The organism is Paraburkholderia sp. RL17-381-BIF-C (assembly GCF_046026435.1).
GTDB lineage: Bacteria > Pseudomonadota > Gammaproteobacteria > Burkholderiales > Burkholderiaceae > Paraburkholderia.
In genome coordinates, this window is sequence record NZ_JARESX010000040.1 from 1 (window position 1) to 55,228 (window position 55,228).

The 55,228-nt window shown below is 63.6% G+C and carries 54 protein-coding genes, 1 other RNA gene, 3 pseudogenes and 1 riboswitch (1 of these 59 cut by a window edge); of the genes and pseudogenes, 30 read left to right on the forward strand and 28 right to left on the reverse strand.

Features of this window, described 5'->3' with window-relative positions:
* On the reverse strand, positions 1-229 hold a 229-nt coding region (locus P0D70_RS37135), incomplete at its 3' end, for a hypothetical protein (RefSeq protein ID WP_507028551.1).
* Here P0D70_RS37135 and P0D70_RS37140 point away from each other — a divergent pair.
* Positions 159-461: a hypothetical protein gene (locus P0D70_RS37140; RefSeq protein WP_507028550.1), complete on the forward strand. Its 303-nt coding sequence runs from the start codon at positions 159-161 to the stop codon at positions 459-461. The two genes, P0D70_RS37135 and P0D70_RS37140, sit on opposite strands and share 71 nt — an antisense overlap.
* On the opposite strand, the pseudogene P0D70_RS22965 reads toward P0D70_RS37140, so the two are convergent.
* A pseudogene (locus P0D70_RS22965) lies at positions 379-1,323 on the reverse strand (YadA family autotransporter adhesin); the annotation flags it as partial. The gene P0D70_RS37140 and the pseudogene P0D70_RS22965 overlap by 83 nt on opposite strands.
* A gap of 35 nt (positions 1,324-1,358) precedes the next feature.
* On the opposite strand from P0D70_RS22965, the pseudogene P0D70_RS22970 reads away from it, so the two are divergent.
* Positions 1,359-1,592 (forward strand): annotated as a pseudogene (locus P0D70_RS22970) (YadA C-terminal domain-containing protein); the annotation flags it as partial.
* Between the two features lie 125 nt (positions 1,593-1,717).
* Positions 1,718-2,449 carry an OmpA family protein gene (locus P0D70_RS22975; protein ID WP_408186156.1) on the forward strand — a complete coding sequence of 244 codons (732 nt, stop codon included), beginning with the start codon at positions 1,718-1,720 and terminating at the stop codon, positions 2,447-2,449.
* Positions 2,450-2,515: 66 nt separating this feature from the next.
* Here P0D70_RS22975 and P0D70_RS22980 read toward each other — a convergent pair whose 3' ends face one another.
* On the reverse strand, positions 2,516-3,361 hold the full coding sequence (locus P0D70_RS22980; RefSeq protein ID WP_408186157.1) for a MurR/RpiR family transcriptional regulator: 846 nt from the start codon (positions 3,359-3,361) through the stop codon (positions 2,516-2,518).
* A 290-nt stretch (positions 3,362-3,651) separates the two neighbouring features.
* On the opposite strand from P0D70_RS22980, the gene edd reads away from it, so the two are divergent.
* From edd to P0D70_RS23000, 4 genes are all read left to right on the forward strand, one after another.
* Positions 3,652-5,556, forward strand: a complete 1,905-nt coding sequence (gene edd, locus P0D70_RS22985) for a phosphogluconate dehydratase (RefSeq protein WP_408186158.1) — start codon at positions 3,652-3,654, stop codon at positions 5,554-5,556.
* Between the two features lie 25 nt (positions 5,557-5,581).
* Positions 5,582-6,223 carry a bifunctional 4-hydroxy-2-oxoglutarate aldolase/2-dehydro-3-deoxy-phosphogluconate aldolase gene (gene eda, locus P0D70_RS22990; protein ID WP_091799159.1) on the forward strand — a complete coding sequence of 214 codons (642 nt, stop codon included), beginning with the start codon at positions 5,582-5,584 and terminating at the stop codon, positions 6,221-6,223.
* 333 nt (positions 6,224-6,556) lie between these two features.
* Positions 6,557-7,948: a GntP family permease gene (locus P0D70_RS22995; protein WP_091799161.1), complete on the forward strand. Its 1,392-nt coding sequence runs from the start codon at positions 6,557-6,559 to the stop codon at positions 7,946-7,948.
* A gap of 10 nt (positions 7,949-7,958) precedes the next feature.
* Positions 7,959-8,456: a gluconokinase gene (locus tag P0D70_RS23000; protein ID WP_091799164.1), complete on the forward strand. Its 498-nt coding sequence runs from the start codon at positions 7,959-7,961 to the stop codon at positions 8,454-8,456.
* Positions 8,457-8,547: 91 nt separating this feature from the next.
* Here P0D70_RS23000 and purB read toward each other — a convergent pair whose 3' ends face one another.
* Positions 8,548-9,936, reverse strand: a complete 1,389-nt coding sequence (purB, locus tag P0D70_RS23005; protein ID WP_408186159.1) for an adenylosuccinate lyase — start codon at positions 9,934-9,936, stop codon at positions 8,548-8,550.
* A 172-nt stretch (positions 9,937-10,108) separates the two neighbouring features.
* Between purB and P0D70_RS23010 the strand changes: the two genes are divergently transcribed.
* The 6 genes from P0D70_RS23010 (at position 10,109) to P0D70_RS23035 (ending at position 15,906) form a co-directional block, all read left to right on the forward strand.
* The gene (locus P0D70_RS23010; RefSeq protein WP_091799169.1) at positions 10,109-11,065 is read left to right on the forward strand and encodes a LysR family transcriptional regulator; all 957 of its coding nucleotides are present in this window, start codon (positions 10,109-10,111) and stop codon (positions 11,063-11,065) included.
* Positions 11,066-11,203: 138 nt separating this feature from the next.
* The gene (locus P0D70_RS23015) at positions 11,204-12,526 is read left to right on the forward strand and encodes a Glu/Leu/Phe/Val family dehydrogenase (RefSeq protein ID WP_091799172.1); all 1,323 of its coding nucleotides are present in this window, start codon (positions 11,204-11,206) and stop codon (positions 12,524-12,526) included.
* A gap of 264 nt (positions 12,527-12,790) precedes the next feature.
* Complete coding sequence (locus tag P0D70_RS23020; RefSeq protein WP_408186160.1) at positions 12,791-13,684, forward strand: glutamate/aspartate ABC transporter substrate-binding protein; 894 nt, start codon at positions 12,791-12,793, stop codon at positions 13,682-13,684.
* An 82-nt stretch (positions 13,685-13,766) separates the two neighbouring features.
* Positions 13,767-14,507: an amino acid ABC transporter permease gene (locus tag P0D70_RS23025; protein WP_091799179.1), complete on the forward strand. Its 741-nt coding sequence runs from the start codon at positions 13,767-13,769 to the stop codon at positions 14,505-14,507.
* Complete coding sequence (gene gltK, locus P0D70_RS23030) at positions 14,507-15,184, forward strand: glutamate/aspartate ABC transporter permease GltK (RefSeq protein ID WP_091799182.1); 678 nt, start codon at positions 14,507-14,509, stop codon at positions 15,182-15,184. The genes P0D70_RS23025 and gltK overlap by 1 nt, the downstream gene beginning before the upstream one ends.
* Entirely contained in the window at positions 15,181-15,906 is a 726-nt protein-coding gene (locus P0D70_RS23035; protein ID WP_007180417.1) for an amino acid ABC transporter ATP-binding protein, read from the forward strand. The genes gltK and P0D70_RS23035 overlap by 4 nt, the downstream gene beginning before the upstream one ends.
* Positions 15,907-16,055: 149 nt before the next feature.
* Here the strand turns inward: P0D70_RS23035 and P0D70_RS23040 are convergent, their stop codons facing one another.
* Positions 16,056-16,991 carry a class II glutamine amidotransferase gene (locus P0D70_RS23040; protein ID WP_408186161.1) on the reverse strand — a complete coding sequence of 312 codons (936 nt, stop codon included), beginning with the start codon at positions 16,989-16,991 and terminating at the stop codon, positions 16,056-16,058.
* A gap of 166 nt (positions 16,992-17,157) precedes the next feature.
* Here P0D70_RS23040 and pyrC point away from each other — a divergent pair, with 166 nt between their 5' ends.
* The 3 genes from pyrC (at position 17,158) to rnpB (ending at position 19,568) form a co-directional block, all read left to right on the forward strand.
* The gene (pyrC, locus tag P0D70_RS23045; protein ID WP_408186162.1) at positions 17,158-18,219 is read left to right on the forward strand and encodes a dihydroorotase; all 1,062 of its coding nucleotides are present in this window, start codon (positions 17,158-17,160) and stop codon (positions 18,217-18,219) included.
* Positions 18,220-18,230: 11 nt separating this feature from the next.
* Complete coding sequence (locus tag P0D70_RS23050; protein WP_408186163.1) at positions 18,231-19,058, forward strand: DUF3025 domain-containing protein; 828 nt, start codon at positions 18,231-18,233, stop codon at positions 19,056-19,058.
* Positions 19,059-19,154: 96 nt separating this feature from the next.
* Positions 19,155-19,568, forward strand: an RNA gene (gene rnpB, locus P0D70_RS23055) — RNase P RNA component class A.
* Positions 19,569-19,674: 106 nt separating this feature from the next.
* Here rnpB and P0D70_RS23060 read toward each other — a convergent pair.
* Positions 19,675-20,097, reverse strand: a complete 423-nt coding sequence (locus P0D70_RS23060) for an OsmC family protein (protein WP_091799194.1) — start codon at positions 20,095-20,097, stop codon at positions 19,675-19,677.
* Positions 20,098-20,780: 683 nt separating this feature from the next.
* On the opposite strand from P0D70_RS23060, the gene rplM reads away from it, so the two are divergent.
* The 3 genes from rplM to erpA all read left to right on the forward strand — a co-directional run bounded on the left by rplM (position 20,781) and on the right by erpA (position 22,257).
* A complete protein-coding gene (gene rplM, locus P0D70_RS23065; RefSeq protein WP_020069304.1) occupies positions 20,781-21,209 on the forward strand; it encodes a 50S ribosomal protein L13 in 429 nt (142 codons plus the stop codon).
* 11 nt (positions 21,210-21,220) lie between these two features.
* Positions 21,221-21,613, forward strand: coding sequence for a 30S ribosomal protein S9 (gene rpsI / locus P0D70_RS23070; RefSeq protein WP_011489810.1), 393 nt, complete (start codon positions 21,221-21,223; stop codon positions 21,611-21,613).
* 278 nt (positions 21,614-21,891) lie between these two features.
* Complete coding sequence (gene erpA / locus P0D70_RS23075) at positions 21,892-22,257, forward strand: iron-sulfur cluster insertion protein ErpA (RefSeq protein ID WP_013340463.1); 366 nt, start codon at positions 21,892-21,894, stop codon at positions 22,255-22,257.
* 82 nt (positions 22,258-22,339) lie between these two features.
* Here erpA and P0D70_RS23080 read toward each other — a convergent pair whose 3' ends face one another.
* Positions 22,340-23,470, reverse strand: coding sequence for an anhydro-N-acetylmuramic acid kinase (locus P0D70_RS23080; RefSeq protein ID WP_408186164.1), 1,131 nt, complete (start codon positions 23,468-23,470; stop codon positions 22,340-22,342).
* Positions 23,471-23,676: 206 nt separating this feature from the next.
* On the opposite strand from P0D70_RS23080, the gene tyrS reads away from it, so the two are divergent.
* From tyrS to P0D70_RS23095, 3 genes are all read left to right on the forward strand, one after another.
* Entirely contained in the window at positions 23,677-24,921 is a 1,245-nt protein-coding gene (gene tyrS / locus P0D70_RS23085) for a tyrosine--tRNA ligase (protein ID WP_408186165.1), read from the forward strand.
* 31 nt (positions 24,922-24,952) lie between these two features.
* The gene (gene dtd, locus P0D70_RS23090) at positions 24,953-25,411 is read left to right on the forward strand and encodes a D-aminoacyl-tRNA deacylase (protein ID WP_134457836.1); all 459 of its coding nucleotides are present in this window, start codon (positions 24,953-24,955) and stop codon (positions 25,409-25,411) included.
* A 118-nt stretch (positions 25,412-25,529) separates the two neighbouring features.
* Positions 25,530-26,201, forward strand: a complete 672-nt coding sequence (locus P0D70_RS23095) for a histidine phosphatase family protein (RefSeq protein ID WP_408186166.1) — start codon at positions 25,530-25,532, stop codon at positions 26,199-26,201.
* Positions 26,202-26,430: 229 nt separating this feature from the next.
* On the opposite strand, the gene P0D70_RS23100 is transcribed toward P0D70_RS23095, so the two are convergent.
* The 4 genes from P0D70_RS23100 to ruvC all read right to left on the reverse strand — a co-directional run bounded on the left by P0D70_RS23100 (position 26,431) and on the right by ruvC (position 29,821).
* Entirely contained in the window at positions 26,431-27,372 is a 942-nt protein-coding gene (locus P0D70_RS23100) for an oxygenase MpaB family protein (RefSeq protein ID WP_408186167.1), read from the reverse strand.
* Between the two features lie 31 nt (positions 27,373-27,403).
* Positions 27,404-28,468, reverse strand: coding sequence for a Holliday junction branch migration DNA helicase RuvB (gene ruvB, locus P0D70_RS23105; RefSeq protein WP_095418265.1), 1,065 nt, complete (start codon positions 28,466-28,468; stop codon positions 27,404-27,406).
* 119 nt (positions 28,469-28,587) lie between these two features.
* Positions 28,588-29,169: a Holliday junction branch migration protein RuvA gene (gene ruvA / locus P0D70_RS23110; protein ID WP_091799214.1), complete on the reverse strand. Its 582-nt coding sequence runs from the start codon at positions 29,167-29,169 to the stop codon at positions 28,588-28,590.
* 109 nt (positions 29,170-29,278) lie between these two features.
* Positions 29,279-29,821 (reverse strand): crossover junction endodeoxyribonuclease RuvC, encoded by a 543-nt coding sequence (ruvC, locus tag P0D70_RS23115; protein ID WP_007180437.1) that lies wholly within the window; start codon positions 29,819-29,821, stop codon positions 29,279-29,281.
* Positions 29,822-29,960: 139 nt separating this feature from the next.
* Here ruvC and P0D70_RS23120 point away from each other — a divergent pair.
* Positions 29,961-30,200: pseudogene (locus P0D70_RS23120) on the forward strand (hypothetical protein).
* Positions 30,201-30,450: 250 nt separating this feature from the next.
* On the opposite strand, the gene purH reads toward P0D70_RS23120, so the two are convergent.
* From purH to P0D70_RS23145, 5 genes are all read right to left on the reverse strand, one after another.
* Positions 30,451-32,016, reverse strand: coding sequence for a bifunctional phosphoribosylaminoimidazolecarboxamide formyltransferase/IMP cyclohydrolase (purH, locus tag P0D70_RS23125; RefSeq protein ID WP_091799220.1), 1,566 nt, complete (start codon positions 32,014-32,016; stop codon positions 30,451-30,453).
* A 55-nt stretch (positions 32,017-32,071) separates the two neighbouring features.
* Complete coding sequence (locus P0D70_RS23130) at positions 32,072-32,305, reverse strand: Fis family transcriptional regulator (RefSeq protein ID WP_006049915.1); 234 nt, start codon at positions 32,303-32,305, stop codon at positions 32,072-32,074.
* Positions 32,302-33,360, reverse strand: a complete 1,059-nt coding sequence (gene dusB, locus P0D70_RS23135) for a tRNA dihydrouridine synthase DusB (RefSeq protein ID WP_091799223.1) — start codon at positions 33,358-33,360, stop codon at positions 32,302-32,304. The genes P0D70_RS23130 and dusB overlap by 4 nt, the downstream gene beginning before the upstream one ends.
* Positions 33,361-33,589: 229 nt before the next feature.
* A complete protein-coding gene (locus P0D70_RS23140; protein WP_408186168.1) occupies positions 33,590-34,981 on the reverse strand; it encodes a UbiH/UbiF/VisC/COQ6 family ubiquinone biosynthesis hydroxylase in 1,392 nt (463 codons plus the stop codon).
* A 17-nt stretch (positions 34,982-34,998) separates the two neighbouring features.
* Positions 34,999-36,405 (reverse strand): aminopeptidase P N-terminal domain-containing protein, encoded by a 1,407-nt coding sequence (locus P0D70_RS23145; protein WP_408186169.1) that lies wholly within the window; start codon positions 36,403-36,405, stop codon positions 34,999-35,001.
* 203 nt (positions 36,406-36,608) lie between these two features.
* Here P0D70_RS23145 and P0D70_RS23150 point away from each other — a divergent pair, with 203 nt between their 5' ends.
* Positions 36,609-37,223: a glutathione S-transferase C-terminal domain-containing protein gene (locus P0D70_RS23150; RefSeq protein WP_408186170.1), complete on the forward strand. Its 615-nt coding sequence runs from the start codon at positions 36,609-36,611 to the stop codon at positions 37,221-37,223.
* 9 nt (positions 37,224-37,232) lie between these two features.
* On the opposite strand, the gene lnt is transcribed toward P0D70_RS23150, so the two are convergent.
* The 7 genes from lnt to P0D70_RS23185 all read right to left on the reverse strand — a co-directional run bounded on the left by lnt (position 37,233) and on the right by P0D70_RS23185 (position 45,134).
* A complete protein-coding gene (lnt, locus tag P0D70_RS23155; RefSeq protein WP_408186171.1) occupies positions 37,233-38,942 on the reverse strand; it encodes an apolipoprotein N-acyltransferase in 1,710 nt (569 codons plus the stop codon).
* 142 nt (positions 38,943-39,084) lie between these two features.
* Complete coding sequence (locus tag P0D70_RS23160; RefSeq protein WP_408186172.1) at positions 39,085-39,978, reverse strand: CorC family transporter; 894 nt, start codon at positions 39,976-39,978, stop codon at positions 39,085-39,087.
* Positions 39,979-40,180: 202 nt separating this feature from the next.
* On the reverse strand, positions 40,181-40,930 hold the full coding sequence (locus P0D70_RS23165) for a gamma-glutamylcyclotransferase (protein ID WP_408186173.1): 750 nt from the start codon (positions 40,928-40,930) through the stop codon (positions 40,181-40,183).
* Positions 40,931-40,980: 50 nt separating this feature from the next.
* A complete protein-coding gene (gene ybeY / locus P0D70_RS23170; protein ID WP_091799244.1) occupies positions 40,981-41,442 on the reverse strand; it encodes an rRNA maturation RNase YbeY in 462 nt (153 codons plus the stop codon).
* A gap of 48 nt (positions 41,443-41,490) precedes the next feature.
* The gene (locus tag P0D70_RS23175; protein ID WP_408186174.1) at positions 41,491-42,564 is read right to left on the reverse strand and encodes a PhoH family protein; all 1,074 of its coding nucleotides are present in this window, start codon (positions 42,562-42,564) and stop codon (positions 41,491-41,493) included.
* Between the two features lie 71 nt (positions 42,565-42,635).
* On the reverse strand, positions 42,636-44,009 hold the full coding sequence (miaB, locus tag P0D70_RS23180; RefSeq protein ID WP_408186175.1) for a tRNA (N6-isopentenyl adenosine(37)-C2)-methylthiotransferase MiaB: 1,374 nt from the start codon (positions 44,007-44,009) through the stop codon (positions 42,636-42,638).
* A 141-nt stretch (positions 44,010-44,150) separates the two neighbouring features.
* Positions 44,151-45,134 (reverse strand): LysR family transcriptional regulator, encoded by a 984-nt coding sequence (locus P0D70_RS23185; protein ID WP_408186176.1) that lies wholly within the window; start codon positions 45,132-45,134, stop codon positions 44,151-44,153.
* A gap of 110 nt (positions 45,135-45,244) precedes the next feature.
* Between P0D70_RS23185 and P0D70_RS23190 the strand changes: the two genes are divergently transcribed.
* The 5 genes from P0D70_RS23190 to ribB all read left to right on the forward strand — a co-directional run bounded on the left by P0D70_RS23190 (position 45,245) and on the right by ribB (position 48,923).
* Positions 45,245-45,643 (forward strand): VOC family protein, encoded by a 399-nt coding sequence (locus tag P0D70_RS23190; RefSeq protein WP_408186177.1) that lies wholly within the window; start codon positions 45,245-45,247, stop codon positions 45,641-45,643.
* A gap of 16 nt (positions 45,644-45,659) precedes the next feature.
* Positions 45,660-46,826 (forward strand): MFS transporter, encoded by a 1,167-nt coding sequence (locus P0D70_RS23195; RefSeq protein WP_091799257.1) that lies wholly within the window; start codon positions 45,660-45,662, stop codon positions 46,824-46,826.
* A gap of 195 nt (positions 46,827-47,021) precedes the next feature.
* Complete coding sequence (locus P0D70_RS23200) at positions 47,022-47,711, forward strand: helix-turn-helix domain-containing protein (protein WP_091799260.1); 690 nt, start codon at positions 47,022-47,024, stop codon at positions 47,709-47,711.
* A gap of 116 nt (positions 47,712-47,827) precedes the next feature.
* A riboswitch (FMN riboswitch) is annotated at positions 47,828-48,056 on the forward strand.
* A complete protein-coding gene (locus P0D70_RS23205; RefSeq protein ID WP_177205068.1) occupies positions 48,041-48,247 on the forward strand; it encodes a hypothetical protein in 207 nt (68 codons plus the stop codon). (Overlaps the previous riboswitch by 16 nt.)
* Positions 48,204-48,923, forward strand: coding sequence for a 3,4-dihydroxy-2-butanone-4-phosphate synthase (gene ribB / locus P0D70_RS23210; protein WP_091799263.1), 720 nt, complete (start codon positions 48,204-48,206; stop codon positions 48,921-48,923). Before P0D70_RS23205 ends, ribB begins: the two co-directional genes overlap by 44 nt.
* Before the next feature lie 165 nt (positions 48,924-49,088).
* Here ribB and P0D70_RS23215 read toward each other — a convergent pair whose 3' ends face one another.
* The 4 genes from P0D70_RS23215 to glpD form a co-directional block, all read right to left on the reverse strand.
* Entirely contained in the window at positions 49,089-49,775 is a 687-nt protein-coding gene (locus P0D70_RS23215; protein ID WP_408186178.1) for an HAD family hydrolase, read from the reverse strand.
* A gap of 187 nt (positions 49,776-49,962) precedes the next feature.
* Positions 49,963-50,676: an MIP/aquaporin family protein gene (locus P0D70_RS23220; protein ID WP_408186179.1), complete on the reverse strand. Its 714-nt coding sequence runs from the start codon at positions 50,674-50,676 to the stop codon at positions 49,963-49,965.
* A gap of 86 nt (positions 50,677-50,762) precedes the next feature.
* On the reverse strand, positions 50,763-52,262 hold the full coding sequence (gene glpK, locus P0D70_RS23225) for a glycerol kinase GlpK (protein WP_091799272.1): 1,500 nt from the start codon (positions 52,260-52,262) through the stop codon (positions 50,763-50,765).
* 174 nt (positions 52,263-52,436) lie between these two features.
* Complete coding sequence (gene glpD, locus P0D70_RS23230) at positions 52,437-53,966, reverse strand: glycerol-3-phosphate dehydrogenase (RefSeq protein ID WP_091799275.1); 1,530 nt, start codon at positions 53,964-53,966, stop codon at positions 52,437-52,439.
* A 210-nt stretch (positions 53,967-54,176) separates the two neighbouring features.
* On the opposite strand from glpD, the gene P0D70_RS23235 reads away from it, so the two are divergent.
* A complete protein-coding gene (locus P0D70_RS23235; protein ID WP_408186180.1) occupies positions 54,177-54,551 on the forward strand; it encodes a hypothetical protein in 375 nt (124 codons plus the stop codon).
* A 69-nt stretch (positions 54,552-54,620) separates the two neighbouring features.
* On the opposite strand, the gene P0D70_RS23240 is transcribed toward P0D70_RS23235, so the two are convergent.
* Positions 54,621-55,228: the 3' portion of a TetR/AcrR family transcriptional regulator gene (locus tag P0D70_RS23240; protein WP_408186181.1), read on the reverse strand. Its footprint extends 19 nt past the window's final position; 608 of the gene's 627 nt are visible here — the last part of the coding sequence; its start codon lies beyond the right edge, outside the window; it ends in the stop codon at positions 54,621-54,623.

Here is a 55,228-nt window from a genome sequence, read left to right on the forward strand (position 1 = left end):
TGAGCATGGGTGCAACGGGCAGCGAGCGCACGATCACGAACGTGGCGGCTGGCCGCCTGAGCGCGACGAGCACGGATGCGGTGAACGGCAGTGAACTGTTTGCAACCAACCAGCAGGTGACGCAGAACACCACGGACATCACCAACCTGACGAACAACATGAACAACGGTTCGGTCGGCCTGGTGCAGCAGGACGCGACGTCGCGCACCATCACGGTCGCGAAGGGCACCGACGGCGCGCTGGTCGACTTTGCCGGGACAGCAGGCGCGCGTCAGCTGACGGGTGTGGCCGCCGGCGCAGTGACCGCGACGAGCGTGGATGCGGTGAACGGCGCGCAGCTCTACGGCGTGTCGCAGAGCGTGGCGGATGCGATCGGCGGTCCGTGTAGTCCTTCGCCGAGGTACCGGCCGGCAGGTTGCCGACCGACGCGCCGATCGCTTCGTTCAACTGGCCGACGTTGACTGCGTCGGTGGTTGCCGTGCCGGCCGCGACGTTGGTGATCTGGCGTTCGTTGCCCGCCGAACCCACCGACACCGTGTTTTCGCGATCCGCCACCGAGTTCGCACCCAGCGCCACCGAATTCGCCGCGCTCGCCTTCGCGTTCGCGCCCATTGCCGTGGCGTGCGTGCCGCTGGCGACGGCCGATTCCGTGTCACGGTTGCCGTCTGCCGCGAACATCGGGTTGCCGGCCGAACTGATGATATTCGTGACGTTGGAGATGGCCGCGTTCATCTGGCTGACGTTGACCGCATCGTCAGCGGCCGTGCCTGCCGCCACGTTGCGGATCGTCGTGCCGCCCGCCACGCCGTTACCCATTGTGACGCTGCTGTAGTTCGCCGACCCGTCAGCGTTGTGGTCGTACGTCACGGCAGCGTTGGTCGTGCCATCCGTATTGATCACGCCCGACGCCTTCAACTGCGCGACGTTCACCGCGTCCGTATCCGCCGTACCGGCCGCCACGTTGGTGATCTGGCGTTCGTTGCCCGCCGAACCCACCGACACCGTGTTGGCACGGTTAGCGACGGAGTTCGAACCCAACGCGACCGAGTTCGCTGCCTGCGACTGCGCGTTACCGCCGATCGCCACCGACTCCGCACCGCTTGACTGCGAATCGGCCAGGGCCGAGTTCACGTGGACGTACATGACGCCACCGCCGGTGGTGATGCTGTTCAGCGTGTTGTTGATCGTGCTGATATTGGTGGTGTTCTGCGTCACACGGTTGTCGAGGTTGGTGATCGCGTCGCCCGCGTTGTGGACGGTCGCGCCGTTCACAACGTAAGTCGGGGCCGAGATCGAGCCATCCGTGTTCACCGTCGAGCCACCAGCAGATCAACGCGGTGCAGAACGGCTTGAACCAGGTCGCGAAAAATGCGTACGCAGGTATCGCGGCCGCTACGGCACTGACGATGATCCCGGACGTCGATCAAGGCAAGACGATCGCGGTCGGTGTCGGCGGCGGCTCGTATAAGGGTTCGCAGGCCGTGGCGCTCGGCGTCTCGGCACGCATCACCCAGAACCTGAAGATGAAGGCCGGCGCAGGTACGAGCTCGCAAGGCACGACGGTGGGCGTGGGTGCTTCCTACCAGTGGTAAGTGCCATGACGGATGGGGCGTGAGCCTCGTCCGTCAGCCAGATCTGCTTTGACTTGACTGCTTGCGCGCCCTTGTCCGAGGAACACATGGCAGGGGTGCCGCCTCAATTGACTGAATCCCTGAAAATGAACTTGACGCTTTCCAAGTCTTCGCGCGCGCTATTGCTCGGCGCGTGTGTGATGTTTCTCGCTGCGTGCAGCACGCAGTCGGGCCCAACCTATACGCTTCACGCGGTGAGCGTGCCGAATCAGCAGGCGCCGATCTATCGGGTCAATTGCGAGGGACTCTTCGAAAGCTCGAAGAGTTGCGTGCGTGTGGCGGGGGAGACCTGCAAGAATCAACCGGTGACATGGCTCGAAGCCGTTGATCGCGTAAACGATGGCGCGCTGAAGAAGGATGCGCGCGAATTGACCTTCATGTGCGGCAGACCGGTTGTTGCAGAGCAGCTCCCGCAGCAGCCGGTGCTGCAACAGCCCGCTGCGCAGCCGCAAGCAAAACAGGTGGCGCCGCGGGTTCGCCTGCTGCTGCAAGGCAACGCGAACTTCGCGACGGATAGCGCGGTGCTTGGCTCAATTGCAAAGAGGAATCTCGACCACTTCATGAGCGTGAACCGGGGCGTGAACCTGCATCGCGTGACGGTGGTGGGCTACACCGACGCGACAGGCTCGGAAGCCCATAACCTGAACCTGTCCGAGGCTCGCGCCGACGCCGTCGCCCAATACCTGCGTGATGGCGGCCTCCATGCCGAGCAGTTCGTCGCACGAGGTCTGGGCAGTGCTGATCCGGTCGCGTCGAATGCGACGCCCGAAGGCCGCATGCAGAATCGCCGCGTCGACGTCCGCGTATTCGCCGAGTAACGCGCAGCCCGCATCGCTCGACCACGAAGGCCTGCCGTCGCGCAGGCCTTTTTCATCTGCAACGCCTCAAGCCTCGTCGTCGACCCGCAGCCGGCCGATCACGCCTTTCGCCTGTCCCACGCGCTCCACTAACTCGGGACCACGCTTGAGCGCGACGCCGACCGCCAGAATGTCGCCGATCGCCAGATGCGACATGCGCGATGTCATCGGCGAAAACACATCGTTTTCCTCGGCCACGTTCGAGAACAGACAGATCGACGCGACCCGCGCGAGCGGTGAGCTGCCATGCGTGATCGCGATCACTTTCGCGCCACGAGCGAGCGCTGAACGCGCGGCTTCGATGATGTCGCGGGTGCGGCCGGTATTCGATACCGCCACCACCACATCGCCGGGGCCGAGCAGTGCCGCCGACATCGAATAGGTATGCGGATCGGAGTAGGCGACGCTTGGCATGCCGAGGCGGAAAAACTTGTGCTGGATATCCTGCGCGGCGATGCCCGAGCCGCCCGCGCCGTAGAACTCGATGCGCGCCGCGTTCGCTAACAGCACGACGGCCGCTTCGACGCTATCCGGCGACAGGCTGTTGCGCACTTCGATCAGCGTGCCGATGGTCCGGTCGAATACCTTCGCGATGAGGCCGGGAGCGCCTTCGTCCGGCCGCACGTCCCGATAGACGGTGGGCACACCCGACGCAATCCCTTGCGCAAGCCGGATCTTGAATTCGCGAAACCCCGAAAAGCCGAGCGCATGACAAAACCGCGCGATCGTCGGCTGGCTCACGCCTGCGCGGGCGGCCACTTCCGTCATGGAAAGATCGAGCACTTCGCGCGGCGCTTCGATCACGTAGTCGGCCAGTTTGCGCTCGGACGGCCGCAACTGGTCGCGCATCTCTTCCACCTGGGACAGCATCATTGGAAAACTCGCACTATGCTGAAGAATGCGTGGACTATATCTGATTGCTGAATAGGTACAAAAACTACATTTGAGGCGGTAGGTGTAATCCCTAGGTTTCGGCCGTTGCATGCGAGAGCAAGGCTGGCCGGGCGTTTCCGGCTGTCTCCGTATGCCGCAGCGCAGCAGCGTTCGTCGTTGCGATCGTGTAGTTTTTCTACTAAGATGGCGTCAGTCAGTTGATCCGACACCCCGCGATACCTACCTGGCACAGTGCGCGCCCGCCCCACGCCAGCGACGAAGGAGCTCCGATGGTTTCCCCGCATTCGCAATTGTTGAAGGTCACGCAACGCGTGGTCGAGCGCAGCAAGCCCACCCGCGAGGCGTATCTGGCCCGCATCGACCAGGCGCAAGGCCGGTTCCCGGCGCGCGGCGCGCTCTCCTGCGCCAATCTGGCCCACGGTTTCGCCGGGCTCGAAGGCAACGACAAGCTCGTCATCAAACAGATTCGCGAGCCGAACATCGGCATCGTGTCCTCGTACAACGAAATGTTGTCGGCCCACGCGCCGTACAAAAACTACCCGGACATCATCAAGCAGGCCGCGCGTGAAAACGGCGGCGTCGCGCAATTCGCGGGCGGCGTGCCGGCCATGTGCGACGGCATTACGCAAGGCAATGCGGGCATGGAACTGTCGCTGTTCTCGCGAGAAGTGATCGCGATGAGCACGGCGGTCGCGCTAACGCACAACATGTTCGACGCGGCACTGTGCCTCGGCATTTGCGACAAGATCGTGCCGGGCCTGCTGATCGGCGCGCTGCAGTTCGGCCATCTGCCGACCATCTTCGTGCCGGCCGGCCCGATGGGCAGCGGCCTGTCCAACGACGACAAAGCCAAGACACGCCAGCTCTTCGCCACCGGCCAATGCGGCCGCGACGCGCTGCTCGAAGCGGAAGCCGCCGCGTATCACAGCCACGGTACCTGCACGTTCTACGGCACGGCCAACAGCAATCAGATGCTGATGGAAGTGATGGGTTTGCATCTGCCGAGTTCGGCTTTCGTGCATCCGCATACGCCACTGCGCGACGCGCTGACCGCGCAGGCCGCGCGCCGCGTGCTCGATCTGACGGTGGAGCGCGGCAACTACACGCCGATCGGCCACGTGATCGACGAAAAAGCGATCGTCAACGGCATCGTTGCCTTGCTGGCGACCGGCGGCTCGACCAATCACACGCTGCACCTGGTGGCGATTGCTCGCGCGGCGGGCATCGTGATCGATTGGGACGACTTCGACGCGCTGTCGCAAGCCGTGCCGCTGCTCGCGAAAATTTATCCGAACGGCAAGGCTGACGTGAACCACTTCCACGCGGCCGGCGGCGTCGCTTTCCTGGTGCGCAATCTGCTGGAAGGCGGCTTGCTGCACGAGGACGTCAATACGGTCGCGGGCAAGGGACTCAAGCATTACACGGAAGAGCCGAAGCTGATCGACGGCAAGCTGCAATGGGTGCCGGGCGCGCAAGCGAGCGAAGACACGGCCGTGCTGCGCGGCATCAAGGAACCATTCCAACCGGATGGCGGCTTGCGTCTGATGCAGGGCAAGCTCGGCCGCGGCGTGATCAAGATTTCGGCCGTCGCGGCGGCGCATCGCAAGGTGAAGGCGCCGGCGATCGTGTTCGATTCGCAGGAAGCCGTGCAGGAAGCGTTCGACAAAGGCGAATTGAAGCGCGACTTCATCGCCGTGGTGCGCTTCCAGGGCGCGCGCGCAAACGGCATGCCCGAGCTGCATCGTTTGACGCCGCTACTCGGTGTGTTGCAGGATCAGGGTTTCCACGTCGCACTGGTCACGGACGGCCGGATGTCCGGCGCGTCGGGCAAGGTGCCGGCGGTGATTCATCTGTCGCCTGAAGCCTTGCTGCAAGGGCCGATCGGCAAGGTGCGCACGGGCGACATGCTGGTGATCGACGCCGAAGCCGGCGTGCTCGACATCGAGGTCGACGCGGCCGAATGGGCCGCGCGGCCGAACGCCGTGCCGCTGCATCAGGCGGCAAACGAAGTGGGTTTCGGCCGGGAGTTGTTCGGCGTGTTCCGCGCGGCGGCGGCGCCGGCGGAGCAGGGTGCGTCGGTATTCGGCGCGATGGTGGGCGAGCATTCGGCGCATCACGGCGAAGCGGCCAAAGCTCACACCGGAAAACATACAAGCACCACTCAAGCCAGCTAAGTGCTGCAGAACAAGGAGTCTGACTATGACGTCGAAAACAGTAAGCGATATCGTGCGCCTCGGCCCGGTGATTCCGGTGCTCGCGTTCGACTCGGTCGAACAGGGTGAGCAGGTGTCGCGCGCGCTGCATGCAGGCGGCGTGAAGGTGCTGGAAATTACCTTGCGCACCGCCGCCGGTCTGGAAGCGATCGAACGCGCAAGCCAGTTGGCTGAAGACATCGTGGTCGGTGTCGGCACGATTACGAAGCCCGAGCACTGCGCTCAGGCTAAAAAGGCGGGTGCGCAGTTCGGCGTTTCGCCGGGGCTGACGAAAGACATGCACAAGGCCGCACAGGACGCAGGCTTGCCGCTGCTGCCGGGCGTGATGACGCCGACCGACATCATCACGGCGCTCGAACTCGGCTACGAGATCGTGAAGTTTTTCCCGGCCCAGCAGGCCGGCGGCGTGCCGATGCTGCAAGCTTTCCACGGCCCGTTCCCGAATCTGAAATTCTGCCCGACCGGCGGTATCACGGCCGAATCGGCTTCGACTTTCCTGTCGCTGCCGAACGTGGTGTGCGTCGGCGGTTCGTGGCTCACGCCGAAAGCCGCGCTTGCATCGCACAACTGGGAAGAGATCACGCGTCTCGCGCGCGCCGCGAGCCAGTTGGCCGCGCCCGCCCATTAAGTTGAAGCGGCGCGCACGTTAAGCGGTCTTCAAGGTCCTACGCAAAAGGAGCCTCGTCGATACAGCCATCTGAGCTGTCGCGGCGAGGCTCTTTTTTCAATATGCATACGCGAGCGGCGCGCGTGGGTCGGCAACACACAGTAAAATTCAGCGTCCGCGCGGTCAGCCCGGTTTCGAGGCGCCGCACAGGTCGCCGTGAGACAGGGTGCTGACTGTTGTCCGCATTCACAAGAAAACGCCGGGCCGCCCCAAGTTTTTTGTGGCCCCCTCGGGGGCTGGCGCGAAGCGCCAGGTTGGGGGCACTCAAATCAATAACGCAAAAGGAGGAGCTTCATGGAAGCTGTCCACGGCAGCACGCTGCTAGTCTTCGCGGTGATCGCCATCGCATTGCTGATCCTGCTGATCACGCGCTACAAGGTTTACCCTTTCCTCGTTCTGATCATCGTGTCGCTGCTGCTCGGGCTCGCGTCCGGCATGCCGATCGGCACCATCGTCAAGTCGTTCGAAACGGGTAACGGCAATACGCTCGGGCACATCGCCATCGTGGTCGGTCTGGGTACGATGCTCGGCAAGATGATGGCCGAATCGGGCGGCGCCGAGCGCATTGCCACTACGTTGATCGACTTCTTCGGGGAGAAGAACATCCATTGGGCGATGATGATCGTGGCGATCATCGTCGGCTTGCCGGTGTTCTTCGAAGTCGGTTTCGTGCTGCTGATTCCGATCGCTTTCAACGTCGCGAAGCGCACCAACAAATCGTTGCTGCTAGTCGGCTTGCCAATGGTCGCGGGTCTGTCCGTCGTGCACGGCCTGCTTCCGCCGCACCCGGCCGCGATGCTCGCGGTGCAGGCGTATCACGCGGATATCGGCCGGACCATTGCGTATGGCCTGATCGTCGGCGTGCCGACCGCGATCGTCGCGGGTCCGCTGTTTGCGTTGCTGATCAGCCGCTATATCAAGCTGCCGAAAGACAACGCGCTCGCTTCGCAGTTTCTCGGCGCTGGCGACGCGAATGGCGCGAACAACGGTGCGCAACAGGCGGCGCCCAAGCGTGAACTGCCGAGCTTCGGCATCACGCTGTTCACGATCCTGCTGCCGGTTATCCTGATGCTGGTGGGCAGCTGGGCCGACCTCGTGTTCACGCCGAAAACCTTGCCGAACGATCTGCTGCGCTTCGCCGGCAATTCGGATGTGGCGCTGCTGATCGCCGTGCTGGTCAGCTTCTGGACCTTCGGCGCAAGCCGCGGCTTCAATCGCGAGCAGATCCAGAAATTCTGCGGCGAGTGTCTCGCGCCGATCGCGGGCATTACGCTGATCGTCGGCGCGGGCGGCGGGTTCGGCCGCGTGCTGATGGATAGCGGCATTTCGAAGGAAATCGTCAATGCGGCGACGTCGGCGCATCTGTCGCCGCTGCTGTTCGGCTGGCTCGTCGCGGCGCTGATTCGTCTGGCAACGGGTTCGGCGACGGTCGCGATGACCACCGCTTGCGGCATCGTCGCACCGATCGCGGCAGCGGGCGCGGTGCAGGTGAAGCCGGAACTGCTGGTGCTGGCCACGGGTTCGGGTTCGCTGATCTTTTCGCACGTGAACGACGGCGGTTTCTGGCTGATCAAGGAGTACTTCGGGATGACGGTGGGGCAGACCTTCAAGACATGGTCGCTCCTCGAAACCATCATCTCGCTGATGGGGTTGGGTTTGACCTTCGCACTCGCGGCGGTCTTGTAAGGAGTTTTTGATGATTCTGATCGCAATGGGCGTGTCCGGCGCCGGCAAGACGAGAATTGGCGAAATGCTGGCAGAGCGCCTGCACTGCGCGTTCACCGACGGCGACGCGTTTCACAGCGCCGCCAACAAAGAGAAAATGCACCACGGCATTCCGCTGACGGACGAAGACCGCTGGCCGTGGCTGAAAACGATTCGCGCCGCGATCGAGGAGAAGCAGACGGCGGGCGAGACGGCGGTGTTCACGTGTTCGTCGCTGAAACGCTCGTATCGCGACGTTCTGCGCGATGGCGACAGGGACGTGTGCTTCGTCTACCTCAAGGGTTCGCGTGAGGTGCTGGAGCAGCGGCTGACCACGCGCACCGGCCATTTCTTCGATCCGTCGCTGCTGCAAAGCCAGCTCGATACGCTCGAAGAGCCGGGCGCCGATGAGGCGATCACGGTGAGCATCGAACTGTCGCCGGAAGAGATCGTCGAAAGCGTGTTGATCCAGGTCGAAGCGCGTAAGTGAATTTGCCCGGTCGCTGCAGATGAAAAAAAACCGCTCCTCGGAGCGGTTTTTTTATGCCTCGTGCAACGAGGTCAGTAGCGGCCAACGCAGATCAGGCGATGCGCTTGGCCAGTTCCGAAGCTTTACCGATATACGAAGCCGGCGTCATGGCGAGCAAGCGATCTTTCGCGTCCTGCGGAATCGCCAGGCCGCTGACGAACGTTTGCAGCGCTTCACGCGTGATGCCCTTGCCGCGCGTCAGTTCCTTCAGTTGTTCGTACGGATTCTCGATGCCGTAACGGCGCATCACCGTTTGAACCGGCTCAGCCAGCACTTCCCAGCAGTTGTCGAGGTCTTCGTGCAGACGCTGCGCATTCACTTCGAGCTTGTCGAGGCCGCGGATCAGCGAGTCGTACGCAAGCAGCGAGTAACCGAACGCGACGCCGATATTGCGCAGCACCGTCGAATCGGTCAGGTCGCGCTGCCAGCGCGACACCGGCAGCTTGTCGGCGAGATGGCGCAGCGTGGCGTTCGCCAGACCCAGGTTGCCTTCCGAGTTTTCGAAGTCGATCGGATTGACCTTGTGCGGCATCGTGGACGAACCGATTTCACCGGCCTTGGTGCGTTGCTTGAAGTAGCCGACCGAGATGTAGCCCCACACGTCGCGGTCCAGATCCAGCAGGATCGTGTTGGCGCGCGACACGGCGTCGAACAGTTCTGCCATGTAGTCGTGCGGTTCGATCTGGATCGTGTACGGGTTGAACGTGAGCTTCAGGCGCTGCTCGACCACTTCACGCGAGAACGCTTCCCAGTCGAACTCCGGATACGCGGACAGGTGCGCGTTGAAGTTGCCGACCGCGCCGTTCATCTTGCCGAGCAGTTCGACCTTCGCGATGCGGTCGATCGCGCGTTCCAGACGCGCCGCGACGTTGGCGATTTCCTTGCCGAGCGTAGTCGGGCTGGCCGGCTGGCCATGCGTGCGCGACAGCATGGCCTGATCGGCGTGCGCGTGGGCCAGTGCGACGAGACGTTGATGTACCGAGCGCAGCGCCGGCAGGATCACGTGTTCACGGGCGCCCGCCAGCATCAGGCCGTGCGAGGTGTTGTTGATGTCTTCCGAGGTACACGCGAAGTGGATGAACTCGCTCGCGCGTTCCAGTTCTTCCTGACCCTTGACCGATTCCTTCAGCCAGTACTCGACCGCCTTCACGTCGTGGTTCGTCACGCGTTCGATTTCCTTGATGCGCGCGGCGTCGTGCGCGGTGAAGCGCTCGGCCAGTTGCAGCAGGAATTGTTCGGAGGCTGCGGAGAAACGCGGCACTTCGGCGAAGCCGGCGTGCGAAAGCGCGATCAGCCAATGGATTTCGACCGTCACGCGATTGCGCATGAACGCGGCTTCCGAGAGCCAGTCGCGCAGGGCTTCGGTTTTCGAGGCGTAGCGGCCGTCGAGCGGGGAGAGCGCGTTCAGCGCGAACAGGGTGTCGGGGCGGGTGTCGGACATGATGGGGGCCGGGTGAGGGCTAAGCGCAAGGGTGAAAACGCGGAACAAACTGCGGGAAAACGCGAATTTTACCACCGGACGCCGACAGCCCCGATTTCCGCAGTCAGGCTGGTCCGCTTCGCGACACCATCTAGAATGCTGACTTCTCTCCTCCGCTGGTGGCAGGCCCCGCATGGAACTGAAATGGCTCGAAGACTTCGTTTCGCTCGCGGAAACGCGTAGTTTCAGTCGTTCGGCCGAACTGCGTCACGTGACGCAGCCGGCCTTCTCGCGGCGGATTCAGGCCCTGGAAGCGTGGCTCGGCACGGAACTGATCGACCGTTCGGTTTACCCGACGCGGCTGACCGCGGCCGGTCAGGTGTTCAACGAGCAGGCGCTCGCGATGCTGTCGCAGTTCCATGAAGCGCGCGCGCTGCTGCGCGGCCATACGGCGACGCCGCAGGCAACCATCGAATTCGCGGTGCCGCATACGCTGTCGTTGACTTACTTTCCGCGCTGGCTGCAGCGTATCGAAGCGCAGATGGGCCCGATCCACACCCGGCTGCGCGCGCTGAATGTGCACGATGCGGCGCTCTCGCTGGTGGAAGGCGGCTGCGATCTGATGATGGGCTATCACCACCCGAGTCACCCGGTCGCGCTCGATCCGGGCCGCTACGACATGCTGACGCTCGGCATCGAGCCGATCAGTCCGTTCTCGGCGCCCGGCCGTGCCGGCCGGCCGCGTCATACGCTGCCGGGCACCGCCGAAGCGCCCACGCCCTATCTGTCCTATACGCCGAACGCCTATCTGGGCCGCATGACCGAAGTGATCCTGGCCAACGCACCGGAGCGTCTGTATCTCGACCGGCTGTATGAAACCGACATGGCCGAAGGACTCAAGGCGATGGCACTGGCCGGCCACGGCATCGCCTTCCTGCCGCACAGCGCGGTGGAAGACGCGGTCGCCGACGGCAAGCTGATCCGCCTCGACCGCGCGACGCGTGGCACGCCCGAGGGCCAGCTCACGCTGACCATGGAGATTCGTCTCTATCGCGACAAGCTCGCGGCGAAGAGCGACGATGCGCGACAGATACTCGTGCGTCAGTTGTGGGACGTGGTGTCGGAGGAACTGGCGCAAGGCGCGGCCTGAAATCCTGCCTCCCTACGACGCGAATTTGCGGCTTCTCGATGGTTATGCAAAAAAAACATAATCGGATAAGGAAACGGCATTGGATTTCAAATCGGCGTTTTTCGACAATGCTGTCATTCGATCAACGCCGGAGCGTTCATGTCATCCCAGCAACAGGCAGCACAAGTCGCACAATCCGCAGCAACGTTGCAGTCGGTTCCTTCCTACCTGAATAAAGACGACCTCGGCCCGTGGGGCAACTACCTGCGTCAGGTCGATCGCGTCGCGCCGTACCTCGGCTCCCTGTCCCGCTGGCTCGAAACCCTGAAGCGCCCGAAGCGCATTCTGGTCGTCGACGTGCCTATCGAACTCGATAACGGCACGGTCGCTCACTTCGAAGGCTATCGCGTGCAGCACAACGTGTCGCGCGGTCCGGGCAAGGGCGGTGTGCGTTACCACCAGGACGTGACGTTGTCGGAAGTGATGGCCTTGTCGGCGTGGATGTCGGTGAAGAATGCTGCGGTCAACGTGCCGTACGGCGGCGCGAAGGGCGGCATCCGTGTCGACCCGCGCACGTTGTCGCGTGGTGAGCTCGAGCGCGTGACGCGCCGCTACACCAGCGAAATCGGCATCATCATCGGACCGAATACCGACATTCCCGCGCCGGACGTGAACACGAACGAGCAGATCATGGCGTGGATGATGGACACGTACTCGATGAACCAGGGCCAAACGGCCACGGGCGTCGTGACGGGCAAGCCGATCACGCTGGGCGGTTCGCTCGGCCGCCGTGAGGCAACGGGCCGCGGCGTGTTCGTGGTGGCCTCCGAAGCCGCACGCCGTATCGGTGTGGAAATCGAAGGCGCGCGCATCGCGGTGCAGGGCTTCGGCAACGTGGGCGGGATCGCGGCGCGTCTGTTCCAGGAAGCGGGTTCGAAGCTGGTCGCGGTGCAGGATCACACCGGTTCGCTGTACAAGTCGACGGGTATCGACGCCGTCGCACTGCTCGAGCACGTGGCTAGGCACGGCGGCGTGGGCGGCTTCCCGGAAGCGGACGCCGTAAGCAATGAAGAATTCTGGACCGTCGAATCGGACATCCTGATTCCGGCCGCGCTGGAAAATCAGATCACCGAAAAGAACGCGGCGAAGATCAAGACGAAGATCGTCGTGGAAGGCGCCAACGGCCCGACCACCACGGCTGCGGACGACATCCTGCACGATCGCGGCATTCTCGTGATTCCGGACGTGGTGGCCAACGCCGGCGGCGTGACCGTGTCTTACTTCGAATGGGTGCAGGACTTCTCGAGCTTCTTCTGGACGGAAGACGAGATCAACCAGCGTCTGGAGCGTGTGATGCGTGAAGCATTCGCCGCCGTGTGGCAGGTTTCGAGCGAGCAAAAGGTGTCCGTGCGGACGGCGGCGTTTATCGTCGCATGTAAGCGGATCCTGGAAGCGCGCGAACTGCGCGGCCTGTATCCCTGATCTTTGCGTTTCGAACGGCGGCTCCGTTATCGCGCGGATCCGCCGGCAAACCTTGCTTCAACGCGGTCCACAAGACGGCGTGTTGGACCCGGCGGGCAGCATCGTATCGATGCCGCCCGCCTTTCTATATGCGGAAAGGTTGACCGACCGGCCCGACGGGCCGCGAAGCAGTAGCGGCGGCCACGCAACAACATGGTTTATAGCCATACTTTCAGAATAATTACTTTGCTAAACTGGCGCCGGTTCTTGCCAAGGAGATCAAAAATGAAGGTTAAAAAAGCTGCGCTGCTGCTCGCGACTCTCGGACTGTTTACGGTTGGCGCGCATGCGCAAGACGCTGGTACGCTGAAAAAGATCAAGGACACGGGCGTCATTTCGCTGGGCCATCGCGAATCGTCCATCCCGTTTTCGTATTACGACGACAAGCAGAACGTTATCGGCTACTCGCAGGAATTCGCCCTGAAAGTGGTGGAGGCGGTGAAGCAGAAGCTGAACATGCCTGGCCTGAAGGTCAAGCTCACGCCGGTCACGTCGCAAAACCGTATTCCGCTGGTGCAGAACGGCACCGTCGACATGGAATGCGGCTCGACCACCAACAATGCTGAACGTCAGCAGCAGGTCGCCTTTTCGAACACGATCTTCGTGATCGGCACGCGCCTCATGACCAAGAAAGACTCCGGTATCAAGGACTGGGCCGACCTGAAGGGCAAGACGGTCGTCACGACTGCCGGGACCACCTCCGAGCGCCTGCTTCGCAAGATGAATCAGGACAAGAGCATGGGCATGAACATCATCAGCGCGAAGGACCACGGCGAGTCGTTCCTGACGCTCTCCACGGGCCGCGCCGCTGCCTTCATGATGGACGACGCACTGCTCGCGGGCGAACGCGCCAAGTCGAACAATCCCGGCGATTTCGTGATCGTCGGCGCGCCGCAATCGCATGAAGCGTACGGCTGCATGATTCGCAAGAACGATCCGGAATTCAAGAAGGTGGTCGACGAGGCAATCGCCAAGGTCGAAACCTCGGGCGAGGCCGACACGATCTACAAGAAGTGGTTCGAATCGCCGATTCCGCCGAAGGGCCTGAACCTGAACTTCCCGGAAAGCGATGACATCAAGGCGCTCTACAAGAGCCCGAATGACAAGGCAATCGATTAAACCTTAGCTGTTTTTTTGAAACGCTGAACGAAACGGAAGGGGCCACGCGCTTCTTCCGTTTCTTTTTGCTGGAGTCTTGGTCATGTCATATCACTGGAACTGGGGCATTTTGCTGAGTCCGGTCTCCACCGGCGAGCCGACCACCTATCTGGGCTGGTTGCTGTCGGGCTTCTGGGTGACGATTACCGTGTCGCTGTCGGCATGGGTGATCGCGCTGATCGTCGGTTCGTTGTTCGGCGTGCTGCGCACCGTGCCGAACAAGTGGGCGTCGGGCATCGGCACGGTCTATGTCGCGATTTTCCGAAACATTCCGCTGATCGTGCAGTTCTTCATCTGGTATCTGGTGATACCGGAGTTGCTGCCTGTTTCCGTGGGCAACTGGTTCAAGCAACTGCCGCCGAGTGCGCAGTTCTTTTCGTCGTCGATCATCTGTCTCGGGCTCTTTACCGCCGCGCGCGTGTGCGAGCAGGTGCGCTCGGGTATCAACGCACTGCCGCGCGGCCAGCGCGCCGCGGGTCTGGCCATGGGTTTCACGCAGTGGCAGACCTATCGTTATGTGCTGCTGCCGGTCGCGTACCGGATCATCGTGCCGCCGCTCACGTCCGAGTTTCTGAATATCTTCAAGAACTCGGCGGTCGCGTCGACGATCGGTCTGCTCGATCTGTCCGCTCAGGCGCGCCAACTGGTCGACTACACGTCGCAGACGTATGAGTCGTTTATCGCGGTCACGCTGGCGTACATGCTGATCAATCTGGTCGTGATGCAACTCATGCGCTGGGTCGAAGCCAAGACCCGGTTGCCCGGCTATATCGGAGGCAAGTAATGCATCATTTCGACTGGAGCGGTATTCCGGGCGCATTGCCTACGCTGTGGACCGGCGCCGTCGTCACCTTCAAGATCACGTTGATCGCGATCGTGTTCGGCATTGTCTGGGGCACGGTCCTCGCCATGTTGCGGCTGTCGTCGTTCAAGGCCTTCGAGTGGTTCGCGAAGGGCTACGTAACGATCTTCCGTTCGATCCCGCTGGTGATGGTGCTGCTGTGGTTCTTCCTGATCGTGCCGCAAGTGCTGCAGAACGTGCTCGGGTTGTCGGCGGATATCGACATTCGCCTCGCGTCGGCCATGGTCGCGTTCTCGCTGTTCGAGGCGGCGTACTATTCGGAGATCATCCGCGCCGGCATTCAGGCCGTGCCGCGCGGGCAGGTCAACGCGGCGTTCGCGCTCGGCATGAACTACGCGCAGGCCATGCGCCTGATCGTGCTGCCGCAGGCATTCCGCGCCATGGTTCCGCTGCTGCTCACGCAGGGTATCGTGCTGTTTCAGGATACGTCGCTCGTCTACGTGATCAGCCTCGCCGACTTCTTCCGCACCGCCACGAATATTGGCGACCGTGACGGTACGAATGTCGAGATGGTACTGTTCGCGGGCGCGTGTTATTTCGCGATCTGCGTGATCGCGTCGAGCCTCGTCAAAGGTCTTCAGAAAAAGGTCGCAAGATGATCTCTATCAAGAATGTTTCGAAGTGGTACGGTCAGTTCCAGGTGCTGACCGACTGCACGACGGAAGTCAAAAAGGGTGAAGTGGTGGTGGTGTGCGGGCCGTCAGGCTCGGGCAAGTCCACGCTGATCAAAACCGTCAACGGCCTCGAGCCGTTCCAGAAGGGCGAGATCATCATCAACGGTCAGTCGCTGACCGACAAGAAAACCAATCTGTCGAAGCTGCGTTCCAAAGTCGGCATGGTGTTCCAGCACTTCGAACTGTTTCCGCATCTGTCGATCGTGCAGAACCTCACGCTTGCTCAGGTGAAGGTGCTGGGCCGTTCGAAAGACGAAGCCACGGCGAAAGGGCTGAAGCTGCTCGATCGCGTGGGCTTGCGCGCGCATGCGGACAAATTCCCGGGGCAGTTGTCGGGCGGTCAGCAACAGCGCGTGGCGATCGCCCGCGCGTTGTCGATGGACCCGATCGCCATGCTGTTCGACGAGCCGACCTCGGCGCTCGATCCGGAAATGATCAACGAAGTGCTCGACGTGATGGTCGAACTCGCGCAGGAAGGCATGACCATGATGTGCGTCACGCACGAAATGGGCTTCGCGAAGAAGGTCGCGCATCGCGTGATCTTCATGGACAAGGGCTTGATCGTGGAAGACGACCGCAAGGAAGACTTCTTCGCCAATCCGAAGTCGGATCGCGCGAAGGACTTTTTGGCCAAGATCCTGCACTAAGTGTGTTTTGAAGCCGCGCCGTTCAGGCGGCGCGGTGCTGCGGCACTGGCAAAAAGAAGCCGCTCTGAAAGAGCGGCTTCTCTGTTTCTGGCGATCCGGCTTGAGCGAATGTAGCGGGCTTTAAATGGTCAGGTGATGTGCGCAAGCGCTCAGGATTCGAACGCTGCCGCGTCGTCCGCTGCTTCGAGGTCCACCTCGGCGTCCCGCTCGGGCATGGGCTCGATCGAAGCCGCGATCGTGCTGGCCGAAGCCGACGCATCCAACGCGGGATTGCGCAGCTTTTCCAGTACCGAAGCCGGCACCGGCACATTGACGCGGCCAATCACCTCGCCGTGCTGGAACATCATCAGATCGCCCGGTTCGAATGCGCTCCAGACTTCGTTGTCGGTCAGCGGCTTGGTGGCGATCACCGCGACGCGGTCTTCGGGCGTGGTGTACTTGGCGAAATCGATCGACACGTCCGCATCGACGAGATGCGCGGTGGAAAACGGCCAGCGCCGCACGATGTAGTGCAGATGCGTGGAGCAATGCGCGAACAGCGCCTGGCCGTTCGACATCAGGAAATTGAACACGCCGAACTGCGTGATTTCGCGCGTGAGGGTTTCGAGCGCGGCAAACAGTTCGTCGAGCGGCGGCTGCTGCGCGCCGGGAAAAGCCTTACGCAAACCTTCGAGCAGCGCGCAGAAAGCGAGCTCGCTGTCGGTCGTGCCGACCGGCTGATACACGCCTGATAACACCGGCGAATAATCCTTGAGGTCGCCGTTGTGCGCAAAGATCCAGTGGCGTCCCCACAATTCACGCATGAACGGGTGGCAGTTTTCCAGCAGGATATGCCCCTGCGTCGCCTTGCGGATATGCGCAATGGTGTTCTTCGATTTGATCGGGTAGCGCTTGACCATCTCGGCGATCGGCGAGGTCGCCGACGATTGATGGTCGATGAACAGGCGGCAGGCTTTGTCTTCAAAGAAGGCGATGCCCCAGCCGTCGGCATGGTGATCGGTGACGCCGCCGCGCGCCGCAAAGCCGGTGAACGAGAACGTGACGTCCGTTGGCGCGGCGCAGTTCATTCCGAGTAGTTGGCACATGTTGCGGGTAAGCCTGTGAACGGGTCGAGCCGTTACAATGATGATTTTCCAAGCATATCACCGAGCCAGAAACGCCAAATAGCAAAATTGACGTGTGTTTATGCCGCAACGTTGCGGTTTGACCGCATAGATTGGCTTTTGTCGTCGAATCTCGTCCCCTGCCGCCATGACTGCTTCCAACGCTTCCCTCGACTCCATCACGCTCGCCCGCCCGGACGACTGGCACCTGCACGTCCGCGACGGCGCGATGCTGGCCGCCGTGCTGCCGGACACCGCGCGCCAGTTCGGCCGTGCGATCATCATGCCGAACCTGAAGCCGCCGGTCACGACCACCGCGATGGCGCAGGCTTATCGCGAGCGGATCGTCGCCGCGATTCCCGAAGGCGCGAAGTTCGAACCGCTAATGACGTTGTACCTGACCGACAACACGCCGCCCGACGAAATCCGCCGTGCGCGTGAAAGCGGCTTCGTGCATGGCGTGAAGCTGTATCCGGCGGGCGCGACGACCAACTCGGACGCGGGCGTCACCGACATCATGAAGTGCGCCAAAACGCTCGAAGTGATGCAGGAAGTGGGCATGCCGCTGCTGGTGCACGGTGAAGTGACTGATGCGTCGATCGACCTGTTCGACCGCGAGAAGGTGTTCATCGACCGGGTCATGACGCCGTTGCGCCGCGCGTTTCCGGCGCTGAAGGTGGTGTTCGAGCACATCACCACGAAAGACACGGTCGACTACATCCGCGAAGCCGGCGTGGCGCCGGCGCTGCTGGGCGCGACGATCACCGCGCACCACCTGCTGTACAACCGCAACGCGATCTTCCAGGGCGGCATTCGTCCGCATTACTACTGCTTGCCGGTGTTGAAGCGCGAGACGCATCGCGTGGCGCTGGTCGAGGCGGCGACGTCGGGCAATCCGCGCTTCTTCCTCGGCACGGACAGCGCGCCGCATCCGAAGGGGTTGAAAGAGCATGCTTGCGGCTGCGCGGGTTGCTATACGGCGCTGCACGCGTTGGAGCTGTACACGGAAGCGTTCGACAAAGCCAACGCGCTCGACAAGCTCGAAGGCTTTGCAAGCTTTTTTGGCGCGGACTTCTACGGTCTGCCGCGCAGCGAGGAGAAGGTCACGCTGCGTCGTGAAGAATGGACGCTGCCGGCCGAGTTGCCGGTTGGCGATACGCCGGTCGTGCCGCTGCGCGGCGGCGAGTCGATCGGCTGGCGTCTCGTTTGAGGTTGCGGTAGATGCAGGCGCATGAGGCGAAGCCGGCGGGCTTCGCCGCAATCGACTGGGCAAGGCCGTGGTTCGCGCCGTTCGCCGCACGCGGCAGGCGCTGGCAGCAGGCCGCGCTGACGGGCTACGAGGCCCTGCTCGCCGAGATGAACGCCGATGCCGGTGAAACGCGGCAAACCACGGGGCGTGGCCAGCGCCTTGCGTTCATCGCACAGGACGATCTGCCGCCAGGCGCGGCGTACGAGGCGCATATCGCGTCCACCGGCTGCGTGCCGACCCGCCACAATCTGCACGACTTCTTCAATGCGTCGATGTGGTTTGCTTTTCCGCGCATCAAGGCGGCGCTGAACGTGCGTCAGTCGGCGGCCATCGATGCGTTGGGCGTCGGCCCGACCCGCGGCGGCGTGCGCGATACGCTGACGCTGTTCGACGAGAACGCGCTGCTGTTCGCATGCGCGGATCCCGCGTTGAGCGCGGCCTTGCGCGGTTTCGACTGGCACACGCTGCTGGTGGCGCGGCGTGATGCGTGGGGCACGAGTTGCGAAGTGCGCTGCTTCGGCCATGCGTTGCTGGAAAAGCTGATCGCGCCGTTCAAGGCCTGCACGGGCCACGCGTGGATCGTCGATGTGCCGGCTGCGTATTTTGAATGGGACGCGACGAAACGGGACGCGTGGCTCGACGAGTCCGTCGCCGAGGCGCTGCTCAGTACCGACGCACTCACGAGCCGCATGTTCGCGCCGCTTCCAGTGCTGGGCATTCCGGGCTGGTGGCCGGAGAACGAATCTCCCTCGTTCTACGACGACACTGCCGTATTTCGCTGCGGGCGGCGCGCGCGTTGAGCGCGTTGGGTTCGGTCGCATCTCATCTTGGCCATTCGGCTATTTCAGCCGTCGGCTCGGCTCGGGGCTCCCGCAGGTGTTAAAATTCGCCGCAGCAAAGCAGGCCAGGCAGTCGCGGCCTCCGAGGTTTCGGCCAACGAGGGCGAGGAAAGTCCGGACTCCACAGGGCAGGGTGATGGCTAACGGCCATCCGTGGCGACACGCGGAACAGGGCAACAGAAAGCAAACCGCCGATGGCCCGGCGCAAGCCGGGATCAGGTAAGGGTGAAACGGTGCGGTAAGAGCGCACCGCGGCTGCTGCAAGGCAGACCGGCACGGTAACCTCCACCCGGAGCAATTCCAAGTAGGCAGGCTAGCATCTTCGAGATGCAGGACGGGGCCCCCGTCACGTCTGCGGGTAGGAAGCTTGAGCGCGTCAGCAATGGCGCGCCTAGAGGAATGGCTGCCACGCGTGTTGCGTCTTCGGACGTGGCGCGTGCACAGAATCCGGCTTATCGGCCTGCTTTGCCACCCAACAAAAAATGCCGGCGTCCTTCTGGACGCCGGCATTTTTCTTTTATCAGGCCGTTTTCGGGCGGCGCGCGTTTGAACCCGCGCCGCAGCCGCAGCTCTGCGCTCAGCTCGCCACGATGTCGAACGAGTGCGTCAGCTCAGCGGTCTTCGCGATCATGATCGACGCCGAGCAGTACTTGTCGTGCGACAGGTTGATTGCGCGTTCCACGGTGGCCGGGTTCAGATTCTTGCCCGTCACGGTGAAGTGGAAATGAATCTTGGTGAACACTTTTGGGTCTTCGCTGGCGCGTTCGGCCTTCAGCGTCACCGAGCAATCGCTGATTTCCTGACGGCTTTTCTTCAGGATCATCACGACGTCGTAGGCGGTGCAGCCGCCCGTGCCGAGCAAAACCATTTCCATCGGACGCGGCGCGAGGTTGCGGCCGCCGCCTTCGGGCGCGCCGTCCATCGCCACCAGGTGGCCGCTGCCCGTCTCGGCTGCGAACGCCATCCCGTCTTGCCCCATCCAGCTCACTTTGCATTCCATGCTGTGCTCCACCGCGCTTCGCTATATCGAGACGGCATTGTAGCCCGGTGTTTGAGCGTCCGCCCGAGGCGACTTTTGTCGCAAGTTATGCGTGATGACGGCTTGCGTGTTGCGCTGCGGCATGTTCAGCCGATTCGGGAATGCCCTGACGAGTTTAGGGGTTTTACTCTAGACGATGTCTACCTGAATATCAGGTCGACCGACCTTTAGCGACTGATTTAAAAGAGAATTCGTTGCTTTGAGGCTGAGAATGATGATTGCCGCATTATGAAATTGAATTTCGCAATGCAAATGTTCTTGCGTCGCACAAGGTGCGCTCATATAATTCGATCTGTCTCCTCCACCTCCTCCTTTGGTGGATTAAACCCGAACCGCTAGTTCGGGTTTTTTTTCGCCCGCGCGTTTCATCCGCAAGGCCGCATGACGTCCGCGTCTTGTCCCTTCCGGGCAAGCCGAATCAGGCACGAAAGGGCGCCGAAACGCGCTCCCCGGCTGCCGGATTGCCGGGAATCTCACGCAAAGTCCCGTACGTTTTGACTTGCCGTAGCAAATTCCTTTATAATTCAGGGCTTTTCCGCATCCGCGCCCGCGGAGGAAGAACCAGGGAGAGCCTGCACGCGCCTCGATGCGCACACTACAAGCAGGAAAAAACACATTGGGCGCAGCAATTTTTTGGATCGATCATGAAGACGTTTTCCGCAAAAGCCCATGAGGTTACGCGTGAATGGTACGTGATTGACGCGACGGATAAGGTTCTCGGGCGTGTCGCCAGCGAAGTGGCACACCGTCTTCGCGGCAAGCACAAGCCTGAATTCACTCCGCACGTCGACACCGGTGATTTCATCATCGTTATCAACGCCGGCAAGCTGAAGGTCACGGGCAACAAGGCTACTGACAAGAAGTACTACCGCCACTCGGGCTACCCGGGCGGTATCTATGAAACGACGTTCGGCAAGATGCAAGAACGCTTCCCGGGCCGTGCGCTCGAGAAAGCGGTCAAGGGCATGCTGCCGAAGGGCCCGCTCGGCTACGCGATGATCAAGAAGCTGAAGGTCTACGCTGAAGCAACGCATCCGCATTCGGCACAACAGCCGAAAGCGCTCGAGATCTAAGGGGAGCCCACATGATCGGTAACTGGAATTACGGCACGGGCCGCCGCAAGAGCGCCGTCGCACGCGTCTTCATCAAGGCAGGCAAGGGCGATATCGTTGTGAACGGCAAGCCTATCGCCGATTACTTCTCGCGCGAAACGTCGCTGATGATCGTGCGTCAGCCGCTGGAACTCACGAACCACGGCGTTACGTTCGACATCAAGGTCAACGTGACGGGTGGCGGTGAAACGGGTCAAGCCGGTGCGGTTCGCCACGGCATCACCCGCGCGCTGATGGACTACGACGCAACGCTGAAGCCGGAACTGTCGAAAGCTGGTTTCGTCACGCGTGACGCTCGTGAAGTCGAACGTAAGAAGGTCGGCTTCCACAAGGCGCGTCGCCGGAAGCAATTCTCGAAGCGTTAATCGTTTCGGGTGCAAACCGGCTTTCGGGCCGGTGCGCTGCAAAAGCCGCCAACGCTTTCGCGAAGGCGGCTTTTTTCATGGGTTCGCGGCTCGCTGCTGGTGCGGCAATTGCGGCAACGAACTCGTCGCCGGAGTGGCGATTTATCCCGCTCTGACGGGCTGGTGGGGGCAAATGCGCCTGTCGTTGATTTCTGTAAGAACCCATTGACTTTGTGGGCTTCGGCACGATATCGAGATCAGCCCTACAATAGCGGTTAGAAGCTTTTTGGAGAGTTCGAATGAACGCAGTCACCGAAACACCCGTGACCGAGATGCCCGCCCCCTTCGTTTTTACCGACGCAGCGGCTGACAAGGTCAAGCAACTGATCGAAGAAGAAGGCAATGCGGACCTCAAACTGCGCGTTTTCGTGCAGGGCGGCGGCTGCTCGGGCTTTCAGTACGGTTTTACTTTTGACGAAGCCGTCAACGAAGACGACACCGTCATGAACAAGAGCGGCGTCCAGCTGCTGATCGATTCGATGAGCTACCAGTATCTGGTGGGCGCTGAGATCGACTACAAGGACGACATCAACGGCGCGCAGTTCGTCATCAAGAACCCGAACGCCACGACCACCTGTGGTTGCGGTTCATCGTTCTCGGTTTGACGGCCAGTTGTTGAGCATCAGATTGTGAAAAACGGGGCTTCGGCCCCGTTTTTTATCGCCTGCGCTAAAATCTGCGCCGCGCTCAACGCGGGTAGATTGCCCCGAGTACGCGCTCGGCGGACGCGCCCGTCACCGCCGGCAAATTGCCCGGACGACGCGCCACGCAGCGCATCGCGAGCCACGCGAACGCCAGTGGCTCCACTTGGCTCGGCGGCACGCCGAGCGCATCGGTCGTCATGACGGGAACGCCGCTCACGCCGCTGTCCTCCAGCGCCTGCTGCAAGGACCGCATGATCTCCGGATTGCGCGCGCCGCCGCCGCACACATAGACCGCTCGCGCGTCCGACGCATGCCGCTCGATTTCGCGCGCGACCGTCACCGCGGTAAGCGCAACCAGCGTCGCTTGAACGTCGGCGGGGGCAAGCGCGGCAAACGGCTGCAGCTTCGCGTCGAGCCATTGCGCATTGAACAGGTCGCGGCCGGTGCTTTTCGGCGGCTGCTGGCTGAAAAAGGGCTCGTCGAGCAGGGCGTTCAGCAGCGTGCGATCCGCCTGGCCGCCCGCCGCAAAGTGGCCATTTTCGTCGAACGGTTTGCCCAGATGGCGCTGCGCCCATTCGTCGAGGAGTGCGTTAGCCGGCCCGCAATCGAAGCCGCGCACGCTGCCGGTCGCGTTCAGAATCGTGATATTGCTGATCCCGCCGAGATTGCAGACCACCCGTGTTTCGTTCTTCGCGCCGAACACGGTGGCGTGAAACGCCGGCACGAGCGGCGCGCCCTGGCCGCCGGCCGCCACGTCGCGGCTGCGGAAATCGGCGATCACGTCGATATGCATCATTTCCGCGAGCAGCGCCGGGTTGTTGATTTGCCGCGTGTAACCCTTTTCCGGCCGATGCCGCACCGTCTGCCCATGCACGCCGATCGCGCGCACCTCCGCGGCGGGTACGCGGCTGCCGTGCAGCAGTTCGTGGCAGCACACCGCGTAACGCGTGGCGAGTGCATTGGCGGCCAGCGCCTCGCGCTCGATCTCGTTGTCTCCGGGTTGCTGGAGCGCGAACAATGCCTCGCGCAGGCCCGCGGCAAAGCCGACAAACGCTTCGGCCAGCACGACGGGCGGCTTGCCTTGCGCGAACCTGACGGCCACGCCGTCCACGCCGTCCATGCTCGTGCCGGACATCAATCCAAAGTAGACGCCGTCTGCGGGGTCTTGCGCCACGTTGCTGCTCCTCTCGATGGTTCGTTGCGATCCGTTGTAGCAGATTATCGGGTGAAGCGCGGCCGAATATAAAGCGCAGCAATGCCGGCGGCACGGCGCCGGACGCGGAAATCGCGTGTCCGCGGCCCGCCTGCGGCTGCGTCGATGGGCGCGGCGGCGCGCATCTATGGGACAATCTCCTTTTTTCGCGACTTCAAGTTTCCAGCATGAGCACCGAGTCCACCAAGCCCAGCCCTGCCTTCCCGATCACCGACGAAGTCCGTCACGCCCTCGCCGTCACCAAGCGCGGGGTCGACGAACTGCTGATCGAAGACGAATTCGCGCAAAAACTCGCGAAGAGCGCGGCGACGGGCAAGCCGCTGCGTATCAAACTCGGGCTCGATCCGACCGCGCCGGACATCCACATCGGCCACACGGTCGTGTTGAACAAGATGCGCCAGTTGCAGGATCTCGGCCACACGGTGATCTTTCTGATCGGCGATTTCACGTCGCTGATCGGCGATCCGTCGGGCCGTAACGCCACGCGCCCGCCGCTCACGCGCGAGCAGATCGAATCGAACGCGAAGACGTATTTCGAGCAGGCCGCGCTCGTGCTCGACCGCGACAAGACCGAGATTCGCTACAACAGCGAATGGTCGATGCCGCTCGGCGCCGACGGCATGATCAAGCTCGCGTCGCGCTACACGGTGGCGCGGATTCTGGAACGCGAAGATTTCACCAAGCGTTTTCAGGGCGGCGTGCCGATCTCGATCCACGAGTTCCTGTACCCGCTCATGCAAGGCTACGACTCGGTCGCCCTGAATGCGGACCTCGAACTCGGCGGCACGGACCAGAAGTTCAACCTGCTGGTCGGCCGTGAATTGCAGAAGCAATACGGCCAGGAACAGCAGTGCATTCTGACCATGCCGCTGCTCGAAGGGCTGGACGGCGTCGAGAAAATGTCGAAGTCGAAGAACAACTACATCGGCATCAGCGAAAAGCCGACCGACATGTTCGGCAAGCTGATGAGCATTTCCGACGTGCTGATGTGGCGTTACTTCGAACTGCTGTCGTTCCGGCCAATGGAAGAAATCGCCGGCTTCAAGAAGGAAATCGAAGCAGGCCGTAATCCGCGCGACTTCAAGGTGTTGCTCGGCCAGGAAATCGTTGCGCGCTTCCACTCGCAAGCCGACGCCGAACGCGCGCTCGAAGACTTCAACCATCGTGCGAAGGGTGGCGTGCCGGACGATATCCCGGCCGTGACGCTCGCGGGCGCACCGCTCGCGATCGGCCAGTTGCTCAAGCAGGCCAACCTCGTGCCGTCGACGAGCGAAGCGCTGCGCAACATCGAGCAGGGCGGTGTGAAGATCGATGGCACGACCGTGTCGGACAAGGGACTGAAAGTCGAAGCCGGCGAGTACGTCGTGCAAGTCGGCAAACGCCGTTTTGCCCGCGTCACGCTGACGGCATGATGAGTCGAGTATCGCCTCTGGCGTCGAACCGATGATCGCGCTGATTCAACGCGTGCGGCGCGCGGAAGTGCGCGTGGCCGACCGGGTGACCGGCGCGATCGAGGCCGGCCTGCTGGCACTGGTATGCGCCGAACGCGGCGATACCGAGGCGGCGGCCGACCGGCTGCTCGCCAAGGTGCTCGGCTACCGCGTCTTCAGCGACGCGGCCGGCAAAATGAATCTCTCCGTGCAAAATCTCGACGGCGCCGGGCGCGCGGGCGGCCTGCTGCTCGTGTCGCAGTTCACGCTGGCCGCGGACACCAACAGCGGCCTGCGTCCGAGCTTTACGCCGGCCGCGCCGCCGGATGAAGGCAAGCGCCTCTTCGATTATTTCGTCGCGGCAGCGCGCGCGAAACATCCGATCGTCGAGACCGGCGAATTCGGCGCCGATATGCAGGTGTCGCTCGTCAACGACGGGCCGGTCACGTTCTGGCTGCAGACCAACGCCTGATCTTCTGCCGTCGTTCCCGCATGCGTGCTGCGGCGCGCAGCGACCTTTCCGCCCTCCAGCCGCTTTTTGCGACAATAGCGGCTCGGCATAACCGGCCAATGGCGCCCACTTTCATCCCATGACGACGCAGATTCTGTTCATCCGGCACGGCGAGACCGACTGGAACCGCATCAAGCGCATTCAAGGCCACATCGACATTCCGCTTGCGACCACGGGCCTCGCACAGGCGCAACGACTCGCGCGCCGCTTCGCTCATGAGGCGAAGCAGGGCGCGCGGCTCGACGCGATCTATTCGAGCGACCTGCAACGCGCGCAGCAAACCGCGCAGCCGGTCGCCGACACACTGGGCTTGCCGCTGCAGTTGCGCGAAGGCCTGCGCGAGCGTTCGTATGGCGCTTTCCAGGGCCATGACAGCGACGAGATCGCGCTGCGTTTCCCCGACGAATACGCGCACTGGCAGACACGAGATCCTGGCTTCTCACCGCCGGACGGCGAGTCGCAGCGCGCGCTTTACCATCGCGTGTTGCACGCGATCGAACCGCTCGTGGCCGCGCATCCTGGCGGGCGGATTGCCTGCGTCGCGCATGGCGGCGTGCTTGATTGCGTGCGGCGCTTTGCCTGCGGTCTGCCGCTCGATGCGCCGCGTGACTACCCGCTGCTGAACACGAGCGTGAATACGGTGGATTTCGGCGACGGCCACGCGACGATCGTGACGTGGGCGGATGTCTCGCATCTCGATTCGCCGAGCGAGGACGACAGCTTCAGGAAGCCGGCAGAGCCGGGGCGTTGATCGGCGCGTGCCCGGTTGGGTGGTGTGAGTTTGCGCGGCGGCCGACTTGGACCGTTCGCGAACCTGGCGCGCATTGGCGTTGCCGACCGTTGGCAAGTCAGCTTGCATGCGTGCCGATCGCCGTTCGCTGAGCTGGCAATCGGCTCGCGGTTTGCGCACATATTCCATCGGCGAGATTCAACCTGCCGACGTGAGTTGTTTGCGCTCGTGCGAGCCGCGTCCGGCTGCGTTATTCCGGCTCGCGCCCACCCGCGGCCACCCGGCGGCGCGCCCGCTTTGACACGCCGTTCACCAGCGCCCAGCGGATCACCGGCGCGACCAGCCGCACGCCGGGCCTCGCCACCGCACGGCGCAGTGCCGCGTAGCGCTGTAGTCCCAACATCGCCTGCGCCCAATCGGGCAGAAGGTCGACGCCGGCGTTGAGCATCAACACGCCGGCGGGCCGCATCGACGCACTCGGGGCGGGCGTGTTCATCAAAATCCTCACGACTTCACGTGTGCGCTCGCTTGCCACAAGTTCAGGCTGCATTGCCAGCAAGTAAGCGTCGATCTCCGCTCGCGAGCGAGGAATGTTGGTCGCGCCGAGCATTTCGGCAATCCGTGCGGTTTCGGCGAAGTACTGATCCTGCGCGGCCATGGGCAGCAGCGGATTCACATAGCGCAAATGCGCGGTCATGAAGCTCGACACTTCGGCGACATGCACCCATGTGAGCAGCGCTGGCTCACTCGCGCGATATGGCCGGCCGTCAGGCGCAACGCCGCTGACGCCGAGATGGATGCGCTTCACACGCTCCACCAGCACGAGCGCGTCGTGCCGGTTGCCATACGTCGTGCCCGCGATGAAAGTCGCGGTGCGCCGCAGTCGGCCGAGAATGTCGGTGCGAAACGTCGAATGGTCCCACACGCCGGCGAGCGCGAGCGGATGCAACGCCTGGAGCAGGAGCGCGCTGATGCCGCCCGTCATCATCGACGTGAAATCGGCGTGGACTTTCCAGCAAACCGAATGCGGGCCGAACAGGCCGGGGTCGCCCGGAGGCGACGAATAGTCGAGCGTGGGGCCGCTGCCGCTGGTCAGATGCGTGACACCGGCTGCCAGCTTCGAGCGGAGCCTGCGGGTGAGAAACTGCGAGAAACCGCTACGCGAGTTGGGCTGGCTGGTTTGGTCGGACATCCTGATTCGGTCTCGCGCTACGCGTGTCGGCTCAGGTCGCGGCCGAGTCCCACAGGCTTGGCAGGGCGCTCGACGAGTCGGGCGCGGCAAGGCCGAAATGCCGGTAGGTGAGCAGCGTGGCGACGCGGCCGCGCGGCGTGCGCTGCAGGAAGCCTTGCTGGATCAGATACGGTTCGAGCACGTCTTCAATCGTGTCGCGCTCTTCGCCGATTGCCGCCGCCAGATTGTCGACGCCAACCGGGCCGCCGTCGAACTTGTGCAGGATCGCTTCGAGCAGCTTGCGGTCCATCAGGTCGAAGCCGACCGCGTCCACGTCGAGCATCTTGAGCGCGGCGTCGGCCACCTGCGCGGTGATGTTGCCGTCTGCCTTCACCTCGGCGAAGTCGCGCACGCGCCGCAGCAGGCGGTTCGCGATCCGCGGCGTGCCGCGCGCGCGCTTGGCGATCTCGAACGCGCCGTCCGGATGGATCTGCGCATTCAGCAACGACGCAGAACGCGTGACGATGCGCGCCAGCTCCTCCGCGTTATAAAACTCGAGCCGCGCCACGATACCAAAGCGGTCGCGCAGCGGGTTGGTCAGCATGCCCGCGCGCGTGGTCGCGCCGACCAGCGTGAACGGCTGCAAGTCCAGCTTCACGCTGCGCGCGGCCGGCCCTTCGCCGATCATGATGTCGATCTGATAATCCTCCAACGCCGGATACAGAATTTCCTCGACGACCGGCGAGAGCCGGTGGATTTCGTCGATGAACAAAACGTCGTTGGCTTCGAGATTGGTGAGCAGCGCGGCGAGGTCGCCGGCGCGCTCAAGCACCGGCCCCGACGTTTGCCGCAGATTGACACCCATTTCCCGCGCGATGATGTGCGCGAGTGTGGTCTTGCCGAGGCCCGGCGGCCCGAACAGCAAGACGTGGTCGAGCGATTCGGAGCGGCGTTTGGCGGCCTCGATAAAGATTTCCAGCTGGCCGCGGACTTTTTCCTGCCCGACATATTCTTCGAGCTGGCGCGGGCGCAACGCGCGCTCGAACGCTTCTTCGTTCGGCGAGACGGGCGTGGCCGCGATGATGCGCTCGGCGGCGAGTTTGTCGGTTTCGATCATGCGGACATTGTACCGCGAGCCGCTCGCCGCGAAACTCGGCCGAATGGCCAGGGTGCGCGGCTCGCCGGCATGTGCGAAGCTTCATTCGTTGCCTCGCTGCCGAATACGACGGTCGAACGTCAGCCCTTGGACAGCGCCTTCAACGCCAGCTTGATGCCTTCGGAAACACCGGTGCCGGCCGGCACGTTTTTGACGGCCGCCAATGCTTCTTTTTCGGAGTAACCCAATGCGAGCAGTGCGTTCAGGATATCGGAGGCGTGGTCGGATGCCGACGCCGCACCCGCCATCGCCCCAAGGTCGGCGCCGATCTTGCCCTTCAGTTCGAGGAGCAGCCGCTCCGCCGTTTTCTTGCCGATGCCCGGCACGCGCGTTAGACGCGCCGCGTCCTGCATCGTGACGGTTTGTGCGAGCTCGTGAACGCTCATGCCCGACAGCACCGCCAACGCCATGCGCGCGCCGATGCCGGAGATCTTCAGCAGTTCGCGGAAGGTCGAGCGTTCCTCCGCGGTGCCGAATCCGTACAGCAGGTGCGCGTCTTCGCGCACGATCATCTGCGTGAGCAATACGATGCGTTCGCCGGCTGAGGGCAGGTTGTAGAACGTGCTCATCGGCACATCGACTTCGTAACCGACGCCGTTGCAATCGACGAGCAGATGCGGCGGGTTTTTTTCCAGCAGAACGCCGGCAATGCGACCGATCATGGCGGATTCAATCTTGAGAGAAAGGGCGAGTGTAGCGCAGCGAGTGAGCGGCGAGTGGCCTGCGAGTGATGCGCAATCGCGGTTGATGTGCGCGATGCCGCATCGGCCGCTATCCGACCAGGCGTCCGCGTCTCACGCGCAAACCTTTCTTGGCCAGCGAAGGCGCGATGCCGCCCAACGTGCTCAGCGTCGTGCCGCCGTGCGCGTGGCAGATCGCCATGCCGAGCGCGTCGGCGGCGTCGGTGCCGGGTACGCCGGAGAGATTGAGCAGGCGCACCACCATCTGCTGCATCTGCTCCTTGGTGGCGCGGCCATAGCCCACCACAGCCTGCTTCAATTGCAGGGCCGTGTATTCGGCAACCGGCACGCCGCCCGCGACCAGTCCGCAGATGGCCGCGCCGCGCGCCTGGCCAAGCAGCAAGGTGGACTGCGGGTTGACGTTGACGAACACTTTTTCGATTGCCGACTGATCCGGCGAATGCTGGCGGATGAGCGTCGAAATGCCTTCGAAGATGGTGCCCAGACGCGAGGGCAGATCGGCGTCGGCGGTTTTGATGACGCCGCTCGCGACATAGCTGAGCGTGTGGCCGCTCTGGTCGATCACGCCGAAGCCGGTCACGCGCAGGCCGGGGTCGATGCCGAGAATTCTCATGAGGTGCCGCAGGAGCGGTAAAAACCAGGTGCTTGCGATACTACAACACACGCGCTGCGCGGCGGACGGCGCGCGGCGATGTCAGCGGAATAAAAACTGCTGTGTGTGGTGTAAGGCGGCGTGGGGGAGGTATTCGCGAATGGAGCGCTATCGGAATCTCAGCGGCGACTCGGGCGTCGAGGCTTATGAAATCGGCGACGATTTTGTCGCGGTCCGCTTCAGGCCGGGGGTTGTGTATTGGTACACGGAAGCGAGTATTGGCGAATGACATGTTGCCGCGCTCAAACGTCTTGCGCGGCGTGGGCAGGGGCTCGGCACTTATATCAGCCAGCACGCGGAGGTGAGCGGAGGTTATGCGAGAAAGGAAGTGGACGACTGAGCGGGGCGTGAAGGGGCGGCGATTATGCTTTACGAGCGCGGTGCTAACACGGCACAAGCGCGGAACAAGCACGGAACAAGCACGGCATCGAAACGGCATGAAGACGCAACGAACGCGGCGCATACCCGCCACAAACGCCGCGCCAAAGAAAACGGCCCGGCGGAGAATCCGCCAGGCCGTCTTTCCAAGCTCAGTTCTCGCCACACGGCGCAGTCTCATCAAGAAACCTGCGCCGCCCGCGAATCTGAAATCAATGCCGGAAGTGACGCACGCCCGTCAGCACCATCGCGATGTTATGTTCGTCCGCCGCGCTGACCACTTCGTCGTCGCGCATCGAGCCGCCCGGCTGGATCACGCAGGTCGCGCCTGCCGCCACCACCACGTCGAGGCCGTCGCGGAACGGGAAGAACGCGTCCGACGCCACGGCCGAACCCGCCAGCGTCAAACCGGCATTCTGCGCCTTGATGCTCGCAATGCGCGCCGAGTCCACGCGGCTCATCTGGCCCGCGCCGACGCCGAGCGTCATGCCGTTGCCGCAGAACACGATCGCGTTCGACTTCACGTACTTCGCCACGCGCCATGCGAACAACAGATCGTCCATTTCCTTCGGCGTGGGGTGACGCTTCGTGACCACGCGCAATTCGCGCGGCTGCACGTTCTTCGAGTCGAGCGACTGCACCAGCAGGCCGCCGCCCACGCGCTTCAGATCGAATGCGTTATGGCCTTCGCCCAGCGCGATTTCGAGCAGACGCACGTTCTGCTTCGCCGCGAACACCTGGCGCGCTTCGGCGCTGAACGACGGGGCGATCAGCACTTCGACGAACTGCTTGGCCACCGCTTGCGCCGCTGCCTCATCCACTTCGCGGTTAAAGGCGATGATGCCGCCGAACGCCGAGGTCGGATCGGTCTGGAATGCCTTCGCGTACGCTTCGTTGGCGTCCGCGCCGACTGCCACGCCGCACGGATTCGCGTGCTTGACAATCACGCACGCCGGCACGTCGAAGGTCTTCACGCATTCCCACGCTGCGTCGGAATCCGCGATGTTGTTGTACGACAGTTCCTTGCCCTGCAACTGGTTGTAGTTCGCCAGGGCGCCCGCCGGCACCGCCAGGTCGCGGTAAAACGCCGCGCTCTGATGCGGGTTTTCGCCGTAGCGCAGGTCCTGCACCTTGTTGAACGCCAGGTTGAACGTGGCCGGGTAAGCGTTGCGCGACGAATGCTGCAACTCGTCGGTCAGGCTCGTCAGATAGTTCGTGATCGCGCCGTCGTACTGCGCGGTGTGCGCGAACACCTTGGTGGCGAGGCGGAAGTTCGTCTTGTACGACACGGCGTTGCTGTTCGCGCGCATCTCGTCGAGCACGACCGCGTAGTCGGCCGGATCGACCACCACCGTCACGTCGCGATGGTTCTTCGCGGCCGAGCGCAGCATGGTCGGGCCGCCAATGTCGATGTTCTCGATCGCGTCTTCCAGCGAGCATTCTTCTTTCGACACAGTCTGCACGAACGGGTACAGATTCACGACCAGCAGGTCGATGGTCGGAATGTCGTGCTTTTCAAGCGCTGCCATGTGTTCCGGCAGGTCGCGGCGCGCCAGAATGCCGCCGTGCACCTTCGGATGCAGCGTTTTCACGCGCCCGTCCAGCATTTCCGGGAAGCCCGTGTAATCGGCGACTTCGGTGACGGAGAGACCTGCGTCCGCGAGCAGTTTCGCGGTGCCGCCGGTCGACAGGATCTTGACGCCGAGGTCCGACAGCGATTTGGCGAAGTCGACGATGCCGGACTTGTCGGAAACGGAGATGAGCGCTTGCTTGATCATGATGAAGACGAAAAGCCGAAGGGAAACGTGGCAGGGCGCAAGAAACTACAACGCGCTACAACAAACCGTGCTGTTGCAGCTTCTTGCGCAGCGTATTGCGGTTGATGCCGAGATACTCGGCGGCCAGCGACTGATTGCCGCCGGCCTGCTCGAGCACCACTTCGAGCAGGGGTTTTTCCACGCACGAAATCACCATATCGTAGACGTCGTGCGGATTGGAGCCGTCGAGGTCCTGGAAATATATCCCCAGGCTGTCGCGGACAGATTGTTCGATATTGTTCTTGCTCATGCTGCTAGTCGGTCGGTTGGGTCCTCGCCCGGGTTGAGCGTTTCGTCGACATACACGAGGCGGTCGGAGATCGCCTTTTGTGCGTCGAAGAACTCGTTGACGGCGAGGAGTTGTTCGCGCGTGGTGTCCAGCGTATTCATGCGATGCCGGAACACGTTGGCGCCAGAAAGGCCGCGAGTGTACCAGCCGATGTGCTTGCGCGCAGTGCGCACGCCCGTAAATTCGCCGTAGAAGGCGTAGTGATCCTCGAGATGCTCGTTCATCACCTGCTGGATTTCGTCGATGCGCGGCGGCGGCAGCATTTCACCCGTTTGCAGGAAATACTCGATCTCGCGGAACAGCCACGGGCGCCCCTGCGCGGCGCGGCCGATCATGATGGCGTCGGCGCCGGTCGCGGCCAGCACCTCGCGGGCTTTGTGCGGCGACGTGATGTCGCCGTTGGCGACCACCGGAATGCGCACCGCCGCTTTCACCGCGGCAATGGTCTCGTATTCGGCGTCGCCGTGATACAGGTCGGCGCGCGTGCGGCCGTGCACGGTCAGCATCGAAATACCGGCCGATTCGGCCAGACGCGCGACGTTCAGCGCGTTTTTGTTCTCGCGATCCCAGCCCGTGCGGATCTTGAGCGTGACGGGCACCGCGTCGGGGCCGACGCCCACCGCGCCGACCACCGCCTCGACAATGCGCTGCACCAGCGGCTCGTTCTGCAACAGAGCCGAACCCGCCGCCACGTTGCACACCTTCTTGGCCGGGCAGCCCATGTTGATGTCGATGATCTGCGCGCCGTTCGCCACGTTGTAGCGGGCCGCTTCGGCCATCATGGCCGGATCGGCGCCGGCGATCTGCACGGCGATGGGCTCGACCTCGCCCGCGTGATTGGCGCGCCGCATGGTCTTCTCGCTTTTCCACAACTGCGCGTTCGAGGCGACCATTTCCGACACCGCATAGCCCGCGCCCAGCCGCTTGCACAACTGGCGGAACGGACGGTCGGTCACGCCGGCCATGGGCGCGACGAACAGGTTATTACGCAGATTGTGGGAGCCGAGAGTGGGCATGACGTGAACGCGCGCGCGGCCGATTGCTCAGTTTCTGTCAATCGGAGCACTCGCGAAATGCGAGGGAAAACCGCTATTTTAGCGTTAACGGATAGCCGACACCCGACATGTGTCTGTCGTAACCCATTAAATCTTCTATGAAAGTGCGCCGTTTCATAGAACCGGCGCCGCCCGCGCGGCACCTTCCGTGTGTAGCAAAAAGGCGGCGCGGCGCGGGCGAGCAGCGCGCCTAGCGGCGTTGTCCGAACATCATTTGCCGTGCCAGCGCGGTTTTCACCGGTGGCAGGAATTCGAGAGCGGTCAGGGCGAGGCCGCGCACGATCGCGAGCGGCGCGAAGTCGATGGTGAAGAGACGCGCGAGCGTGTCGGTGGCGCCGATCGTCATGCGGCGGTCGAGCGCGCGGCGTTGCGCGAAGGTGGCCAGCGCGAGCGGCGTCGGACCTTCCGCCGAGAGGGCGTCGGCGAGCGAGTGTGCGTCGCGCAGTCCCAGATTCAGGCCCTGACCGGCTACCGGATGCAGCGTCTGCGCCGCGTTGCCGATCGCGACGATATGCCCGTTGACGAGCGTTTCCACGGCATTCATTCCCAAGGGGAACGACGCGCGCCCCTTGATATGCGTGAAACGGCCCATGCGGTCGCCGAATGCGGCGCCGAGTTCCTGGAGGAAGGCTTCGTCGGAGAGCTGCGCGCGGCGCGCGGCTTCCTCGGGCGCGCAGCACCAGACCAGCGCGTAATCGGCGCCGCGCACGCCGCCCATTGGCAGCAACGCGATCGGGCCTTGCGACGTGAAGCGCTCCCACGCGACGTGCGGTTGCGGCGCCGACACGGTCACCGTGCCGACGAGTGCGGTCTGGCCGTAGTCCCGCGAGCCCGGTTCGACGGCGGCTCGGCCAGCGCGCCGTGCGGCCGCGCCGTTCCGGCCGGTTTGCTGACCGGCGCTTGTCGCCTCGGTGCTGGCGGCTCGGTTGTCGCGAGTTTCGCCGTTCGCATGGTGGCCGGCGTGCTCGCCCACATTCATGCCGGCTCCCTGGTCGTTCCGTTTGACTAGGCCTTTTCCTGACTTCTGGTCGCCGAACAGGCCGCCTTCGGCATTCACCAGAATGCGCGTGCGCAACTGCCGCGTGACGCCCGCGGTTTCGATCGGCAGCGTGACGCCGTCGCGTTCCTGCGTCGGCGCTCCGGCCGAGGTGGAGCGGAACCAGTGCACGGAGGTGGCGTGCACCGCCTCGGCGAGACCGTGGACGATCGAGCCGTAGCGCAGCACGTAGCCGAGCGCCGGCAGACCGTGCTCGCTGTGGTCGATCAGCGTGCGGCCGAAGTGGCCGCGCTGCGAGACGTGGATACGCTGGATCGCGGTCGCGTCGGCGGGCCAGCGCAGCGGCTCCAGGATCATCCGGCTGCCGTGCGACACGGCGATGGCGCGCGGATCGGCGATCGAATCTTCCGGCTCGCGCGCGTCGACGAGCGCGATCTTCAGCTCCCGTGTCGCGCTGCGGCGCGCCAGCCAGCCGGCCAGCGCCAGCCCGACCGGACCGGCGCCGACGATCGTCACGTCGAAATCGAAAGGCTGGCCGGCCGCGGCGGGCTTCAGGATCACCGTCGACTGGGAAACATCGTTCATTGCGGATTACTTCCCTATTACTTGCTTGTTTCGCGAGCCGCGCGGGCTTCCTGCATCAGCGCTTCGATCTCGTCGGCGGCGACCGGCACTTCGCGCGTCATCAGCTCGCAGCCGGTGGGCGTGACGACGGCGTCGTCCTCGATGCGAATGCCAATGTTCCAGTAGCGCTCGGGCACGCCTTCGGTCGGCCGGATATACAGACCGGGCTCGATGGTCAGCGTCATCGACGCCTGCAGCGTGCGCCACGGCAACGCGCCCGCTTCGTCGCGCGGCGCGCCGCGTTCGCGATAGTCGCCGACATCGTGCACGTCCATGCCGAGCCAATGGCCGGTGCGGTGCATGTAGAAAGGCGCGTAGGCGCGCTCCGCGATCACGTCTTCTAGCGAGGCGAACTTTGCGCGCTCGATGATGCCGGTGTCGAGCAAGCCCTGCGACAGTACGCGCACGGCGGCCTGGTGCGGGTCGTCGAAGGTGGCGCCGGCGCGGGTGGCGTCGATGGCGGCCTGCTGCGCGGCCAGCACGATGTCGTACAGCTCGCGCTGCGCCGGCGTGAAGCGGCCGCTCGCGGGGAACGTGCGCGTGATGTCGGAGGCGTAGCCGTCGAGTTCGCAGGCCGCGTCGATCAGGATCAGGTCGCCGTCCTGTGCAATGGCGCTGCCCGCCGGGTAGTGCAGCACGCAGGCGTTCGCGCCCGCGGCGACGATCGACGTATAAGCCGGCGCCTGCGCGCCGAATTTGCGGAACGTGTAGAGCAGTTCGGCTTCGAGTTCATATTCACGCACGCCGGGACGGCACGCGGCCATTGCACGACGATGCGCGTGGGCCGAGATCTGCCCGGCGCGGCGCATGATGGCGAGTTCGTGGTCGTCCTTGATGAGCCGCATGTCATCGAGCAACGGAACGAGATCGTGGGCGGCGGCCGGTGCGGCGACTCCGCCGCGCGCCTGAGCGCGCACCGCGTCGAGCCAGCCGCGCACCCGTTCGTCCAGTTGCGGCGAGGTGCCGAGCGCATAGTGCAGCGCCGGCTTGTCGGCGAGCAGACGCGGCAGCTGCGTGTCGATTTCGCCGACGGCGAACGCCGCGTCGAAACCGAATGCCGCGCGCGCGCCGTCCGGGCCGAAGCGGAAACCTTCCCACGTCTCGCGCTCGACATTCTTGTCGCGGCAAAACAGCACCGAAGCCGGCGCGCCGGGCGCGGCGCTGGCGTCGAGCACCAGCAACGCCTCGGGTTCGGTGAAGCCGGTCAGGTAGTAGAAATAGCTGTCGTGCCGATAGGGATAATCGGCGTCACGGTTGCGCAGCGCTTCCGGTGCGGTGGGGACGATGGCGACGCCGCCGCCCGCCGCCCGGAGCGCGGCGAGTACGCGCTCACGGCGCGTGCGGTAGACGTCGATGGCGATGGTGGGTTCGGTCGGCTGGTTCATCGTGCGATTGTAGCGCCCATGCACGGAGTTATTTTGCGCGGGATACTGACGCGAGCGGGGGCGAAGGTGTCCGCGGCGCCGTTGCAACCCGCCCACAGCGAGGCTGCATGCGGCTCGCGAAGCGTCGCCACAACGCGCGTGAACGCTCGCTAAAGCCGCCGAGCACTTATACTTTCGCCGGATTCAGGAAAAGGCAGATGGTAATGATGAAACTCATCGGTTCGCTCGCCAGCCCCTTTGTGCGTAAAGCGCGCATCGTGCTGGCCGACAAGAAGATCGACTACGAACTGGTGCCCGAGAATGTCTGGGCGCCGGACACCCGGATTCACACCTTCAATCCGCTCGGCAAGGTGCCGTGCCTCGTCATGGAAGATGGCGAAGCGGTGTTCGACTCACGGGTGATCTGCGAATACGTGGATACGCTGTCGCCGGTCGGCAAGCTGATTCCCCAGTCGGGACGTGAGCGCGTCGAGGTGCGCTGCTGGGAAGCGCTCGCCGACGGCGTGCTCGACGCAGCGGTGCTGATTCGCCTCGAAGGCACGCAGCGCGCGCCGGAGCAGCGCGTGGACGCGTGGGTCGCCCGCCAGCAGCGCAAGATCGACGAAGCCCTTATCGCAATGGCGCAGGGATTGGGCAGCAAGACCTGGTGCGCAGGCAATCACTACACGCTCGCCGACATCGCGGTGGGCTGTGCATTGGGCTATCTGGATTTCCGCATGCCCGAATTGAACTGGCGCGAGCCGTACCCGAATCTGGACAAACACTTCCAGAAGCTCTCGCTGCGCCAGTCGTTCATCGATACGGTGCCCGTCAACTAGGCCGGCGTCTTACTGCTTGCCGTTCTGGCGGCGCCTGATACCCGGCCCGAACGCAAAGCCGAACGCCAGCAGAAACAGTGAAACCGCCAGCACGGTGTTGTTGCCGCTCGTGACATACGGCGTGCTGCCGGAAGTGCCTTGCACCGTGAGGTCGAGCGAGCCGACCGTGTAGGGTTGCAGGCGCCCGAGCACCTTGCCGTTGGCATCGATCGCGGCGGTCATGCCGGTGTTGGTCGCGCGCAGCATCGGGCGGCCGGTTTCCAGCGAACGCATGCGCGCGATCTGCAGATGCTGGTCGAGCGCGATCGTGTCGCCAAACCAGGCCAGATTGGTCGAATTGACCAGCACGCCGGCGGGCGTGTCGCTTTCGCGAATGGTCCGCGCAATCTCTTCGCCGAAAATATCCTCGTAGCAGATGTCCACCGCGACCGGCTGGTTGTGGACCATGAACGGCTTCTGCACCGGCGCGCCACGGAAGAAATCGCCGAGCGGGATGCTCATCAGGTTGACGAACCAGCGGAAGCCCCACGGCACGAATTCGCCGAACGGCACGAGGTGGTGTTTGTCGTAGCGATAGACGTCGCGCGTGCCGGGCGTGACGCCGAACAGGCTGTTCGTATAGTCGATTACCTGGCCCTCCGGTGTGATCGTGCCGCCGATCGCGCCGAACAGGATTGCGCTGCCCGTCGTGTCCGAGAAGTTGCGCACCGCCGACGCGAAGGGCGCCGGCAATTGTTGCGCGAGTACCGGAATGGCGGTTTCCGGCGTGACGATCAGATCGGCCGGCTTCGAGGTGATCATCTGCTGATACTGGTCGATCGCGGCGCGCATGCCGGATTCCTCGAACTTCATTTCCTGTTTGACGTTGCCTTGCAGCAGGCGCACGGTCAGCGGCGCGTTGGCCGGCACAGTCCATTGCACGAGCGGCAGCAGCAGGCCGGCGGCGATCAGCGCCAGCGCGATCGCGCCAGGCACGGCGACGCGCGCCGCATCCGGCTTGGCGGCGTTGCTGCCGGCTTCGCCGTTGGCGTTGCCGCGCGGCTTGCGCGAGCGCAGTAGCGGCAGCAGCGCCTGCACGATCAGCGCAGCCACCAGCGCTAGCATCCAGCCGACGCCGTATACGCCCGCCACCGGTGCGAAACCGGCGAACGGGCCGTCCACTTGAGCGTAACCGCTGGCAAGCCACGGAAAGCCCGTGAACACCGTACCGCGCAACCATTCGCCGATCGCCCATGCGCTCGCGAACGCCAGCGCCCCGTGCCATGTGGGCGAGAACGGTGTGTCGTCCGGGGCTGCGCCATTGCGCGCGTGACCGGCGCAGAACGACCAGACACCTGCCGCCAGCGCCGGATAAACCGCCAGATAGAGCGAGAACAGCACCACGGCCGCGCCGGCGAGCGGCGCTGCCATGCCGCCGTAAAAATGCATGCTGACGTAGAGCCACCATACGCCGGTCACGAAATTGCCGAAGCCGAACGCGCCGCCCGTCAGAGCGGCACTTTTCCAGCCTGTGGCACGCGTGAGCCAGGCGAAGAAGAACACGAAGATCGCGAGTTCGAGCCAGCCGCCGTGCGGCGTCGGCGCGAACGAAAGCGTGTTGGCCGCGCCGGCGGCCAGCGCGACGAGGTAGTGCCAGCGAGGCAGCGTGCGGCCGCGAACTTGCTCGGCGGCGGAAGCGTTCACGCCGCGGCGCGAACGGGAAGTTATCGGGTCGGCCATTGTTGCGCGGTCGGCGTGAGGGGTTGAGAAGCGGGTTGAAAAGCGGGTCGAAATGCGAGCTAAGCAGCGAGCCAAAAAGCGGACTAAGCAGCGAGCCGAAAAGCGACCTGAAGAAGCGGCGAGAAAACCGGCCGCAACCGGATCAGGTCTGCACGTGCTGCGCTTCGCGCTCGCGCTGGCCGGCGAGCGGATCGCGGCGCACCAGCAGCATGTGAATCTGGCGGGCGTCGCCGCGCAGAATCTCGAAGATCAGATCGTCGAGGCGCACCTTTTCGCCCCGATGCGGCACCCGTCCGAAGTGATGCGTGACGAGTCCGCCGATCGTGTCGACTTCGTCGTCTGAATAATGGGTGCCGAAGGCTTCGTTGAACTGTTCGATTTCGGTCAGCGCGCGCACGCGGAAACGTCCGTCCGGCGAGGCGATGATGTTGCCGCTTTCCTCGTCGAAATCGTATTCGTCTTCAATATCGCCGACGATCTGTTCCAGCACGTCTTCGATCGTGATCAGGCCGGCCACGCCACCGTATTCGTCGACCACCACCGCGAGGTGATTGCGATTCACGCGGAAGTCGTGCAGCAGCACATTCAGACGCTTCGACTCGGGGATGAACACGGCTGGGCGCAGCATGCCGCGCACGTCGAACTCTTCTTCGGCGTAGTAGCGCAGCAGGTCTTTGGCGAGCAGCACGCCGATGATGTTGTCGCGATTGCCTTCGTAGACCGGATAGCGCGAGTGCGCTTTTTCCAGCACGTACGGGATAAATTCGGCGGGATTGTCCGCGATGTTGATCGCGTCCATTTGCGCACGCGGCACCATGATGTCGCGCGCGCTGAGTTCAGAGACCTGGAATACGCCTTCGATCATCGACAGCGAGTCGGCGTCGATCAGGTTGCGTTCGTGCGCGTCCTGCAGAATTTCCAGGAGTTCGGCGCGCGAGTCGGGCTCAGGCGAGATGAAGTCAGTCAGACGCTCGAGGAGTGAGCGCTTTTCCTGCGGTTTGTCGGTATGGCGTCGACTGGGATACGTGTCGTTCATGGTAGTGCGCCCGGCAAGACTGGGCGCGCTGTTGCAGAGCATTAAGGATACACCAGGCACATGGCAGGACCGTGTCCCGCCGGGCTGGGCGATGAGTGAAGCTGGGGTGAAGCGGCTTCGCCGTGAAGGGCGGGCGTGGGTCAATCCTAACTGATTACGCGCGGAAAAGCGTTTCCAGGAAAAAAAGCGCCGTTCGTGACGATTATTCCTGGTCGGTCTTGAGGTCCGCTTTGACGTTAGCTTTGACGTCCGCCTTCGCGCCCACTTTTCGGCCCGCCTTCAGGTCCGCCTCGCGGCTTTCCTCACGGCACCGTTCGAGCAGCGCTTCGAGCGCGCGGTCCGGCATGCCGCTTTCGCGCAGCGCATGCACGGTGCGGCTGACGTAATCGAGCGTAGTACCGTAGCGACCGCTGGCGCAACCGAACACGGTTTTGACGATGTCGTCGTGCAGCTTGCCCGTGTAGCTCGGCACGTCGCGGCGCATCACGAACGCCAGCGCATCGACGCGCCGGCCGTCGGCGAGCACGCACGGCAGCCATGCCGGCCGATACGATCCCATTGCCATTTCGCGGCGCCAGAGCGCCTCGAGATGCGGCGCCGAGCCTTCGGCCGCCAGCCGGAACGCGATGCCGGTGCACGAGCCGCCGCGATCGAGCGCGAGCACGAGGCCGGGCTGTTCGGGCGTGCCGCGATTGACGCGCGACCAGAGATAGAGTCCGCGATGGTAGCCGTGAACTCGCGATCGGGTTGCTTCGACGGTGGGCAGGCCGGGATTCCAGATCAGCGACCCATAGCCGAACAGCCACAGATCGCTTTTGCGGTCCCAGTCGCGCAGCGTGCAGTCGAGCGATGCGCGCAGTTCCTCGTCTGTCAGCAGCCGCGATTCGCCGAGCACCGGTGGATAGTCCGGGCAGGGCGTTCGGGTGTCGGCTTCAGGGGACGAGGTGCTCACGATGGGCTTTTGTGCGGGTTGGGCGTTGGCGGCGCGTTGTTAAGCTGCGCCTACTGGTACGGATCGGGAAACCCGAGCTTGCCGAGGATTTCCGTTTCGATCGCTTCCATTTCCTCGGCTTCTTCCTCGACTTCGTGGTCGTAGCCCTGGGCGTGAAGCGTGCCGTGCACGAGCAGATGCGCGTAGTGCGCGACGAGCGGCTTGCCCTGCTCGGCGGCTTCCTTCTCGACCACCGGGCAGCACAGGATCAGGTCGCCCGTCACCGGATCGTCTTCCGACTCGGCGTAGGCGAAGGTCAGCACGTTGGTCGAATAATCCTTGCCGCGATAGGTGCGGTTCAGCGTGCGGCCTTCTTCGGCGTCGACGAAACGCACGGTCAGTTCACCGTCCGCAAAGAGCGCTGCCTTGATCCAGCCGGCCACGGTGGCGCGTGGCAGCAGCGCCTTGTGTTCCGGCCAGGCCTTGGCAGCGGGGAATTGCAGGTTCAACGTCAGTTTTGGGGCGCGGCTCATGCGGTTTCGTCGTGTTGCGTTTTTTGCGTTCGTTGCGGTTGCGGGCGATTAGCGCGAATCCGCCGGACTGGCGGTTTTCTGCGAATGCGCATCGTACGCCTCCACAATTCGCGCGACCAGCGGATGCCGCACCACGTCCGCACTCGTAAAGCGTGTGAGCGCGATGCCGCGTACGTCGGCGAGCACCTGCTGTGCTTCGATCAGACCGCTCTTGTGGCCGCGCGGCAAGTCGACCTGGGTCGTGTCGCCGGTCACGACCGCTTTCGAACCGAAGCCGATCCGCGTGAGGAACATTTTCATCTGTTCGGGCGTGGTGTTCTGCGCCTCGTCGAGAATGATGAACGCGTGGTTCAGCGTGCGGCCGCGCATGTACGCGAGCGGCGCGATTTCGATCATCTGCCGCTCGAACATCTTGGCGGTTTTGTCGAAGCCGAGCAGGTCGTACAGCGCGTCGTACAAAGGACGCAGATACGGATCGACCTTTTGCGCCAGATCGCCCGGCAGGAAGCCGAGACGCTCGCCCGCTTCCACAGCCGGACGCGTCAGCACGATGCGTTTGACCTGATCGCGCTCCAGCGCGTCCACCGCGCAGGCCACCGCCAGATAGGTCTTGCCGGTGCCGGCCGGGCCGATGCCGAAGGTCACGTCGTGCGAGATGATCTGCTTCAGATACTCGCGCTGCGCCGGCGTGCGGCCGCGCAGATCCGCGCGCCGCGTGTACAGCTTCGGGCCGAGTTCTTCGACGTCGTCGTCCACGGCGTCGGCGGGCTGGTCGAACGGATGATCCGGATTGCCCGGGAAACGCGGGTCGACCGCTTCCGTGCCGTGTCCGTTGCCGTTCGCGCGATGCCGCGCGGGCTGACGCACTTCAACGAGCGCGAGCTGGATGTCGTCGACCGACAGCGGCTTCTGTGAGTTGTCGTAGAACTTTTCGAGCGCGGTGAGCGCGAGTTTCGCGCCGCGTCCACGAATCGTAATGCGGTGGCCACGGCGTTGCAGCGTCACGTCGAGCGCCTGCTCGATCTGACGCAGATTTTCGTCGAGCGGGCCGCAGAGGTTGGCGAGCCGCGCGTTGTCTTCACGCGGTGCGGTGAATTCCAGATGCTGCTGAGTGGTCTTCAAGGCGGTGGTTCGATCCTGTCGGTTTCGATACGCGGGTTACTTCGCGGATTTGCGTCGCGGGTTGGCGTCGCTCAGTGGGTCGTGGCCGGTGCGTCGTCATGCACCAGCACGAGCTCGCCACGTAGCGAATGTGGGTACGCTTTGACGATTTTCACGTCCACCATCTGGCCGATCAGCCGCGAGTGCGACGCGACCGGCGCCGGGAAATTCACTACGCGGTTGTTTTCGGTGCGGCCCGCGAGTTCATTCGGGTCCTTGCGCGCCGGGCGCTCGACCAGAATGCGCTCGATCTTGCCGACCATCGAATCGCTAATGCGCTGCACGTTTTCCTCGATGGTGGCCTGCAAATGCTGCAGACGCTTGAGCTTCACCTCACGGGGCGTGTCGTCGTGCAGATTCGCGGCCGGCGTGCCGGGGCGCGGGCTGTAGATGAACGAGAAGCTGGTGTCGTACTTCATCTCGTGCACGAGCGCCATCATCTTGTCGAAGTCTTCTTCCGTCTCACCGGGGAAGCCGACGATCATGTCCGTGGAGAGCGACAGGTCGGGGCGGATCGCGCGCAGCTTGCGGATTACCGATTTATATTCGAGCACCGTGTAGCCGCGCTTCATGGCCATCAGAATGCGGTCCGAGCCGTGCTGCACCGGCAGATGCAGGTGGCTGACAAGCTTCGGCACCTTCGCGTAGGTGTCGATCAGGCGCTGCGTGAATTCTTTCGGATGCGACGTGGTGTAGCGAATCCGTTCGATGCCCGGAATATCCGCGACGTATTCGATCAGCGTGGCGAAGTCGGCGATTTCCGACGAACCGAGCGTGAGACCGGCGCGGTAGGCGTTCACGTTCTGGCCGAGCAGCGTGACTTCACGCACGCCCTGATCGGCAAGGCCGGCGATTTCGGTCAGCACGTCGTCCAGCGGGCGCGACACTTCTTCGCCGCGCGTGTACGGCACGACGCAATAGCTGCAGTACTTGCTGCAGCCTTCCATGATCGACACGAATGCGCTCGGGCCGTCCACACGAGCCGGCGGCAGGTGATCGAACTTTTCGATTTCCGGGAACGTGATGTCCACTTGCGCGCGGCCGCTTTCGCGGCGCTTGTCGATCATTTGCGGCAGACGGTGCAGCGTTTGCGGGCCGAACACCAGATCGACATACGGCGCGCGCGCAACGATCGACGCGCCTTCCTGGCTCGCCACGCAGCCGCCCACGCCGATAATCAGATTCGGATTCGCTTCTTTCAGCTCGCGCACGCGGCCGAGGTCGGAGAAAACTTTTTCCTGGGCCTTTTCGCGCACCGAGCACGTGTTGAACAGAATGACGTCCGCGTCTTCCGGCGTGTCGGTCTTGACGAGTCCTTCAGCCGCGCCGAGTACGTCGACCATTTTGTCGGAGTCGTACTCGTTCATCTGGCAGCCAAAGGTCTTTACATAAACTTTCTTGGTCATCGAATTTCGCCGGTCGCAGTGGTTAACCTGGGGGCGTCGTTTAAAAGGTGAAGAGGGGCGAAACGTGCGCGCGGGCCGTGTGGCGGCGCTTTCGGCCACTGGCGGGCGGGTTTCGGGGCACGTTTGCAGCGTAGCTCAATATTATAGCCCTTCGCGCGATGCGGTTTCCGCGGCCGCCTTGCGGCCCGCCGGCTCAGGCGGCAAGCCCAGCAACCCTTCCAGTTCATCCGACACGCGCGCGAAGCGTTCACTCAGGAAGTCGAGCAGCACGCGCACACGCGGCGCCATGAAGCGGTTGCGATGGTAGAGCGCGTGCAGTGGCGCATCCGGATAACGCCATTCCGGCAGCAGGATTTTCAGGCCGTCGGCGCGCAGGTCGGCTTCCACGTCCCACATCGACTTGATCACGATGCCGTAACCGCGCAGCGCCCATTCGCGGGCCACCGCGCCGTCGTTGGTCTCACGGGCGGTTTCGAACGGCACGGTGTAGTGCTGCACCTCGTCGCCGCGCGTGAACCGCCATTCGTTCACCGGCCCGGATGCGGTGCCGAGCACGATGCAGTCGAAATTCGTCAGATCGTGCGGATCCTTCGGTTCGCCCTTGCGTGCGATGTAGTCCGGCGACGCGCACAGCACGCGGCGGTTCGGCGCCAGCTTGCGGGCGACCAGCGAGCTGTCCTGCGGCACGCCGAAGCGGATCGCCAGATCGATATCCTCCTGCACCAGATTCGACAGCGAATCCGAGAGCGTCAGCGCGAAGGTCACTTCCGGATAGAGCGCGTTGAACTCGTCGAGCCAGTGCATCAGCAGATTGCGGCCGAAGTCCGAGGTGGCCGACACCCGCACCTTGCCGCGCACCACGCCCTGGCCGGCTTGCAGGGCGGCTTCGGCGTCGTCGAGCGATTGCAGCGCCTGACGGCAGCAATTCAGGTACAGGCGGCCTTCGTCGGTGAGTCGGAGTTGACGGGTGGTGCGTTCGAACAGGCGCGCTTTGAGGCCGGCTTCGAGCTTGGCGAGGCGCGCGCTGGCGGCGGCTGGCGTCAGGCCCATCTTGCGGCCCGCCGCCGACAGGCTGCCTTGCTGCGCCGCTTCAACGAACAGGCGAATGTCACCGAGGTTGTCCATGGCAGTTCTTTCAAATCAGATTTGAAAATGCTTCAAATGCTACGCCAATTATCAAATCGACGCGTGTCCTCGACAATCCCAGCATCGAAATCCCTGATGCCGCCCGAACCATGCACCTCGATCACGCGACGATCGTCACCGCCGACCTCGATTCCGCCCGACATCTCTTCGTCGATGTCGCCGGGCTGACCGAGGGCGCGCGTCCGCCGTTTTCGGTCGACGGCTACTGGCTCTATGCAAACGGCAGCCCGCTGATTCATCTGATCGACGCGACGGTGCCTGCCTCGGCCGGCAGGATGGCGCCGCGTATCGATCACATCGCGTTCCGTATGGAGAGCGCCGCCGAATGGCAGGCGCTGCTCGGCCGCTTGCATACCCACGGCGTGGACTATCAAACGGCGCATGTGCCGCAGATGGGCCCGCAGGAAGCTCAGGCGCAACTCTTCGTGGCGCTTGCGCCGGGCGTCGTCGTCGAATTCGTGACGGCGCTGCATCACGCTCAACCTTGAATGCTGGAGTAGAACAATGCCCATTCCATTACTGGCGCTGGCGATCAGCGCATTCGCGATCGGCACGACCGAATTCGTCATCATGGGCTTGCTGCCCGAGGTCGCGCACGATCTGGCCGTGTCGATTCCATCGGCGGGCTTGCTGGTGAGCGGCTACGCGCTCGGCGTCGCCGTCGGCGCGCCGCTGCTCGCGGTGGTGACCAGCAAGATGCCGCGCAAGCTGGCGTTGCAGTTGCTCATGGGCGTGTTCATCGTCGGCAATACGCTGTGCGCGATCGCGTCGAGCTATTCCGTGCTGATGGTCGCGCGGGTGGTCACCTCGTTCGCGCACGGTTCGTTCTTCGGCATCGGCGCCGTGGTGGCGGCGTCGCTCGTGCCGGCGGAAAAGCGTGCGAGCGCGATCGCACTGATGTTCACCGGCCTGACGCTCGCGAACGTGCTCGGCGTGCCGTTCGGCACGTTCATCGGGCAGGAGTTCGGCTGGCGCGCGGCGTTCTGGATCGTCAGCGCATTCGGCGTGCTGTCGCTCGCGGGCATCACGGCGCTGCTGCCGAATCGTCACGACGCCGGCCCGGTCGGTCTCGGTCATGAAGTGCGCGTACTGAAGGACCCGCAAGTCTGGACCGCGCTCGCGATGACAGTGCTCGGCTTCGGCGGTGTATTTGTCGTGTTCACCTATATCGCGCCGATTCTCGAACAGGTGAGCGGTTTCTCGCCACGCGGCGTCACGCTCATCCTGGTGCTGTTCGGCGTGGGCCTGACAATCGGCAACACGGTGGGCGGCAAGCTGGCGGATCGCGCGCTGATGCCCTCACTGATGGGCATTCTGGTCGCGCTGGCGGTGGTCATGGCGATTTTCGCGCGCACCAGTCATTCGCAAGTGGCCGCGGCGATCACAATTTTCGTGTGGGGCATCGCCGCCTTCGCGACGGTGCCGCCTTTGCAGATGCGCGTGGTCGAGAAGGCCGCTGCGGCGCCGAATCTGGCTTCGACGCTGAACATCGGCGCGTTCAACGTCGGCAATGCGGGCGGCGCGTGGCTCGGCGGGCTCGTGATCAACCACGGCCATTCGCTCGATACCCTGCCGTGGGTCGCGGCGGCGGTCAGCGTGGCGGCGCTGCTGCTCACGTGGTTCGCGGCGCGCATGGACGCGCCGGCCTCGAGCGCGGTGCAGCGCGCGTGAAGGTGTGGGTGTGTCAGCTGGCGAGTCGGCGCGTGTGCGCGCCCTTATGAAAAATTCGCACAAGCATTGCGGAAAACGTCCTCCGCAATGCTGATAACAGTGTGAAGATAACTTCGTTGGGCGCGGCGGGACGCGATGCTATCGTGCTTGCACTAACCGCTTGCCCGCCGTCCGGCGGCGCTTCTGGAGGCAATCATGCATTCCCCGCTTGCGCTGGTTCGCGATCCCACGGCTGACACCGATGCGTCGCCGCGTGCCGCAGAACCCTTCGATGCACTGGAACATCTGGTCGGCGTGAATCTCGCCCGCTTGCGCGCCGAACGGCAACTGTCGCTCGACGCTTTGGCCCGCGCGTCCGGCGTGTCGCGTGCGATGCTCGCGCAAATCGAGTCGGCGCGCAGCGTGCCGTCCATCAAGGTGCTGTGCAAGGTGGCGGCTGCGTTGAAGGTGTCGGTGGCGGCTTTCTTGCGCCGTCATGCGACTAACGGCTTCGAGCATTTACCGGCGGAGCGCTCGTCGCGCGTCGTCAGTTCGAATGGGCGCTATTCGGCCCGGCCGCTTTATCCCGACGCCGAGCCGACCGCCGCCGAATTTCACGAACTGCGTATCGCGCCGTTGCACACCGAGGCCGGCACGCGCCGCGCGCCAGGCACGACGGTGAATCTGGTGGTGAGCGAAGGCACGCTGGAAGTCAGCGTGCACGATCAGCGCCAGTTGCTGGCCACCGGCGACGCGATCGTGTTCGACGCCGACCAGCCGCACAGCCTGCGCAATCCCGGCGACACGGAAGCGCGCGCGTTTCGCGTGACGCTGAAGGCGGAGACGCCGCCGCGCTGGGACGTGCCCGCGCACGGCGAGACCGCGCGCGAGGCCGCGCCGGTTTGATCACGTTTCGCAGACGGGTGAGCCACGAATCCGGGATTTCCGTCTGATCAGTAGGGTTGCGCTGCATGGGCGGCGCGGCTGTTGTATGCTTTGCCAGCCGGTCGATCCGGCAATCAGTGCGTCTTCAGGGCGGGGTGAAATTCCCCACCGGCGGTATGCCGGCAGCGCGAAAGCGTGAGCCGGTGAGCCCGCGAGCGCCCGCGTCGTCAGTGTGTTTGGACCTGTGCAACTGCGTTGCATGGGACCAGCGTAATCGCCAAAGCGATCACGCTGGTCGACATGGGGTCAGCAGATCTGGTGAGAAGCCAGAGCCGACGGTTAGAGTCCGGATGGAAGAAGATGTGCAGATAGTCATGTTCGTTTCCGTGGCGCCGCTTGCAGGTCCGGGCGGTGCGCGAACGCCGCCTGAAGCGGCGTTCAGCGGCGCGTCTTTGTCTGTTTGCAATGCCCTGAAACGTTTTTCGCCCAACTTTTGCGATGAGCGTTTCAACTATGTCTTTTGCTACTTTTCCTGCTCCGTCGACGATTGCGGATAGCGCATTCCTCGATCTCCCCTTGCTCGACACCGAGCCCGTTCCGCCACGTATCGCCGCCGCCTTGCAAGCCATGCGCGATGGCCGCGCCGTCGTGCTGCAAGACGACCACGACCGCGAGAACGAAGCCGATCTGATCGTCTCCGCCGAGCGTCTGTCCGTCGAAACCATGGCGTTGCTGATTCGCGAGTGCAGCGGCATTGTGTGCCTGTGCCTGCCGGACGAGAAGATCCGCGCGCTCGAATTGCCGCCGATGGCTGTCAACAACGAAAGCCGTCACGGCACCGCGTTCACCGTCTCGATTGAAGCGCGCGACGGCGTGACCACCGGCGTATCCGCACTCGATCGCGTGACGACAATTCGCGCCGCGATCGCCGATACGGCCAAGCCCGCCGATATCGTGCGCCCGGGCCATGTGTTCCCGTTGCGTGCGCAACCCGGCGGCGTGCTCGCCCGTCGCGGCCATACCGAAGGCACGGTGGACCTGGCTATTCTCGCGGGTCTGAAGCCGGCCGGTGTGCTGTGCGAACTGATGAACCCGGACGGCACGATGACGCGCGGCGCAGACGTGGAGCGCTTCGCCGCGCAACACAATCTGCCGATGCTGACCATTGCCGAACTGGTGGAGTTTCGTCAGGCGTTGGCGCAAGCGCGCGAATGCGTGGCTGACGAGGCTTAGTGCGGGAAGGGTGCGCGCGCGTGAGGTGAGGCGCGCACTCGCTCCAGTTCGGACGCAAAAAAGCCGGCTCTTCCAGCCGGCTTTCCATTTGCCGCAAACGGCTACGTTCGTACGTCGCCGCGTACGCCGGCTCGACAGCCGGCTTATCCGATTGCCGCGAACAAACTACGACTGCACGTCGCCGAACTCGCCGCGTACGCCGGCTTCGACCAGCGCGGGCAATTCGTCCATATGCTGCATGATGCGAGTCATACCCATCTTGCGAAGCGCGTCCGCGTAGCCATGGGGAATATGGCTCGCGCCGACGAAGGCGATCGTTTTCATACCCGCCGCACGCGCGGCATTCAAACCCGCCACGCTGTCCTCCACCACCACACAGCGTGACGGCTCCACACCCAGCGTCTGAGCGGCGAACAGATAGACATCGGGATAAGGCTTCGGCCGGGCCACCTGTTCCGCGCTGAAAATACGCTCGCCGAAAATCTGCTGCAAACCCGCGCGCCGTACCGACGCGTTCACGCGCGCCATGCGGCTGTTCGAGACGACGGCGGCCGGCAACGTGACACGTTGCAAGGCATCGCGCACGCCGTTGATCGGGCTGAGCGAGGCTGCAAGCGCAATCTCGACGTTGTGTTCGATGGTGTCGAAAAAATTCGCGGGGAGCGTGATGTCGAACGACTTCTCGATGCCTTCGAGAAAACGCGACGTTTGCTGGCCAAAAGCCGTTTTGACGATGGGTTCGAAATCGAGGCCGGGAAACGTGGCGGTCAGCGTTTCGAACATGACGCGGTCAGCGATGATTTCGCTGTCGACGAGCACGCCGTCGCAGTCGCAAATGAGGTGGTCGATCATGGCTGAAAACGGAAAGCGAAGCGCATGGGCAGGCAATTGCAAGCTTATGCGCGGAGAGTGAAAGCGTCATGATACGTGCTTTGGCGGCGCCTGCGCGGCGCCGCCGTTCTCCGTCACGGCTTCGGAACGTCCTGGGTGGGCGTTCGAGGCGGCTCTTGCCGCTGCGGTTCTTGACTACGCCGTCAGATCAATGCGCGTGCAGATACAGATACAGGCACGCAGCCGCCGCGCCGCCCAGCAACGGACCGCACACCGGAATCCACGCATAGTGCCAGTCGCTGTCGCGCTTGCCCGGAATCGGCAGCAGCGCATGCATCAGACGCGGCGACAGGTCGCGCGCGGGGCTCATTGCGTAGCCGGTCGGGCCGCCGAGCGAGATGCCGATGCCGAGGACCAGCAGGCCGACCGGCAGCGCATCGAGCGCACCGAGGCCGACTTGCGGCGACGCCAGATACAGCACGCCGAGAATCAGCACGAACGTGGCGATCATTTCGGTGAGCAGGTTATGCGGCACGCTGCGAATCGCCGGCGCGGTGCAGAACACGCCGAGCTTCACGTCGGCATCGCCTTCTTTCGCGAAGTGCTGGCGATAGGCGACCCACACGAGCAGCGCGCCGGCCATGCCGCCGAGCATCTGCGCGGCCACATAGCCCGGCACTTTGGCCCACGCGAACTTGCCGGCCAGCGCGAGGCTGACGGTCACGACAGGATTCAGGTGCGCGCCGCTGAACGAAGCGGTGACATAGACGGCGATGAACACGGCCATCGCCCAGCCCATCACGATCACGATCAGGTCCGCGCCTTTGCCTTTGGTCCGCGCGAGCAGCACGTTGGCGACGGCGCCGTCGCCGAGCAGCACCACGAGCGCCGTGCCGATGAATTCTGCAATGTAAGGATGCATCGTTGGGTATCCGAAATATAGTTGTCAGGGAAGCCGCGGGATAAGCGGCTTCTTTATGTCGAGAGGCGAGTGTTAGAAAACCCTGCTCAGGGCGTGTCGGCCCAGGCCTTTGCGGCGCGGATCGCGCGCTTCCAGCCGTCGAGGCATTCCTTCACGTCGGCATGCGGCAGCGCGGGGGTGAAGCGGCGGTCGAGCTTCCATTGGCTTTGCAGTTCGTCGACATCCTTCCAGTAGCCGACCGCGAGACCGGCCAGATAAGCCGCGCCCAATGCGGTCGTTTCCGATACCTTGGGGCGCACGGCGTCGACGCCGAGAATGTCCGCCTGGAATTGCATCAGCAGATTGTTCGCGCAGGCGCCGCCGTCCACTCGCAATTCGCCGATGCGAATGCCGGAGTCGGCTTCCATCGCCTTCAACACGTCGAGCGATTGATAGGCGATCGAGTCGAGCGCGGCGCGCGCGATATGCGCCGACGACGTGCCGCGCGTCACGCCGAACAGCGTGCCGCGAGCGCGTGCGTTCCAGTGCGGCGCGCCGAGACCGGCGAAGGCGGGCACCAGATACACGCCGTCGCAATGCGGCACGCTGCGCGCCAGCGTTTCGATTTCAGCGGCGTTTTTGATGATGCCAAGGCCGTCGCGCAGCCATTGCACCACGGCGCCGCCAATGAAGATGCTGCCTTCCAGCGCGTAATTGATCTGATCGCCGATCTGCCAGGCGATCGTGGTGACGAGATTGTTCTTCGATTCGATCGGCTTGTCGCCGGTATTCATCACGAGGAAGCAGCCGGTGCCGTAGGTGTTCTTCACCATGCCCGACTCGGTGCACATCTGGCCGAAGAGGGCAGCGTGCTGGTCGCCGGCGATGCCCGCGAGCGGAATCTTGGAAGCGAACACGGTGGTCTTGGTCGGCCCGTACACTTCCGACGAAGCCCGCACTTCCGGCAGCATGCTGCGCGGAATGTCGAGCGCTTCGAGCAGCTCGTCGTCCCATTTCAACGAGTGGATGTTGAACAGCATGGTGCGCGACGCGTTGGTGACGTCGGTGACGTGCAGGCCGCCCTTGGTGAAATTCCACACGAGCCAGCTATCGACGGTGCCGAATGCAAGGCGCCCCTGTTTGGCCTTTTCGCGCGCGCCTTCTACGTTGTCGAGAATCCAGCGGATCTTGGTCGCCGAGAAATACGAGTCGATCGGCAAGCCGGTTTTCGCGCGGACTTTTTCTTCGAGACCCTGCTCCTTCAACTGGTCGCAGAAGTCGGCAGTGCGGCGGTCCTGCCAAACGATCGCGTTATAGATCGGATGGCCGGTTTCGCGATCCCACACGATCGTGGTCTCGCGCTGATTGGTGATGCCGATCGCGGCGATCGAGGTGCCGTTCATGCCGGCGCGCGTCACGGCTTCAGCGGCGACGCCCGCCTGAGTCGACCAGATTTCCTGCGGATCGTGCTCGACCCAGCCCGGACGCGGGTAGATTTGCTGGAATTCCTTTTGAGCGGTCGACACGATATTGCCGAGCCGGTCGAACAGCATCGCGCGCGAGCTGGTGGTGCCTTGGTCAAGCGCGAGGATGTACTGATCCTGCATTGTCTCTTCTCCATGCGTTTTATGAATCGCCGGACGGGTAGCCGGCGACGGGAACGGCTTGTTGTTTTAAGCGGGCTGCAACACGTGTGACGATGCGGCCCAGCCTGGTCCAGCCGAGAGGTGAAGCGATCCGGTTCCTTCGGATGCAGCGGTGCGCTGCGTAGCGATATCTGACTATGCGCTCTGTCGCGCGGATTCGCGGGCGAACCACGTATCGATATCGCGTGTGATCGAATCGAGCGTGCCCGGTTCGACATGCAAGCCGAGTTTCGAACGGCGCCACAGCACGTCCTGCGCGCTGCGCGCCCATTCGGTGTCGCGCAGATAAGTCAGTTCCGCTTCGTACAGGCCGGGCGCGAAAGCGCGGCCGAGATCGGCCACGGAGCGCGCGTTGCCGATGACATGCTTGGCACGTGTGCCGTAGGCGCGGGCAAGACGGTGCGCCAGATCGGCCGGCAGCCACGCATGCTGCTGCTTGAATTCGCTGAGAAAGCGCTCGAAGTTGGCGTTCGGCATATCGCCGCCGGGCAGCGGCGCACCGGCCGTCCATGACGACGCGCCGTTTTGCAGCGCTTGCGCGAGTTTGTCGACGGCTTCTTCCGCCAGTTTGCGGAAGGTCGTGATCTTGCCGCCGAACACCGAGAGCAACGGCGCTTCACCGGCAGGCGCGTCGAGTTCGAGCGAGTAGTCGCGCGTGACCGCCGACGGGTTGTCCGCGCCTTCCTCCTCGAGCAGCGGACGCACGCCCGAATAGGTCCAGCGCACGTCGGCGGGCGAGATCTTCTGCTTGAAATAGCGGTTGATCGAGTCGCACAGATACTGCGTTTCTTCTGCGTTGATCGCCACTTTCGACGGGTCGTCGCGATACTCGAGATCCGTCGTGCCGATCAGCGTGTAATCGTGTTCGTAGGGAATCGCGAAGATGATGCGCTTGTCCGGATTCTGGAAGATATACGCGTGATCGTGCTCGAACAGCCGCCGCGTGACGATGTGACTGCCTTTGACGAGCCGCACGCTGTGCGACGCCGCGCGGCCGAGCGCGCCTTGCAGCAGTTCGCCGACCCACGGGCCCGCAGCGTTCGCAATGGATGCGGCGCGCACGTCCAGAATCGTGCCGTCGTCGCGCTTGAGCTGGGCGCGCCATTCGCCGCCGGCGCGCACGGCGCTCAGCAGTTTCGTGCGCGTGAGGATTTTCGCGCCGCGCTCTTTGGCGTCCAGTGCGTTCAATACGACCAGACGCGCGTCGTTGACCCAGCCGTCCGAGTACACAAAGCCGCGCTTGATCGAATCGACCAGCGGCACGCCCGCCGGATGGTTGCGCATCACAATGCCGCGCGAACCCGGCAGCAGTTCGCGTTTGGCGAGATGGTCGTACAGGAAAAGACCGGCGCGGATCAGCCAGGCCGGGCGCAGATCGGGCATGTGCGGCATCACGAAGCGCAGCGGCCACATGATGTGCGGCGCGGCGCGCAGCAGCGTTTCACGCTCCTGCAGGGCTTTGCGCACCAGCCCGAACTCGCGGTATTCCAGATAGCGCAGGCCGCCGTGAATCAGCTTGGTACTGGCCGACGACGTGTGCGCCGCCAGGTCGTCCTGTTCGCACAGCAGCACCGACAGGCCGCGGCCCGCCGCATCGCGAGCGATGCCGGCGCCGTTGATCCCACCGCCCACGACGAGCAAATCGTATCTTGAGCCTTGCGTCACCTGCTGTGTCCCCTGCGCTGTGTATCTGAGATATGAAAAGCCGTTTAGAAAATCTATCGAATCGATAGTGTTCGTTTTCGAACTTTAATGAACATATTCGAAAAAGTAAAGTTCGGATCGTTTGGCTGACCCTCTAACCGGTGTGCGGGTAGTAGCGCAACGCGCGGCCACGGACGATACTCTCGGCAGCAGCTATTTCGAGGTGAATTCATGCGTGGACTTTTGATGATCGGCGCCGCAGCGCTTCTCGCGGGATGCGTCAGCTCGCCGAGCCTGACGGGAACGATGGGCGCACCGTCATTCGTGTCGTTGCAACAGATGTGCAGTGCCCAGACGGTCGACTACGGCAACGACGCGCAAGGCGTCTACGCGGCCGTGTTCGATGCCTATGTGGCGAACCGGCATGGCAAGTTGTCGAAGGACGATTTCTGCGCGTTCCAGACGTCGATCGCGCAGCGTTACACGAGCCAAGGCACGAGCGCCGATCCGCAAGTACGCAATCAGTGGGTGACGTTCTTCATCGACCAGCGGGCCCGCGCGTTGAGCTGGCGCGCGGCCGTCGATCCGACTTTGCGCAACGGCTGAGATTCAAGCGGGGGCTGTGTTCCACAACGTTTGCTGCAGGTGGCTGAACGGATGCAAGTGTGGTTTGCGCTAGCCGCGCTGCGGCTGCGCGCCGCGCCATAACATGCGGCGAATCTGGGCGAATACGGCTTCGCGCGTCGGCGTATCGTGGACGGCCGGTTGCTGCGCCTGAGGCAGTGGCAACTGATTGGCTAGCGCCAGCATGGTGAAGCCATGCAGACTCGCCCAGTATGCGTAGCCGATCAACTGGGGATCGCCTTCCAGAATGCCCGCGGCCACGAGCCGCTCGAAGTGCGCGCCGAGCATGCGCCACGCGCGCTGCGAAGCGGCGGCGAGTTCCGGATAGACGCTGTCCCGTTGAGTCAAATCAAACATCAAACGGTAGGCATGCGGTTCGTCGAGTGCGAAAGCGACGTAGGCTTCGCTCACCAACGAATGATCCGTTTCCGGGGCGGCTTTGGCTGCCGCTTCGAGACGGGCCGCGAAGCGATTGAAGGCGGCCGCGCGGACCATCGCGAGAATCTCGTCCTTGTCGCGGAAGTAGCGATAGGGCGTCATGGCGCTGCACCCCAACTCCTTGGCCAGTTCGCGCATCGTCACGCCCTCCGCGCCGCGCGTGGCGAACGCGTTCTCGGCCACGCGCCGCATGGCCTCGCGAAATTGCTGGATGTCGTCGG

Coding starts and splice junctions, on each gene's coding strand:
- P0D70_RS23145 (WP_408186169.1), bottom strand. CDS start 36,405: ATGAACCAGCCGACCGAACCCACCATCGCCATCGACGTCTACCGCACG.
- P0D70_RS23220 (WP_408186179.1), bottom strand. CDS start 50,676: ATGCATCCTTACATTGCAGAATTCATCGGCACGGCGCTCGTGGTGCTG.
- P0D70_RS23190 (WP_408186177.1), top strand. CDS start 45,245: ATGCACCTCGATCACGCGACGATCGTCACCGCCGACCTCGATTCCGCC.
- P0D70_RS22995 (WP_091799161.1), top strand. CDS start 6,557: ATGGAAGCTGTCCACGGCAGCACGCTGCTAGTCTTCGCGGTGATCGCC.
- ribB (WP_091799263.1), top strand. CDS start 48,204: ATGTCTTTTGCTACTTTTCCTGCTCCGTCGACGATTGCGGATAGCGCA.
- P0D70_RS23000 (WP_091799164.1), top strand. CDS start 7,959: ATGATTCTGATCGCAATGGGCGTGTCCGGCGCCGGCAAGACGAGAATT.
- P0D70_RS23100 (WP_408186167.1), bottom strand. CDS start 27,372: ATGTCCGACCAAACCAGCCAGCCCAACTCGCGTAGCGGTTTCTCGCAG.
- P0D70_RS23205 (WP_177205068.1), top strand. CDS start 48,041: ATGGAAGAAGATGTGCAGATAGTCATGTTCGTTTCCGTGGCGCCGCTT.
- P0D70_RS23150 (WP_408186170.1), top strand. CDS start 36,609: ATGATGAAACTCATCGGTTCGCTCGCCAGCCCCTTTGTGCGTAAAGCG.
- tyrS (WP_408186165.1), top strand. CDS start 23,677: ATGAGCACCGAGTCCACCAAGCCCAGCCCTGCCTTCCCGATCACCGAC.
- P0D70_RS23010 (WP_091799169.1), top strand. CDS start 10,109: ATGGAACTGAAATGGCTCGAAGACTTCGTTTCGCTCGCGGAAACGCGT.
- erpA (WP_013340463.1), top strand. CDS start 21,892: ATGAACGCAGTCACCGAAACACCCGTGACCGAGATGCCCGCCCCCTTC.
- P0D70_RS23235 (WP_408186180.1), top strand. CDS start 54,177: ATGCGTGGACTTTTGATGATCGGCGCCGCAGCGCTTCTCGCGGGATGC.
- lnt (WP_408186171.1), bottom strand. CDS start 38,942: ATGGCCGACCCGATAACTTCCCGTTCGCGCCGCGGCGTGAACGCTTCC.
- gltK (WP_091799182.1), top strand. CDS start 14,507: ATGCATCATTTCGACTGGAGCGGTATTCCGGGCGCATTGCCTACGCTG.
- edd (WP_408186158.1), top strand. CDS start 3,652: ATGGTTTCCCCGCATTCGCAATTGTTGAAGGTCACGCAACGCGTGGTC.
- P0D70_RS23215 (WP_408186178.1), bottom strand. CDS start 49,775: ATGATCGACCACCTCATTTGCGACTGCGACGGCGTGCTCGTCGACAGC.
- P0D70_RS23160 (WP_408186172.1), bottom strand. CDS start 39,978: ATGAACGACACGTATCCCAGTCGACGCCATACCGACAAACCGCAGGAA.
- ybeY (WP_091799244.1), bottom strand. CDS start 41,442: ATGAGCCGCGCCCCAAAACTGACGTTGAACCTGCAATTCCCCGCTGCC.
- P0D70_RS23015 (WP_091799172.1), top strand. CDS start 11,204: ATGTCATCCCAGCAACAGGCAGCACAAGTCGCACAATCCGCAGCAACG.
- P0D70_RS23035 (WP_007180417.1), top strand. CDS start 15,181: ATGATCTCTATCAAGAATGTTTCGAAGTGGTACGGTCAGTTCCAGGTG.
- dtd (WP_134457836.1), top strand. CDS start 24,953: ATGATCGCGCTGATTCAACGCGTGCGGCGCGCGGAAGTGCGCGTGGCC.
- P0D70_RS23025 (WP_091799179.1), top strand. CDS start 13,767: ATGTCATATCACTGGAACTGGGGCATTTTGCTGAGTCCGGTCTCCACC.
- P0D70_RS23200 (WP_091799260.1), top strand. CDS start 47,022: ATGCATTCCCCGCTTGCGCTGGTTCGCGATCCCACGGCTGACACCGAT.
- P0D70_RS23040 (WP_408186161.1), bottom strand. CDS start 16,991: ATGTGCCAACTACTCGGAATGAACTGCGCCGCGCCAACGGACGTCACG.
- P0D70_RS23140 (WP_408186168.1), bottom strand. CDS start 34,981: ATGAACGATGTTTCCCAGTCGACGGTGATCCTGAAGCCCGCCGCGGCC.
- rpsI (WP_011489810.1), top strand. CDS start 21,221: ATGATCGGTAACTGGAATTACGGCACGGGCCGCCGCAAGAGCGCCGTC.
- pyrC (WP_408186162.1), top strand. CDS start 17,158: ATGACTGCTTCCAACGCTTCCCTCGACTCCATCACGCTCGCCCGCCCG.
- ruvA (WP_091799214.1), bottom strand. CDS start 29,169: ATGATCGGTCGCATTGCCGGCGTTCTGCTGGAAAAAAACCCGCCGCAT.
- purB (WP_408186159.1), bottom strand. CDS start 9,936: ATGTCCGACACCCGCCCCGACACCCTGTTCGCGCTGAACGCGCTCTCC.
- P0D70_RS22980 (WP_408186157.1), bottom strand. CDS start 3,361: ATGATGCTGTCCCAGGTGGAAGAGATGCGCGACCAGTTGCGGCCGTCC.
- P0D70_RS22975 (WP_408186156.1), top strand. CDS start 1,718: ATGAACTTGACGCTTTCCAAGTCTTCGCGCGCGCTATTGCTCGGCGCG.
- miaB (WP_408186175.1), bottom strand. CDS start 44,009: ATGACCAAGAAAGTTTATGTAAAGACCTTTGGCTGCCAGATGAACGAG.
- P0D70_RS23130 (WP_006049915.1), bottom strand. CDS start 32,305: ATGAGCAAGAACAATATCGAACAATCTGTCCGCGACAGCCTGGGGATA.
- purH (WP_091799220.1), bottom strand. CDS start 32,016: ATGATCAAGCAAGCGCTCATCTCCGTTTCCGACAAGTCCGGCATCGTC.
- eda (WP_091799159.1), top strand. CDS start 5,582: ATGACGTCGAAAACAGTAAGCGATATCGTGCGCCTCGGCCCGGTGATT.
- glpK (WP_091799272.1), bottom strand. CDS start 52,262: ATGCAGGATCAGTACATCCTCGCGCTTGACCAAGGCACCACCAGCTCG.
- P0D70_RS23195 (WP_091799257.1), top strand. CDS start 45,660: ATGCCCATTCCATTACTGGCGCTGGCGATCAGCGCATTCGCGATCGGC.
- P0D70_RS23185 (WP_408186176.1), bottom strand. CDS start 45,134: ATGGACAACCTCGGTGACATTCGCCTGTTCGTTGAAGCGGCGCAGCAA.
- ruvC (WP_007180437.1), bottom strand. CDS start 29,821: ATGAGAATTCTCGGCATCGACCCCGGCCTGCGCGTGACCGGCTTCGGC.
- ruvB (WP_095418265.1), bottom strand. CDS start 28,468: ATGATCGAAACCGACAAACTCGCCGCCGAGCGCATCATCGCGGCCACG.
- P0D70_RS23050 (WP_408186163.1), top strand. CDS start 18,231: ATGCAGGCGCATGAGGCGAAGCCGGCGGGCTTCGCCGCAATCGACTGG.
- rplM (WP_020069304.1), top strand. CDS start 20,781: ATGAAGACGTTTTCCGCAAAAGCCCATGAGGTTACGCGTGAATGGTAC.
- P0D70_RS23060 (WP_091799194.1), bottom strand. CDS start 20,097: ATGGAATGCAAAGTGAGCTGGATGGGGCAAGACGGGATGGCGTTCGCA.
- P0D70_RS23095 (WP_408186166.1), top strand. CDS start 25,530: ATGACGACGCAGATTCTGTTCATCCGGCACGGCGAGACCGACTGGAAC.
- P0D70_RS37140 (WP_507028550.1), top strand. CDS start 159: ATGAACAACGGTTCGGTCGGCCTGGTGCAGCAGGACGCGACGTCGCGC.
- dusB (WP_091799223.1), bottom strand. CDS start 33,360: ATGCCCACTCTCGGCTCCCACAATCTGCGTAATAACCTGTTCGTCGCG.
- P0D70_RS23020 (WP_408186160.1), top strand. CDS start 12,791: ATGAAGGTTAAAAAAGCTGCGCTGCTGCTCGCGACTCTCGGACTGTTT.